This is a genomic window from Candidatus Frankia alpina (assembly GCF_902806485.1).
Lineage (GTDB): Bacteria > Actinomycetota > Actinomycetes > Frankiales > Frankiaceae > Frankia > Frankia alpina.
The window spans coordinates 1-57671 of sequence record NZ_CADCWT010000002.1 but is presented as its reverse complement, the minus strand read 5'-3'; the positions used below and the strand labels follow the sequence as shown (position 1 = coordinate 57671).

Below are 57671 nucleotides of genomic sequence, written 5' to 3'. Positions count from 1 at the left end.
TGCCCTCCTCATGATCGAATACCGTACCAGAGAACACCCTCCCCATACCTCCGATCACGCAACGCACACAATCCGTCCGGCCACGTAACCGGACCCGACCGGTGAGACCTTTCGACTACACAGACACCGTCAACGGCCAACCATGCACCACCGTGGAGCCTTGCCAGTACTTCGCGAAGCTCGATGTCACTCATCGCATAGGGAGGATCGAGAAAAATCACCTCGTAGGGATCACTAGAAGTGTTCTGCACCACACGCGAAACCGAGGCCTGCACGATCTCGGCTCCCGCGAGCCCGAGAGCAGCCACGTTCCGCCGCAGCGCCCGGACCGCCGCCGGGCCATGGTCGACCAGAAGCACGTGCGACGCTCCGCGGGACAACGCCTCCAAGCCCACTGCGCCCGAACCCGCGTACAGGTCCGCGACCCGGGCACCCGACAGATCGACGCACGTCGACAAGGTGTTGAACAAACCCTCGCGGGCCCGATCCGACGTTGGCCGGGTGGATCGACCCGTGGGGACGACGAGTTGCCGGCCACCCACGGCCCCACCGATAATGCGCGTCATCGATGCGCCGATCATCCTTTCTCGAGAAAAGCCGCACTGGCATCATCGAGCGCCGCATCAAGCAGGCGCCGCAAGGCGGGATGCCGCTCCAGTTCAGGATCGGCGTCGACCAATCGAGTTGCCTCGACACGGGCCTCCCGAATCAGCTTCTCGTCCCGCAACAGCGCCAGCAACTTCAGGGATCGGCGTCCCCCGGACTGGGCCGCCCCCAGCACGTCCCCCTCATGACGCTGCGCCAGGTCGAGTCGGGCAAGCTCCGCCCCATCGTTGGTCGCCGCGACCGCTCCCAGTCTGTCCCAGGCTGGCGTTGCCTGGTCCGACGCCGTGTGCAGCAGGCACCACCCGGGTGCGGTGCCGCGCCCGACCCGCCCCCGCAGCTGGTGCAACTGCGACACGCCGAACCGATCCGCATCAAGAACTACCATCACCGTCGCATTCGGCACGTTCACGCCGACCTCGACGACCGTGGTCGCCACCAGCACGTCGATCTGCCCCTGAGCGAAGCGGTTCATCGTGGCCTCCCGTTGCGCTGCTGGGAGGCGACCGTGCAGGCACTCCACCCGCAGGCCGGCGAGTTCACCATCCACCAGCTGCGGCAGCACGTCCGTCACCGTCGCCGCCGGACGTCCCGCCCGCCCCTGCGCCTCGTCGGCCATCGCGTCGGTATCGTCATCCGCTCCGTCCCCGCCGATACGGGGGCACACCACGTAGGCCTGGCGACCGGTCGCGACCTCGTCACGGATTCGCCCCCACATCCGATCGGCCCACGAGCGCATCGCTGCAGGAACGACGAAGGTGGCGACCGGGGAACGGCCCCTCGGCAACTCGGTGAGCTCGGATATCTCCAGATCCCCGAAGACAGTCATGGCCACGGTTCGCGGGATCGGGGTCGCCGTCATGACGAGCAGATGTGGCGGACGCCGACCCCGCGCCCGCAACGCATCACGTTGTTCGACACCGAACCGGTGCTGCTCGTCGACGACGATCAGCCCGAGGTCCGCGAAGACGACTTCATCGTGCAGCAGGGCATGGGTTCCGACGATGAGGCCAGCTGAGCCTTCCGCGATGACCGCCAACGCCTCTCGCCGAGCGCGGGCCCCCATCGAGCCTGTGACCAAGGTCACCCGAGTCGCCCGTTCATCGGCGCCGAGCTCGCCGTCACGCGCCAGGTCACCCAGCATTTCCCGCAGGCTCCGGCAATGCTGGGCGGCGAGCGTCTCCGTGGGTGCGAGGAGCACAGCCTGGCCGCCAGCATCGACCACGATGAGCATCGCCCGCAGCGCCACCACCGTCTTGCCCGACCCGACCTCGCCCTGCAGGAGGCGGTGCATCGGCACCGGACGCCCGATCTCGCCCGCGATGGTGGCGCCCACCTCACGCTGGCCCGCCGTGAGGGGGAAGGGCAGCGCAGCGTCGAACGCAGTCAGCAGGCCGTCCGGCCTGGCGTTGCGGGCAGTCGTTGCCAGCGCTTCCACCTCGCGGCGGCGGCGCGCCAGCGCCACCTGGAGGACCAGAGCCTCGTCCCAGGTGAGGCGCCTGCGCCCCGACGCAACCTGGCCACGGTCGGTGGGTTGATGCACCAGCCGGTAGGCCTCGGCGAGCGTGGCCAGGCGATGCCGCCGGCGCAGGTCCTCCGGCAGGGGGTCCTCCAGGGAACCGAGAGAATCCAGGACCAGTCGGACGCATCTGGCCAAGGTCCAGCTCGGCACCTTGGCGGCGGCAGGGTAGATCGGCACCAGCGCGTTCGCGAACAGCGGGCCGGTGACGTCGCTGTCCACCTCCGGCTCCAGCAGCTGGACCTCGGGGTTGGTCAGCTGCCGGCGCCCGCGGTACTCGTCGACCTTCCCGGCGAACAGCGCCGTCGTCCCGGGACGGAGATCGCGTTCCCGCCAGCTCTGGTTGAAAAAGGTCAGTGCCAGCGGATGGGTGCCGTCTGTGACCGTCACTCGCAGCATGGACCCACGGCTGCCTCGCATCGGTCGGCGTTCGGCCTTCTCCACCCTGGCCTGGACCGTGACCGTGTCACCGACGACCAGGTCGGCGAGATCTGTCAGTTCGCCCCGCTCGTGATACCGGCGGGGCAGGTGCGCCAGGAGGTCACCGACCACATGCAGCTCAAGGCCCTCCGCCAACAGGGTGGCGGTCCGCTGACCGAGGAGTGACTTCAGGGACGTGTCGAGGTCGACCACACCCCAGATAGTGCACCGGACCACCGACGGCGCCGAGCTCGATCGCCTCGCGCCCCACGCCCAGGACCACAACGCCTGGGGTAATCTCAAGCTGGTCTCTGCTGCGCGAGTTCTCCCGACCAGGCCATCAGGCTCACGGGATGAGTACGATCGCGGTCCTGACCGCCCGACGTCCCGGGCATGGCACCGGGACCATTACTACTTCGACGGAGTGTTTTTCGTGTCTTCGGTGTGCGACGTCTGCGGCAAGGGACCGGGCTTCGGTATGTCGGTCTCCCACTCCCACCGACGCACCCGCCGTCGCTGGAATCCGAACATCCAGACGGTCCGTGCCGTAGTGGGAGGCACCCGTCGGCGGCTGAACGTCTGCACCTCCTGCATCAAGGCGGGCACGGTCGCCCGCGCCTGACCGGCTCTACACCTGTTCGTCGAGGTAGGGCCCGGGCTCGGTGATGTACTGGTACCCGATCTGGCTCGTCCAGATGTGGTGGCCGGGCACGGGCTGGCTCAGCGTCCAGGTACCGGCGTGCTTCAACCGGTGGTGATGTCGACACAGCGGGTCCGTGTTGTCGACCCGGGTCTCCCCACCGTCCGCGTCGAGCATCGAGCCGTCGACGGGATCGGTGACGATGCGCCGAAAAGCGGCGACCATCCGGTCCGCGGGCAGCAACGCTGACAGTTCTCCCATCCCGTCCTCCTTGGGCGGGTCCGAACGTGACGGTCACGCTCCCGTCTTCGCCGTCGCCGGTCGCCGTCGCCGGGTGCGGGCGCGGACCCCGGCGGCGATCCGTTAGTGTCCCCGCATGGCAGGCATCAGGCGTCGGATTCGACTCGCACTCCTGTTCGGTGGCCGCAGCACGGAGCACGCGATCTCCTGCGTGTCTGCCGGCGGCGTGCTGCGCGCGCTCGACCCCGACGTCTACGACGTCGTCCTGGTCGGCATCGACCCGTCGGGGCGCTGGGTCGTCCTGCCTGGAGCGGATGCCCTCGCGCCGGCGGACGGGGAACTCCCCTCGGTCGCGGCGTCCCGGGGGACGGGTGTCGTGCTCGCCCCGGACCCGACCATGTCACGTCTACTCCCCCACGATGCGACGCAGGCCATCCGCAGCCCGTTCGGGGACATCGATGTGGTCTTCCCGCTCCTGCATGGCCCCTTCGGGGAGGATGGGACCGTGCAGGGCCTCCTTGAGATGGCGGGGTTGCCCTACATCGGCTCGGGCGTCTTCGCCAGCGCGGCCGCCATGGACAAACAGCACATGAAATCCCTGCTGCGCGCCGCGGGTCTGCCTATCGGCCCGTACGCCGTGCTACGAGCCGGCCAGACCCTGTCCGAAGCCGACCAGGAACGCCTCGGCCTGCCGGTTTTCGTCAAGCCGGCCCGCGGTGGATCCAGCATTGGAATCAGCCGGGTCGATGCCTGGGCCGATCTGGACACGGCGGTCAAGACGGCCCGGGCGAACGACCCCAAGGTGTTGGTCGAAGCGGCGATCACGGGGTGTGAGATCGAGTGCGGGGTGCTCGGTCGGCTGGACGGGCCTGGCGCGCAAGCCAGCATCCCGGCCCAGATCACCGTCACCTCGTCAGCCGGCTTCTACGACTTCGAGGCGAAGTACGTCTCCGACCAGACACGCTTCGACATCCCCGCGCGGCTGTCTCCGGCGGCGTTGGACCGCGTGCAGAAGGTGGCGGTGGCGGCGTTCGAGGCACTCGACTGCGCTGGGCTCGCGCGGGTTGACGTGTTCGTCACCCCGGAAGATCAGGTGGTCGTCAACGAGGTCAACACGATGCCGGGATTCACCCCGACGTCGATGTTCCCCCGAATGTGGGAGGCGAGCGGGATCACCTATCCGCAGCTCGTCGACCGGCTCGTACGGCTCGCCCTGCGTGACGGCGCCGGGCTGCGCTGACCACGGGCTCCGCGGTCCGGTCCGGTCCGGCGCTCAGGGCGCCGTCGACGCGCTGTGCTCCCGCACCGCCGGGCCGACGGAGACGAGGATGTCGAAGGGTTGCACCTCGGTTGAGGCGGAAACCGGCAGGGTGAGCACGACGTGGGGCGAGCGGGTCGGAGTCGAGTACCGCAGGGTCCCCCCGAGCTTCTCCACGAACCACCCGAGGCCGTCGACCTCCGACAGCATCGAGTCCCGCCGGTAGCTCGCCGGCACGTCCGCTATTCCGCAGGTGAGGACGATCGGTCCCCGGCCGTAGGCCGCCGCGGAGTCACGCGGTGGCTCGAGTCGGCGCCGGTCCAGGTCGTGGCCAAGTGACGAGGGCAACGCCCCGATGAGGGCTGCGCAGGTCGCATGGTCGGACGGCGCCGGCACCGGGACGTTGGTCAGTCGGACCGGTCCGAGCCCACCGCAACTCGTCAGCAGCAGGCATCCCACGGTGCCGCAGGCGGTGAGTCCGACGGTCGCCCGGCGCGACACCGAGACCCGAAGACGGGTCAATGCCCGCCAGACGGTGCCCTGCTCGTCACGACCCACTGCCGCCCGACCCGCCACTTCACGACCCACTACTGACATGTCCGATCGTGGACGCCCAGCGGGCGACCATCGTCTCTCTACCGATCACAGCTCTCAAAAATGGACGACCGGACAGGTCAGCGTGCGGGTGATGCCGTCAACCGACTGCACCCTAGACATGACCATCTTGCCCAGGTCGTCCACCGTGGGCGCCTCAGCACGCACGATGACGTCGTAGGGACCGGTCACGTCCTCTGCCTGGGTGACCCCGGGGATCTGCTCGATCTCCTTGGCAACCGACGCGGACTTGCCGACCTCGGTCTGGATAAGGATGTACGCGTGGACCACAGACGCTCCCTCGTCGGACGTCAACAGCCCGTCGAGCAGAACTACGGGCCGACAGAAGGTAACAGGCAAACGGGCCGGATGAGAGCCTCTGACGCCGAGGAATTTCTTCGACTCGACCGACGGGCGTCGGCCGACGCCCCCCGCACGCTCATCCGGTCCCCAATCCTGGGGTGCAGCAGTACGGTCTCGTACCCGGTTGTGATGGCAACCACGATTCTCGCTACGCATAGTGAAGCTCGAGGAGACACATGAAGGTTCCGAGCGTCCCGTGAGCGAACCCGCTCCCATCGCCGCGCCGGCCGCGGCGCCGCCGCGCGTACTGACCATCGCGGGCTCCGATTCGGGCGGCGGCGCGGGGATTCAGGCTGATCTCAAGACGATGTTCGCGTTCGGCGTACATGGGATGAGCGCCATCGTCGCCGTCACGGCGCAGAACTCGCTGGGCGTCCACGGGGTGTGGGATCTGCCGTCCGCGGCGGTACGCGCCCAGATCAGGGCGGTGGTAGATGACATCGGGGTCGACGCGGTCAAGACCGGCATGCTGTCCTCGGCCGCCCTGGTCGCCCTCGTCGCCGCGGAGCTGGACCGCATCGACGCACCGGTCGTGGTCGATCCGGTGGGCGTGTCGAAACACGGCGACCCGCTGCTTGCTCCCGACGCGGTCGACGTCGTCCGCTTGGAGCTCATGCCGCGCGCTACCATCGCAACCCCGAACCTCGACGAGGTCCGCCTCCTGACCGGGGTGACCGTGCGAGACGAGGCCGATCTGCCCCGGGCCGCCGCGGCGATGCTCGCGCTGGGCCCGCGCTGGGTGCTGATCAAGGGTGGTCATCTGCAGGGCGACGCGGTCGATCTGCTGACCGACGGGTCCACCGAGATCCTCTTGCGCGGCCGCCGGATGGACCGGCGACACACCCACGGCACCGGGTGCACTCTGGCCTCCGCGATCGCCTCGAGGCTGGCGCAGGGCGACTCGCCGACGCAGGCCGTCCGGGCCGCGAAGGAGTACGTCAGCGGGGCGCTGGCGGCTGGTTTCCCCCTCGGGACGGGGATCGGCCCGGTGGATCACGGATATCGTCACCGCAGGTAGTCATAGGTAGCCGCAGATGGTCAAGGTCGAGTCAGGCCGGCTACATCTGATTCGATCTGGGGATGTCTGACCGGCGTCACCGATGAGTTCGGTACTCCGGCCCCGGCTCCCGGCTCATCAGATCCTTGACCGCCTCCAGCGGCGGCAGACCCTCGTAAAGCACCCGCTCGACCTGTTGCGTGATGGGCATCGAGACGCCGAGCTGATCGGCCATGGTCAGCAACGGTCGGCAGGACCGCACCCCCTCCGCGACCTGCCGCTGCTCCGCCTCCACCTGCGCCAGGCTGAGCCCACGCCCCAGTTTTTCGCCGAAGGTACGGTTACGCGACAGCGGCGAGCCACAGGTCGCCACGAGATCACCGAGCCCCGCCAGGCCGGCGAAGGTCATCGGTTCCGCGCCCAGCGCGATGCCGAGCCGCGACGTCTCGGCGAGACCTCGGGTGATCAGGGATGCGAGGCTGTTGGTGCCGAAACCCATTCCCTCGAGCATTCCGGCGGCAAGGGCGATCACGTTCTTCACCGCCCCACCGAGCTCGCATCCGATCACATCATGATTCGTGTAGGGCCGGAAGTAGGGGGTCCAGCAGGCAGTCTGGACGATCTCCGCCGTCCGGGTCGAGGTGCTGGCGACGACGGTCGCCGCCGGATGTTCCGCGGCGATCTCATGTGCCAGGTTCGGGCCGCTGACGACGGCGATCCGGTCCGGCGTCACTCCGGCGACCTCCGCGATGACCTGGCTCATCCGCAGCCGGCTGCCCGCCTCGACCCCCTTCATCAGGCTCACGTAGATCGCGTCGGACGCGATCCGTGACACCCAGCGGACGAGCACCGAGCGCAACGCCTGCGAGGGCACGGCCAGCACCACGAGCTCAGCGCCCGCCAGCGCGCCGCCCGGATCGGCCGTCGCCCGGATCCGGTCGGGGAGCTGGACCGCGGGCAGATATCGCGGGTTGACATGCCGACGGTTGATCGAGCGGATGACCTGCGGATCCCGGGCGACGAGGTCGACCTGAGCGCCCGCGTCCGCTAGGACCTTCGCGAAGACGGTCCCCCACGACCCGGCGGTCAGTACCGCCACCCGCCTCACCTCCTACTCCCAGGAGCAGTGCGGCGACCGCCCGCGGTCGCACCGTTGCAAGCCCCGGGCGGCTGTGCCGGGACCGGGGCCGTGACCCCGCTCACGGCGTCCTCGGACCGGTCGTTGTTGGGATCGGCGGTAATGGTTCCCTCCGGTGGGTCACGGGACCGGCGTCTACGCCCGGTGCTGCGAGCACCCCGACGCTGCGCGATGGCGTACCCACCGCGTCCTCACACTCGACCGTAGACGCCGCTCTGGCGGGCATCACGCAGGATGCGCCGCTCACCAACGACGTTGCCGCCCACCAGGGACGTTGCCACGGCTCCATCGACGTGAGACCATGCTCGGCGAAGGGCCGCGCTCGCCGCCCGCACGATCAACACAGGCAGCGACTGGAGGCGAACACTGGAGATACGCCTACGGACGACGCTCACCCCACGGTCAAGGCGTGACGGCGGCCGACTCGCCGGCGTCGCGTCCACGTCATCGTCGATCATCGCCTGGTTCGCGCCCGCCGCCACGCCACCCCATGGCCTATGGTCACCTTCGTGTGGCTCCCACAAGGCGGGGCGTCCTGGACGGTCCTTCTGCCGTTGAAGAACCTGGCGCGGGCGAAGAGCCGGCTGGACCGGCCGGATCGAAGCCTGCTGGCGCTCGCAATGGCCATCGACACGGTGACGGCCGTGCTCGCCTCCGCAACCGACCTCGTCGGCGCCGTGGTGATCGTGACAAATGATCAAACGTTCCGCCGGACGCTGTCGCGGCTGCGCGACCAGGATGACCTCAGCGCTGGAGACGGCGCGGGTCCGTCACCGGCCCCCGCGCTGCCGCCCCAGATGCGCGCCCGCCTCGTCGTCGTTCCGGATGCCCCCGACCAGGGCCTCAATCCGGCGCTGGCGCACGGCGCGCAGCTTGCGGCCGGCCGCTGGCCCGGGCATCCGCTGGCGGCGCTGTCCGGGGATCTGCCGGCGTTGCGGACCACGGAGCTGCACCAGGCCCTGGCTGCAGCTGGTAACCACCGTCGCGCGGTCCTCGCCGACGCCACCGGCACGGGCACCGTGTTGCTCACCGCCACGACCGGAGCGCCGCTGGGGCCGTCGTTCGGACCGCACAGCCACGTCGCGCACCGCCGCTCAGGGGCCGTGGACCTGACCGACGCCCTCGGATCCTCGGTACCCGGGCTACGACGCGACGTCGACACCGTCGACGATCTCGCGCAGGCGCGCGACCTGGGGGTTGGCGGAGCAACGGCGGCGGCTCTTCTGGTCGGCCGGGCGGCGGTGCCCTGACTCGGCCCCGGCGGGAGTCGGGTCGGGGCACCGCCTCGGAACAGAGTCGTCAGGCGGCAGGGTCCGCCCCTCGGGCCGGCTCGGCAGCCGGTAGCCGGCCACCGCAGGCGGCCCACGGCCGCGTCGGTGCGAGGGGCAGCGGAGCCGGCCGCGCGAACAGGTAGCCCTGGCCCAGCTCGCAGCCAAGCTCCTCCAGTTCGGCGACCTGACCTTCGCGCTCGATGCCTTCCGCGACGACGACGGCGCCGAGGGCATGCACCAAGGTGATCATCGGGTGACGCATCGCCGTCACCCGACCCCCGTCCTGCGGCGGTTCAAGCAGAGTCCGATCCAGCTTGACGACGTCCACCGGTAGCAGGTGCATCGCGGCAAGCGTGCTGTTACCTGCACCGACATCGTCGAGGGCGACGGCGACGCCCAGCGCCCGTACCTCGTCGAGGACCTCGCGCGCACCATGCAGGTCGTCGATCCGGCTCGTCTCGGTGATCTCGACGACCAGCCGGCGGGGATCGAAACGGCTCGCGGCGAGCGCGCGGGCGACGCTGTCGAGCAGGGTCATGTCGGTGACCCTGCTGGCGGAGACGTTCACGTGCAGGCGAAGCGCGGAGTCCGGGTAGGCCACCGCGATCTCCGCGCAGGCCTGGGTGAGAATCATGTCGTCCAGCGCGCCGACGATGCCGCCGCTCTCCGCGGCCGCGACGAACGTGCCGGGCGGCACCGGTCCGCGGCCGGGCGCCGTCCAGCGGGCCAGCGCCTCCAGCGCGGCCGGGAGGCGGTCACGCAGACGCACGATGGGCTGGTAGTGGACGTCGAACCCGGCCGATCGGCCGCCCCGGCGCAGCGCGGTGGCCAGCGCGTCAGCCAGATGAGTGCCGGCGACGAGGTGGGCGCCGGGAGCGGAGCCCAATCCTGGCCGGTAGACGACCAGACGGTTCTTACCCGTCCGCTTCGCCGCGTGCACGGCGGTGTCGGCCCGTCGTAGCAGGACCTCCGTCGTCTCCTGGGTACGACCGGCCACGACCAGGCCACCACTGCCCCGCACGGGCCAGTGGTGGCCGTCCACCGACACGGGTTGACGCAGGGCCGCGAGCACGCGTTCGGCGAACGTCTCGGGCAGCTCCCGCCCGCCGTCAAGCAGTACGGCGAACTCGTCGGAGCCCAACCGGGCGACGGTGTCCGAGGCACGCACGCAGTGCCGCAGGCGCTGGCCGACGGCGCGCAGCAGATGGTCCCCGGCGGCGTAGCCGAGGCTGTCGTTGATGATGCGGAAGTCGTCGAGGTCGCAGTACAGGACGGCGACGTCCCCGACCGTCATGGCGGCTGGCGGCGAGGGCGTCGGTGAGACGCTCGTGGAACAGCGTGCGGTTCGCGAGCTCGGTGAGCCGATCGTGCGAGGTCCAGTGCCGCACTTCGCGCTCGGCGTGCCCAATCTGCGCGACCAGTCGCTGGCTCACCCGCAGGGTGACCATCTGCCGGACGAGGACCGCGGCGACCAGGGCCGACCCGACCACGATCTCGACCGGGTCGAGCACAACGCCGGTCCGTGATCGGCCGAGCATCAACCCGACGATGCCGGCGGCGGGAACGTAGGGCACCGCCAGCAGGAGCCAGCCGACGAGGTCGCCACGCGGCATTTCCCGGGCCGTCCCACCCCCGTCGCCCGCCCAGCCCACACGCCAAGCCGCAAGAGCGATGAGCAAGGCGCCCACCACCGCCCCCAGACCTGCCAACGAGCTACTCAGCCGGCCGGCATCGCCGCCGACCTGTGCGCACCAGACGCCGACGACTGCCAGGAAGACCAGGCCGATCCCGGCGGTGGCGACGGCCGGCAGGTCCACCGGCTGACGGAAGCCCGTGACGTGCAGGACCGCGAGCGCCAGTACGAGGACCACGATCGGGTGCGCCACCGCCACCAGGTGCCGCACCGCCCCGACGGCGCTCTCGCCCCCGGCGGTGTCCGCGGTTTCAGCCTCGCCGAGGCCGGCCAGGAGCCCCGACCAGGTGAGCAGGAACAGCGAGCCGCCGAGAATGATCTCGTCGAGGGCGGTGGCAGGTCGCCCGGCGAACCGCAGGCCGTGAGCGAGGCGACTCAGTCGCGCCCCCACCGGCCAGCCGGCCCATCCCGCCCAGCTCCCCGGCCGGGGTTGTGGTGGCGCGCAGGGGGGAACGGAGCCGAGAACGCCGCGCCCGGCTCGCCGGTACCGCCGCGAGGGCGGCCAGCGCCAGGACGGGCATGGCGAGTTGCCCGGCATCCGCGAGGTACCCGACGTCCGCGACCATCGGGCGAACGGTGGCGAGCCGGTCCCAGCGGTGCAGCGTCCAGGCCGTCTGCCCTACGGTCCAGGCGGTCAGCGCGGACGACAACCAGATCAGCCAGCGGCCGCGGGCCCGGCCGAGCCGACGTGCGGCCCACGCGCAGCTCAGCGTCGCGGCCAGGCCGGCAGCGATTGCGATGGCGTAGAGAAGCATTCCCCGTCCCGCCCTCCTCCCCCGTGCGCCGGCCGCCCGAGACAAAAGGATCACCATAGAGCGACGGAAACGGCCGGACGAATCACCAAAAGTGATCGACGGGCGCGTTAGCACCCATCGTCAACGTAGAGCGTGATCGCCCTATCACAAAGAGTATGGATATGCCTCGCGTGCCGCGCGGTCTTCTCGGGCGTCCGCCGCGTCGACGGTCACCTGCTGCCTGGCGGTCAGAGTCCCCCGCCCCGGCGTACCGGCCGGAGGTCGGCGCCACCTCGGAGTAGTCCCCGACGGGGTCGAGCAAGTCCGACTTGCTCGCCGACGACCTCTCCGCCGTGGCCCGCCGAGCGCTGTGATATCAGACACGCCGTGCGTGCTTGATCGAGGAATAGCCGCGACGACCGGCTCCGCCGAGAAGGACCTCCGGACGGCCGATGTTTCCATCACACTGCCGCTCGTCGCCTTCGACTGTTTCCGTACGGTTAACTACCGGCCCCGGGACTCGGCGCGCGGCAACCGGCCGGCTACCGAATCATTACAACGGGCACGGATCACATCTTTGGCTCGCCGCAACGCCGCCGATCCGTCATCGGATGGCCGAATCCGGACATCGTCCCGCGCTGCCGAGTTCATCGCCGGCTGGCACCATCTACAAGCATGAGCGAGCTGGTGGCGACCCGTACCGAACGGCCTCAGCGCAAGGCCCGCAGCGGCCTGCTCGAACCCCTGGAGGCGCCCCGCCCGCCGGCGCCGTCCGATCTGCCGGCCGATCGGTTCATCAACCGCGAGACGTCCTGGCTCGACTTCAATGCTCGAGTACTGGCGCTCGCGGAGGACGTCGCCACGCCGTTGCTGGAACGGGCCAAGTTCCTGGCGATCTTTGCCAGCAACCTCGACGAATTCTACATGGTCCGGGTCGCCGGCCTGATGCGGCGCGAGGCCACCGGCCTCGCGGTCCGCTCGGCGGACGGCCTGAGCGCCCGGGAACAGCTCGATCTCGTCAGCCGGGCCGCCGCCCAGCTGACGGAGCGGCACTCGCGGTGCTTCACCGCCGAGGTGGTGCCGTCCCTGGCGCACGCGGGGATCAGCATCCGATCCTGGTCCCAGCTCAGCGAGACCCAGCAGGAACAGCTACACCGCTACTTCCACCAGCAGATCTTCCCGGTGCTCACGCCGCTCGCGGTTGACCCGGCGCACCCGTTCCCCTACATCAGCGGCCTCTCACTCAACCTTGCCGTGCATGTCCGCGATCCTGGCGGGCAAGCCGACCGCTTTGCCCGCGTGAAGGTGCCGCAGAACGTCCCGCGGCTGGTCCCCGTCGAGGTGGATCCGTCCGTCGACTTTCCCGTGGCCGGGCCGACGCCACCGGAGAGCGCCTGCTTCGTGCCACTCGAAGAGGTGATCGCCGCGCACCTCGACCAGCTCTTCCCCGGCATGGAAGTGATCGACTCCCACCGGTTCCGGGTCACCCGCAACGCCGATCTCGAGGTCGAGGAGGACGAGGCGGAGGATCTGCTGCAGGCCCTCGAACGAGAACTGGCCCGCCGACGCTTCGGTCCCGCCGTCCGGCTGGAGGTCGACGAGGACATCGACTCCAACCTGCTCGCCCTGCTCGTGCGCGAGCTCGAGGTCACCGAGCGGGAGGTGCACCGGGTCGCCGGGATGCTCGACCTGTCGGCCTTGTGGGCCCTGTACGACCTCGACCGGCCGGAGCTGAAGGACGCACCGCGGGTTCCGATCACTCATCCCCGGCTCCTCACCGCGGGGGGGGAGACGCCCGACTTTTTCAGTGTGTTGCGTGAGGGTGACGTCCTCGTCCACCATCCGTACGACTCGTTCACGACGTCCGTGCAGCGGTTCATCGAACAGGCCGCCGCCGATCCGCAGGTTCTCGCCATCAAGCAGACGCTCTACCGCACGTCCGGCGACTCCCCGATCGTGGACGCTCTCGTCTCGGCGGCCGAGGCGGGCAAGCAGGTCGTCGTGCTGGTCGAGATCAAGGCGCGGTTCGACGAGAGCGCCAACATCCGCTGGGCGCGCGAGCTGGAGCGTGCCGGTTGCCACGTCGTCTACGGCCTGATCGGGTTGAAGACCCACTGCAAGACCTGCCTCGTCGTGCGCCAGGAACGCGGCGGGCTGCGCCGGTACTGCCATGTGGGCACCGGAAACTACAACCCCAAGACCGCGCGCCTCTACGAGGACCTCGGCCTGCTCACCGCCGATCCGGAGGTGGGCGCCGACCTCACCGACCTGTTCAACGTGCTCACCGGGTACAGCCGACAGACCGAGTACCGCTCGCTGCTGGTCGCCCCGCAGCACATGCGCGACGGGATCCTGCAGCGCATCTCCGCGGAGGCGCGGGCAGCCCAGGAGGGCCGTCCCTGCGGCATCCGCCTCAAGGTCAACAGCCTGGTCGACGAGCAGGTGATCGACGCACTCTACCGCGCGTCGATGGTGGGCGTTCCCGTGCACTGCCTGGTGCGGGGCATCTGCGCCCTGCGCCCCGGCGTGCCGGGCCTGTCGGAGACGGTGCACGTCCGGTCGATCCTCGGCCGTTTCCTCGAGCACAGCCGGATCCTGGAGTTCGCATCCGCGGACGAGTTCTGGATCGGCAGCGCCGACATGATGCATCGCAACCTGGACCGGCGGATCGAGGCACTCGTCCGGGTGCCGCATCCGGAGCGCCGCGACACCGTGCGCCGCATCCTGGATCACGCGTTCTCCGACGAGGTGTCCGGATGGGTGTTGCAGTCCGACGGTCGGTGGGAACGGCAGACCACCGGAGCGGACGACGTCCGGCTGTCGGACTACCAACACGATCTCATGGCCGAGGCCATGCGGCGCGGGCACCGGTGAGCCCGGCGCCCGCACCGCGGATCAGTCGCCGCTCGCCGAGACGCTCGACTTGAACTCGGAGCCGGGCCGGAACTTCGGCACCACCGAGGCTGCGACGTGCACGGGCTCGCCCGTAGCCGGGTTGCGCCCGGTGCGGGCGGCCCGCTCGACCCGCTCGAACACGCCGAAGCCGGTGATGGTCACCTTCTCGCCGCCGGCGACGGCCTCCTGAATTGCGTCGAACACGGCGTCGACGGCTTTGGTGGCATTCGACCGTCCGCCCTCGATCTGCTGGGCGATGCGGTCAACCAACTGGGACTTGTTCACAACAACCTCCGGACGCCCCCCGCAGGCGCGGGGTGGGGAGCAGATCGGGCATCACACTGCGCTGCACCGTAGGCATCTCCACTGTCGAGGGCAATTCCCACGACCGTGTCGCGTCACACAAACCCGTACGTCAACAGGTTCGCGCCAGTGGGCGACGGGATGCGTGCTGTACCGCCGACGCGAACCATCCGGTAGATTCATCACGTTGAGTAGCGAGAGATGCCCGCTTCTTTGGGCTCAATGTCACGCTTTGGTAGCCGGCCGCCTCCGCCACCACGCGCCCAGCTCTGCTACGTAATCAAGCAAACGCCACAGGCGATGATCGATCGGGAGTAGCCGCTCGGTCATCGACCGACCACTCAACCCGATCCGCCCCCACATCGACCTCGATGTGATTTTCACCATACCTCGATCGAGGGCTGGCCGGCAGGGCCGCATCGACTGTGCCGCAGCCCTCTGCCGGCCTGGACGCCGATCGCGTCCGGGGCCGGTCGCCGGTGGCGCGATCGCCCGCCGAGCGGGGCTAGGCCACCGAGGGCAGCCAGGCCGCTCGGGTCGCCTCGAATTCGGTGATCAGTTCCTCGTTTCGCAGGGTCAGACCGACATCGTCGAGGCCCTCCAACAGCCGCCAGCGAGTGAAGTCGTCGAGTTCGAACGAGGCGACCAGCCCGGCTCCCCGCACCTCGCGGGCGACCAGGTCGACGGTGATCTCGATGGTCGGATCCTGCTCCGCGGCGGCCTGCAGGGTCTCGACCGTCTCCGCCGGCAGCTCTACCGGCAGCAGCCCGTTGCCGAGCGCGTTGCCCCGGAAGATGTCGGCGAACCGGGGCGAGATCACCGCCCGGAAGCCGTAGTCCTGCAACGCCCACACGGCGTGCTCGCGCGACGAGCCGGTACCGAAGTCGGGGCCCGCGACCAGAATCGATGCACCGTCATAGGCCGGGTTGTTGAGCACGAAGCCCTCGTCGGCCCGCCATTCGGAGAACAGGCCGGCGCCGAACCCGGTGCGCTCGATGCGCTTGAGCCACTCGCTCGGGATGATCTGGTCGGTGTCGACGTCGCTGCGCCGCAGCGGCACGGCCCGACCGGTGTGAATCGTGAACGCCTCCATCGCCGGAAACGCTCCTCTCTGAACGAAGTCGTGATCAGGATGGCGGTCGCGGCCGCGCAGCTCCCGGCGAGTTGACGGGAGCGGCGACCGCCCCGGCGCGGCCTACAGCTGCGCCGGGGCGGTGAGCCGGCCGGTGACCGCGGTGGCCGCGGCGACCGCCGGAGAGACGAGGTGGGTCCGCCCGCCCGGTCCCTGGCGCCCCTCGAAGTTCCGGTTCGAGGTGGAGGCGCTGCGCTCCCCCGGACTCAGCGTGTCCGGGTTCATCCCGAGGCACATCGAGCAGCCGGCGCTACGCCACTGCGCTCCGGCGGCCCGGAAGAGCTCGTCCAGCCCCTCCGCCTCGGCCGCCGCCTTGACCTGCATCGACCCGGGAACGACCAAGGCCCGCACGCCGTCGGCCACCTGCCGGCCCCGCAGCACCTCGGCCGCGGCGCGCAGGTCGCTGAGCCGGCCGTTGGTGCAGGAGCCGATGAACACCGTGTCGACGGCGACCTCGGACAGCGGCGTGCCTGCGGTGAGACCCATGTAGGTCAGCACACGCTCGACGGAGGCCCGCGCGGCCGGGTCGGTGTAGTCGGCGGGCGCGGGGATTCGCGAGCTGAGCGGCGCCGCCTGGCCCGGGTTGGTCCCCCAGGTCACGTACGGGGAGAGGCTCGCGGCATCGATGACGACCTCCCGGTCGTAGCCGGCGTCGTCGTCCGAGGCCAGCGTCCGCCAGTAGGCCACGGCCTCGTCCCAGGCCGGCCCGGTGGCGGCGTGCGCCCGGCCGGCGAGGTAGTCGAACGTGGTGTCATCGGGAGCGATCATTCCAGCGCGGGCCCCGGCCTCGATGGACATGTTGCAGACGGTCATCCGGCCCTCCATCGACAGGCCCCGGACTGCCGCGCCGCGGTACTCGATGACGTGCCCGGCGCCGCCGCCGGTGCCTATCCTGGCGATGATCGCCAAGATGAGGTCCTTCGCGGTGACGCCGGCCGGCAGGTCACCCTCGACCGTGACCGTCATCGTCTTCGGGCGGCCCTGCGGCAGCGTCTGGGTCGCGAGTACATGCTCGACCTGGCTGGTGCCGATGCCGAACGCCAGCGCCCCGAACGCGCCATGGGTGGAGGTGTGGCTGTCGCCGCACACGATCGTCATGCCCGGCTGGGACAGCCCGAGCTGCGGGCCCACGACGTGAACGATGCCCTGCCCGGGATCGTTCATCGGATACAGCCGCACCCCGAACTCGGCGCAGTTCTTGCGCAGCGCCTCGACCTGCGCGGCGGAGATCGGATCCGCGATCGGCGCCAGGGTGTTCGTGGTCGGCACGTTGTGGTCCTCGGTGGCGACCGTCAGGTCGGGACGACGCACCGGCCGGCCGGCCAGCCGCAGTGCCTCGAACGCCTGCGGCGAGGTGACCTCGTGCACGAGGTGCAGATCGATGTACAGCAGATCCGGTTCGCCCTCGGCGCGCCGCACCACGTGGGCGTCCCAGACCTTCTCCGCGAGTGTGCGCCCCATGGCCACTTCCCTCCCTGTGGCGGGCAAGCTGCCCGCGCGGTCGTCCGACCGTTCCTGCGATCCGGGTTGTTCCGCAAGTCGGTATCACGCCAATTTCCGATCTTGCCATCTTATAATATGGGATGGCAGTATCATTCTATGGAACATCTTAGCGGAGTCGGGGTCCTGGACAAAGCGGCACTCGTCCTGGCCGCCGTGGAACAGGGTCCGGCTTCCCTCGCCGACCTGGTGGCCCGGACCAAGCTCACCCGGGCGACCGCGCACCGGCTCGCCAGCGCGCTCGAGGTTCACCGCCTCGTCGGGCGCGACGGCTCCGGCCGGTTCGTCGCCGGTCCGCGGCTGGCGGCCGGGGTGACCATCCCACTGCCCTGGGACGTTCTCGACCGGGCCGACCGGGTCCTGACCGACCTGCGTGACGTCACCGGGGAGAGCACCCAGCTCTACGTGAGGCGCGGGGCTCTGCGACTGTGCGTAGCAGCCTCCGAGCGGGCGAGGGGCCTGCGGGACACGGTCCCGGTCGGCGCGGCGCTGCCGATGACGGCGGGATCCGGGGCGCAGGTCCTGCTCGCGTTCGCGGATCACCCCGAGGACGACCTGCTCGCCGCCGCGCCGTTCGACGGCGGGACACTCGCCCTGGTGCGCAAGCGGGGCTGGGCCGAGAGCGTCGGCGAACGGGAGACCGGCCTGGCCTCGGTGTCCGCCCCCGTCCGCGGCGAATCCGGGACGGTGATCGCGGCGGTGTCGCTGTCCGGCCCGCTGGAGCGGCTGACCCGGTCTCCGGGGCGCCGGCACGGAACGGCCGTGCTCGCCGCGGCAGCGCGGCTGTCGACATCGGTCGGCGACTGAAGGATCCACTCGCTGCCAACTCGGGGCCACTGGAGATCGGCCGACTTGCCGACCAAGCCGAGTTTCCCGGGCGGCCGACGGTGACCACGCGGACACGTTTTCCCCACTTTTCCAGGCTTTCTGGACATTGGAAGTGTCCCGATCGGGCCCCACAACTAAACGGAACGCGGACTACGCCTGCTGGGCTCGATGAGACGTCCCCGCGGCGGCGGGTCTCCCCCGCCGCAGGGAGTGGCTTTCCGACGTCGTAGCCTGTTCGAGTCGTCCGTCTCGGATGATCGGAGAAGTAGACCGGCTGGCCCAATGGGGTCATTGCCATCCAGCGAGCAAGCGATATAAGTCGCCCGCGCACTGGGGGCGCCCGTCCGGAGGACTCTTCGGGTTCCGCGTGGCCGGGCGATCGTCGCCTGCGGCGGTGCCGCCGTAGGTTCGGCCGCCTCGTGCGGCGCCAAGGAGGGACAGGGCGCGGTGCGCAAACTGGGTTCGCGGTACGTGCTGCACGAGCTGCTCGGGCAGGGTACGACCGGCCAGGTCTGGAGAGGTGTCCGGGTCCAGGACGACGCCGCGGTGGCCATCAAGGTGCTGCGTCGCGAGCTCGCCGATGATCCGGAGATCGTCGACCGGTTTCTGCGGGAATGGGACCTGCTCGTCGAGCTCGACAGCCCGGGCCTGGTCGCGGTCCGCGACCTCGTCAACGAGCCCGGCGCACTGGCCATCGTGATGGATCTCGTCGAGGGCCCCGATCTGCGGGCGCATCTGCGGGAATTCGGCCCGCGGCCCGCTCAGGAGGCGGTCCGGCTCGCGATCGGCACCTTGTGGGCCCTCGACAGCGTGCACGCCGCCGGGATCGTTCACCGGGACGTCAAGCCCGAGAACATTCTCATCGACACCTCTGTGCCCGACCGCCCGATCGTCCGACTCACCGACTTCGGCATCGCCCGTGTGATCAGCACGCCGTCCCGAGTCAGCGCGACCGGGCCGATCGGCACCCCCCTCTACATGGCGCCCGAGCTCGGCACCGGTGCCCCCCCGACCCCGGCAGCCGACGTCTACTCGGCGGGGGTGGTGCTCTACGAGCTCCTCGCCGGATCGCCGCCGTTCGACTCGACGAATCCCGCGGATCTGCTGCGGGCGCATCGGGAGGACGACCCACAGCCGATCGCCGGAGTGCCCGCACCGGTGTGGGACGTGCTCGCCGGCATGCTCGCCAAATCCCCAAGGCAGCGGCCGGCAAGCGCCGCCGACGCCGCCGACGACCTCAGCGACGCGCTCGAGGCAAGCCTGCGCGGTGCCGCGCCGATCCCGGGGCATGTCCAGGCCGCCGACGAGTCCGCGCCAACCGGCGCCCGACGGGCGGCCCGGTCTGCGGCGGGCGTCGGGGCGGCCGCGGCCGCGGGCGCCAGTGGCTGGAACGATCTCGAGCACACCCAGATCGCGGGCAGTCTGACCGCAGCCGCGACGAAGGTCAACGGCCGCAACGGCAGCGATCCCGAGCACACCCGCATCGCCCCGATGACCGCCGCCCAGAACGGCGCCCGCGGCGGATGGGACAGCGACGCGCCGACCGGGATGAGCCCCGCGGTACGCGTCCCCGCCCGCTCCGGCGGACCGGCCGCCGACACGAACACGGTCATGTCGGCAATTCCGGCCGGCAAGCAGCCCGGCGCGGCCGGCGGTAGCGCCGGAGGCGGGTCGCGCGCGGCGCTCGACCGGCGTCGACGCGGCCGGATCGCGGCCGGTGCCGGACTCGTCGTCGCCCTCGTCGCCGGAGCCGGCGGCTGGGCTCTCGCCTCCGGCGGGAACGCCGGCTCGGCGCTGTCCGCCGACCGCGCCGTGGAAGCCTCAGCGGATCCGAGCGCGGACAGCTCGGCCGCCGGCGTCCCGGGGTCCGCTGCGCCCGGCGTGGCCGTCGGCGTCAACGCGAGCCCGGGTGCTCCCGGGGCACCCGCAGTCCGGCCCGGGGCAAAAAACTCCCCCTCGCCCGGCACTAGCCCGGCGCCCGGCGCCTCCGCCGCCCAGACGACGCCGCCGACCGGCCCGACCGCTGGCAGCAGCCCGTCGCCGACCGACGATGGCACGGCGACCGTCCCCAACACCGAGGGGTCGCCGTTGAACACGGCGAAGAACACGCTGCGGTCGGCCGGTTTCGCGAACACCAGCGAGTCGTACGACTGCTTCGACAGCGGCGCTGTTGACGCGGTCGTGAAACAGTCCCCGAAGAACGGCAAGATCGCGAAGACGACGACGATCAGCCTGCAGGCCCAGGGCAACGACTGCCGTGAGGTCCCCAACGTCACCGGACTGACGGAATCAGCCGCGAAGTCCAAGCTCAGCAGCGCTGGTTTCCCGTGGGTGAACGGCTCCTGCCCCACGGGCTACACCAGCAAGGTGCTGTCCTACACGCCCAACAGTGGACGGCATCCGAGCAACTCGACGACGGTCACGCTCAGCCTGAGCTGCAAGGCTCCCGCGCCCACTCCCGCGCCGGCCCCAGCCCCGACGGCGGCGACGAGCGCGGCCCCGACGAAGAAGGCCTGACCGTCTGGCCACGCTCGGCCGGCCGGCGCTGCGGAGACGCCAGGAGCCAAGCCATCAAACGCACTGGCTGGTGCCCATATGGGCAGTTCCTGCGCCTGAACTCCATTCCGCCCAGGCACCGCCCAAAGCCGCGGGCTGCGCCTCCGCGTCGAGCCGTGGGCTGCACCGGCGCCCGGGGAATCGGCCTGGCTCCAGCCTGATCTGGTCGGCTGGAGCCGATCGCGCACCTCAGGGCCGGGGTTTTCGCCGGGCGAAACTTCAGCCGGACGGCAGGCTCAGCCGAGCTTGTCCATGGGCAGCGATCGAATGTCGTTGCAGGCCAGCGGACCGCTGGCGAGCCGCGGCATACGCGGTTCCTCGTCGTCCGTTCGGATGCTGCGGGGCAGCGGCATGGGCACCGGCAGCGCCGCCTCCGGCTCGGGCGCAAGGGCCGCGTGGGCGGTAGCCGCCCACAGGTCGACCTCGACGATGATCTCGCCGTTCTCTGACGACATCCGTAGCCGTCCGCCATGCACCTCGACGAGCCGCCGGACGACGTAGAGACCCATTCCCGCGCCATCCGTCGGCCGGGTCGCGGTGCCATCTCGCTGCGTGAAGGGCTCGAACAGCTGGCGGATCGTGCCGGGATCAAGGTCGGGCCCGGGGTTGCGGACGCGGAGCACGACCTCGTCGCCGACCCGGCCCGCGATCAGCCGCACGGGCGCGCCCGGCCAGGAGTGCACCAGGGCGTTGTCGACCAGGTTCGCCACCACCTGGATGAGGGCCTGCCGCGCCATCCGCACGGGCAGTTCGGGCGGCAGGTCCACCGTGATGCTGCTGGGCGAGCTCGTGTACGACAGGTTGGCGATCACGTGCCGGACGACCTCGGGCAGGTCGGCGATGGTCGTCTCGTCCGTGCCGGTGGCCGTGGCGGCCGTCAGCATGTTCTCCAGCAGCCGGGAGAGCCGGTCGGAGTAGTTGACCGCAGCGTCGAGCAGATCGTCGAGCTGGGCGTCGGAGAGCCGGCTGCGGCGCCGCTTGATGGTGAGCAAGTTTCCTCGGATTCCGGTCAGCGGCGTGCGGAACTCGTGCGAAACGGTGGCGACGAGGTCGCTGCGGATGCGGTCGGTCTCCTCCAGCCGGGCCATCAGGCTCTGCTGACCCTCGTACAGCTGCTGGCGGTAATGCTCCACCCGCCGGCGGGACTGCTCGTTGTAGTGCCAGAAGACCATCTGCGCGCAGGCGAGCGCGAAGATGAACCCCGCGTGCAGACCGGCCAGCAGCCAGGCGTTGTCCAGCACCGCGCCGACGCTGACGATGTCTCCCATCACCAGGTTCGCGACGAACACGAACGCGAGGGCCAGCAGGTAGACCGTCCACTCCTCATACAGCGCGATCAGCGCCACGACCACGAAGAAGTGGAAGTACATCGGGGTGAGGCCGTCGGACAGGTGCACGAGCACGACCGAGCAGCACAGCAGGCCGAGGCTCGCGGCCAGGGCGCGGACCCGGCGCAGGCCGGGCACGACCGCGGCGGCGAACAGCAAGGCAGGCGGGCTCGCCGCCAGGAACCCGTGCGCGAGGCTCAGGTCCTGCCAGATCGCATAGCCGATGATGATCGGCAGGTGCATCGCGAGCACCAGACACATGAGGGTGTGCCGGGCCGTCCAATCCTCGATCGGCAGACCACGGCCCTGTGGGAGCAGCGCGGTGAGGCGACTGGCCATTCCCGGCGCCGATCCGCCGCCCTCCGTCTCCGTCTCCGTCGCCACGGCTGAACGGAGCCGTCCGGCGCGGCGCGCGGCGCGCGGCGCGTCCCGCGTGGGCGCTGCCGGGCCGGCGCCGGGCCCGCTCGGGCGTCGATGGACTGACGGTGGACATCCGGGCAAGTTTCTACCGTTCCAGCCTGGGAGCACCATGGTTGTCAAGGGTGGTGTCGCATGGCGACAGTGCCCAGGTTTGACTAGGCCATCCGCACCACTCGGCACCGGGCTCAACGGAGCATGGCGCGAACCTTGGTTGCGCCACCAGGCTGTGGTCCGCGAGGTGGCCCCAGGACGGCCGCCCATGGAGGAGGACACCGTGCCCCCAGTGGCCCTGACAGCCTCGACCGCGTCCGCGATCGTTCCGTCGACCGCGGGACGGTGCGGGCCGTCGACGGCCGGCGCCACTGCCGAGCCCACCGTCCTGACCCACCCGACCCGTCCGCAGCTGCGGACGGGTCGGGTGGGTCAGGACGCCGTGGACGGCCCCGAGGCCGAGGTACACGGCTGGGGCGGTCCCGCCTCCTGCGGCTGCCGGGAGTGCACGATGGCCCGGCACCCGGCCGCCATGTCGCCATGTCGCCATGTCGCCATGTCGCGCCTCACCGTGGTGCGATAGGCCACGCCTGGTCCCTGACATGACGATGGCCCCCGGATCGAAATCCGGGGGCCATCGTGAGCCTTGGATCATGGGCATATCTTTGACCCTCTACGAAGAATGAAGATAAACCCGCTGTAGCCCCGACCGGATTCGAACCGGCGCTACCGCCTTGAGAGGGCGGCGTCCTGGGCCACTAGACGACGGGGCCAAGACTTTACCTATTTCGCGCCGAGGTGCACGTCGTAGTCTACACGATACTGGACCAGTGCGACGATGACGTACACCTCCAGCTTTTGGTGCAGCTGGGGTACCAGGACTCGAACCTAGACTAACGGAGCCAGAATCCGTTGGGCTGCCAATTACCCCATACCCCATGGGGCCCTGCTCGGGCGTTGCCCACTGTACCTCATCGCGTCAGGGTGTCTGTGCTGCGGGGGGCCGACGCACACGCGTCATCTCGCGATGCCGCACCGATCCCGCGCTCTAGCCCCCCAAACCCGACCGCACCACCCAATCCATCGTGCGACCAGCCCGTCGACACGACCAGCCCGTCCGTGCCGCCCCCGCGCGCGGCGCCGGTTGGGGGCGCCGCGCGCGAAGAGCATGAAGCAGCAGCGAAGGACCTCCGTGCGCCCCCAACTACCGCGGGGACGGGTAGGTTGTCCGGCCGGCCGGTTGTCAATGGACCAACGGCGCACCGTCCACCTGGGCTCAGCGGGCCGTCACGGGGTTGGTCAGCGTGCCGATGCCCTCCACGGTCACCGCCACGGTCTGCCCCGGTCGCATCGGCCCCACGCCCGCCGGTGTGCCCGTCAGCAGCACGTCACCGGGCAGCAGAGTCATGGCGGCGGACATGTGGGCGATGAGGGCCGGTACGTCACGCAGCAGCAGCTTCGTGCGGGAATTCTGGCGGAGCTCACCGTCCAGGGTGGTGCGGATCGGGAGATCCGTGGGATCGAGCTCGGTCTCGATCCAGGGACCGATCGGGCAGAACGAGTCGTGCCCCTTGGCCCGCGTCCACTGACCGTCGGTCTGCTGCTGGTCCCGAGCCGTCACATCGTTGGCGCAGGTGTAGCCGAGCACCACGTCGAAGGCCCGCTCCACGGGTACGTCACGGCACAGCCGACCGATGACAACCGCCAGCTCCCCCTCGAAGTCGACCCGGTCGCTGTCCGGCGGGAGCATGATCGGATCGCCCGGACCGGCGATGCTCGTCGACGGCTTGAGGAACAGGATCGGGCGTTCCGGCGGAGCGTCGCCGCCCATCTCCCGGACATGGTCGGCATAGTTCTTGCCGACGCAGAGCACCTTGCTGGGCAGGACCGGAGCGAGCAGCCGGACGTCGCCGAGCGGACGTCGGGCGCCGGTGAAGGAGAAGGGGCCGAAGGGATGCGGGGCGATGACCGAGATCACGGCGGTGCCGTCCTCGATCGCCCCTTCGACGACCCCGAATCCGGGCTCAGAACCATCGGTGAACCTCGCGATACGCACACCCTGACCGTAAATCCGCCGGCTGTCCCGCGGGCGCACCGCGACGCAGCGGTCGCATGTGATCGGGTTCGCCAGAACGCCGGGGTGTGCCAGAGAATCAGCCCAGATTCCGTGACAGGTCCAGACTCCGGGCGGCATCCGTCGCGGCCTGTGCTTCGCCCCTTCGGCGCCCTGCGTCGGCGGCGGTGCGGCCGGCTTCGCCGTGTCCCATCCGGGTTGAAAGGGGAATAGTGAGCGAGATCGATACCACCCCCGTCTACGACGTCGGGGCGCCCGAGCCGAAACCGATCGACGAGGAGCTGAGCGTCAAGCTGGGTCACCTCGCCGAGGACGCGATCCTGCGCGGCAAGCCCAACGGCGACGAGCGGTGCGACAACTGCCTCTACTACCTCGACACCGACAAGGACGTCACCTACTGCTGGCACCCGAAGCTACGGATCCTCGTCGGCGGGGACTGGTGGTGCCAGTGGTGGGAGGAGATTCCGCAGGACTGACCGGGCCGTCCGACGACGCCGCCGGCAAGCCGACCGAACACGGGCCGGCGACGCAGCCGCATCGCGGGCGGGGCCCCCCGGATGCACGGACACCCCCTGAACTGGCCGCTGCGGACCTGTCAGGGGGTGTCCGGGGTATCATCCCAGGGATGTCAGGGCCCCGTCCACACAGGGGGCGTCGACGGTCGCTCAGGTGGCGTTCGGATCAGCGCGCTCGCCCTGCCGCCGCAGCCCGAAGTTCACCGCGTCCTCGAGGGCGGACCAGGAGGCGGCGATGATGTTCTCGTCGACGCCGATGGTGTCCCAGCGTGAACGCCCGTCGCTCGTGCCGACCAGGACCCGGGTGACCGCGCCGGTGCCCTGTTTGCCGTCGAGGATGCGGACCTTGTAGTCGACGAGCTCCAGGTCGGCCAGGCCGGGGTAGGCCTTCTCCAGGACGTCGCGCAGGGCGGTGTCGAGGGCGTTCACGGGACCGTTGCCCTCAGCGGTGGCGACATGCCGGACCCCGTGCGAGGTGAGTTTGACAGTCGCCTCGCTGACCACCTGGCCGTCAGAGCGCTGTTCGACGATCACCCGCCAGGATTCCAGGGAGTAGAAGCGTTGGCGGCCCGTCACCTCGTCGCGCAGCAGCAGTTCGAACGACGCCTCGGCCGCCTCGTAGGCGAACCCGGTGGCCTCGCGCTCCTTGACCAGGTCCACGACCCGGCCGAGGGCCTCACGCTCGTTGGACAGATCGAGCCCGAGCTCACGGCCCTTGAGCTCGATGGTCGCGCGGCCGGCCAGTTCGGAGACCAGCATGCGCATGTCGCTGCCGACCGCTGCCGGGTCGATGTGCTGATACATATCAGGGTCGATCTTGACAGCGCTGGCGTGCAGCCCGGCCTTGTGCGCGAACGCACTCGCGCCGACGTAGGGCCGGTGCGGGTCCGGAACCGAGTTGGTGACTTCGTCGATGGCGTGGGAGACCCGGACGAGTTCCCGCAGGCGCCCCGGTGGCAGTGCGGCGCGGCCGAGCTTGGTCTCCAGACCGGCGATGACGCTGAGCAGGTTCGCGTTGCCGCACCGTTCGCCGTAGCCGTTCGCCGTGCCCTGCACGTGGGTGACCCCTGCCTCGACGGCGACCAGCGTGTTCGCCACTGCGCAGTCGGCGTCGTCGTGGCAGTGGATGCCCAGCCGCACACCGGTCCCGGCAAGTACCTCGGCGACCACGGCGCCGACGCGGGTGGGGAGCATGCCGCCGTTGGTGTCGCACAACACGACGACCTCGGCGCCGGCCTCGGCCGCGACGTTGACCACGTCGAGGGCGTACTCAGGATGCGCCCGGTAACCGTCGAAGAAGTGCTCGGCGTCGAGGAAGACCCGCTTGCCCTCGGCGCGCAGGTGGGCGACGGTGTCCCGGATCATCGCCAGGTTCTCGTCGGGGCTCGTGCGCAGCGCGCGCTCGACGTGCCGCAGATCCGATTTCGCGACCAGGCAGACCACCGCTGTGCCGGCTTCCCGCAGGGCCGCCACCTGGGGATCGTCCGCCGCCACGCGGCCGGCGCGCCGAGTCGCCCCGAAAGCGGTCAGCACCGCGGTCGTCAGCGTCAGCTCGGTGCGGGCCCGGGCGAAGAACTCCGCGTCTTTCGGGTTGGATCCCGGCCAGCCACCCTCGATGAAGCCGACACCGAGATCATCGAGGTGGCGGGCCACCGAGAGCTTGTCACCGACCGAGAGCGACAGCCCTTCCTGCTGCGTACCGTCGCGCAGGGTGGTGTCGTAGATGTGCAGGGAATCGGGATCGTATGGCCGCACGGGGGCGCCTCTCCGGTGGATCGGGGGCCGTGGCACCGCGTCCGACACGGCCGTCCCACCTCCCACCGAGCCGCGCTCGGACCGTGCTCCGGCACCGATGTCCGGCAGGGTTCGGGGACCATGGGACCGCCACCCGCCCGGTCCCATGGGTCAGCGACCGGAGCGCGCGGCGGAGACGGGTTCGCCGCCGGGTAACAAGCCTACGATGTAACAGACCCGACATGTAAAAAGTGTGGCGCGCGACACATTTCGCTCAATTCCCGGGAGACCACCCGCGGCCTCGACCACCAGCCGGGGCAGGCCCCCTAGTCGCCGGCGAAGCGGCGCAGGCGGTCGACCTGGAGAATCGTGATCGTCTGCCCCTCCGAAAGAATCCAGGTACGCCGCTCGAACTCGCGCAGCGCCTGGTTGACGGACTGCCGGGAACCGCCAAGCAGCGAGGCGATCTCGGTCTGGGCGAGGCCGAGCTCGATGACCGGCCGGCCGGCTTCCCGCATCCGCAGCAGCAGCTTCGCCACCCGGCGCGGCAGGTCGAGGAAGACGAGGTCGGCATTTGCTCCGGTGAGCCTGCGGACGTGGGCGACGAGTGCCCGGATGAGCTGCTCGGCGACGGCCGGGCGCTCCCGGACGAGTTCCCACACGGCGGTCCGGTCGAGGAGCAACGCCGTGGTGGGTTCCAGGGCCTCGACGCTGGCGGACCTCGTCCCCGCTTCGACGATGTTGAGCTCGCCCACCGTCTCCCGCGGGCCGGCGATGTTCAGCACGTGATCGCGACCGTCGTCGGCCTTGGTGAGCACCTTGAGCCGCCCCGTGGCCACCACGAGGAGAGTGTCTCCCGGTTCACCCTCGGTGAAGACAACCTGCCCACGACGAAATCGCCGCGTGACCGCCCGGGAGGCGAGCCGCAGCAGATCCTCCTCGTCCAGCTCCTTCAGCAGCGTGGTCGCTCGAAGCAGGGCGACCGCCTCATTGTCGTGCATGCGGTGACCGTAGCGCCGTTGCGCCGGCTGATGTTCCGCAGCCACCGGAGAATTCTGGCCTGGAGCGGACGGCGCATTGGGAACATCCTTGGCGTACGTCACGCTGGCATTGTACCGTTACATGTTGGTTACTCCGGCACCGCACAACGTCGCGCATGGAGAGAATTCCAGCCACTCCACCACCCGATGTGACGATGAGATGACGAAAACCTCCGCGCAACATCGCGGCGGCAGCATCGTCGAGTGACCAGCCTGGATCCGCGAAGACGACATCGCGGGTGAGGTGGTCGCCCGCGATCTCGATATCCGGATCCTGTTCTGCGGCGATCGAACAGAGAATGTCCCGTTCGGCCAGAATTCCATAGCCCTGACTGTCCGCGTCGTGGACGACCGCTGCGCCCACCTTGCGAGCGGCCATCAGCCGCGCCGCCTGCCGAAGCGTGTGTCCCGGGCGATCATGAGAACAAGGGAGCTCATCCTCTCTGCAACGCGCATGGCGCCCTCCGAACCCCGCGATACCGACCGAAACCCCGGCAGTACTCTCCGACACGGCGGCGATGCCGGTCGGCGAGCTCCACGGCGCCCTCGCGGCGCTTGTGCATTCGTGAAGCCCGCTACTCGCGACGGTAGGCCCTGCGAGGCGCGTTGACCAGAGCGAAACGGAATGCGGCGTGGCCATGTTGTGACCTTGACCACACGGCAAGACCGCCTAGTCCCGGACGAGCTCGTTCCAGGAGCGGTAGCGGTCCAGCTCGCCCCGCGTGGCCCGGTGGAAGATCTCCAACAGCTCGCGGGTCACCGGACCCGGCTTGCCGGTCCCGACCTGTCGGTCGTCGACCGCGACGATGGGCACGATCTCGGCCGCCGTCCCGGTGAAGAATGCCTCGTCGGCCAGGTAGAGGTCGGTGCGCACAACGTGCTGCTCGATCACCTCGTAGCCCTGGTCCGAGGCGATCTGCATGATCGAGGCACGGGTGATGCCGCCCAGCGGCCCGTCACTCAGCAGCGGAGTGATGACCCGGCGGCCGGAGACGATGAAGACGTTCTCGCCGGTTCCGTCCGCGATGTGACCGTTCGGGCTGGTCAGGATGGCCTCGTCGTAACCCGCCTTGACTGCCGCGACCTTCGCCAGCGACGAGTTCAGATACTGCCCGGACGCCTTCGCCGCCGGCGGGGTGATGTTGGGGTCGTTTCGCTTCCAGGAGGAGATCACCGCCCGCACGCCGTTCGCCTCGGCCTCCTCGCCGAGGTAAGCGCCCCACGGCCAGACCGCGATCATCACCTCGACCAGCGAGGGCAGCGGGTTGAGCCCCATCTCCCCGTACCCGAGGTAGACCAGGGGCCGGATGTAGCAGGAGGAGATGTCGTTGACCGCGATGGTCTCCTTGGTGGCCGCGACCACCTGCTCCGGGGTGAAGGAGGGCTCCATCACGTAGATCTTCGCGCTGCGGTACAGGCGAGCGATGTGATCCGTCAGCCGGAAGACGGCAGGGCCGTCAGCCGTCTCGTAACAGCGGATGCCCTCGAACACGCCCCAGCCGTAGTGCAGGGTCGGGTTGAGCACGTGGATGCGGGCGTCGTCCCAATCGACGAGGTTGCCACTCATCCAGATCTTCGAGGTGGGGGTGATGGGCACAGCGCACTCCAGGCCAGGATCGACGACGCGAACAGGGAGGACGAATCGGCCGATCATCGCCATGGTGGGCCCCGTCGGCTGCCGTCCGCCGGATCTACGGCTCCCGTTCGAGGATAACCGCCCCGTCGCACGGCGGGCGACGCCGCGAGAACGGCAGACGACCGACGTCGGCGGCCAGGCGTGCGAACCGCCACGTGTGACGCAACGGCGCAGGGCGCGCCGGCCGAGCGGAGAAACTAGCCGGCCGCGCGAGTGGCGAGGTCCTCGCCGCGCTCTCGGGTCGACAGCGCTGCAGCGCCCGCACGCGCCCGGTCCGCGAGTGACGCGGCAACCGCGGCCTCAACCCTGGCCGCCTCCTCGGCGTGCCCGAGATGGTCGAGCAGCATCGCGACGGAGGCGACCGTCGCCGTCGGGTCGGCGAGCTGCTTGCCGGCGATGTCAGGCGCACTGCCGTGGACCGGCTCGAACATGCTCGGGTGGGCGCCGGACGGGTCGAGGTTGCCGCTGGCGGCCAGCCCGATGCCCCCGGTGATCGCCGCACCGATGTCGGTGATGATGTCGCCGAACATGTTGTCGGTGACCACGACGTCGAACCGTCCCGGATCGGTCACGAAGAACATCGAGGCCGCGTCCACGTGCTGGTAGTCGACCCGCACGTCGGGAAACTCGGACGCCACCTCGGCGACCGTGCGCGACCACAGGTCGCCGGCCTTGGTCAGCACGTTGTTCTTGTGCACGAGGGTGAGATGGCGGCGCTCTCGGCGAGCGGCCCGGCGGAAGGCGTCCCGCACGACCCGCTCGACGCCATAGCGGGTGTTGAGGCTCTCCTCGGTGGCCACCTCGTGCGGCGTCCCCCGCCGCAGCACGCCGCCGGCGCCCGCGTACGGCCCCTCGGTGCCCTCACGCACCACGATCATGTCGATCGCCGGCTCTCCGGCCAGCGGCGAGGCGACCCCGGGGTAAAGGCGCACCGGCCGCAGGTTGACGTGGTGATCGAGCTCGAAGCGCAGCCGCAGCAGCAGGCCGCGTTCGAGCACACCGCTCGGCACCCCCGGGTCGCCGACCGCGCCGAGCAGGATCGCATCGTGCCCGCGCAGCTCCTCGAGCACCGAGTCGGGCAGCGTCTCTCCGGTCTGGTGCCAACGCCGGGCGCCCAGGTCGTACTCGGTGGTGTCGACCTTGGGGTGCACGGCCCGCAGTACCCGCAGCCCCTCCGCCACCACCTCGGGGCCGATCCCGTCGCCGCCGATCACCGCAAGCCTCATGTGCCCGACTGTAGCCGCAACCGGCGGGTGGAAGCGTTTTGACTCGTCCCGACGCCGCTGCGAGAAGCCGCGGAGGCGGAGGCGGAGGCAGCGGAGGCGGAGGCGGAGGCGGCGCGGAGCCGCCGCAGGCCGCGGGTACGTCCGCGCCTGGGGTCTCAGGCCACCGGTGCGGCGGCCGGCTGACCGGCGTCCCTCGGCGCCGCAACGGCCGGCGCGGGCGCCGCCGCCAGGTCACGAGAGGCACGGTTGACGGCGCTCACCACGGCACGCAGCGACGCCGTGACGATGTTGGGATCGATTCCGACGCCCCAGTAGATCTGGTCGTCGACGGAGACCTCGAGGTAGGCCGCCGCCTGGGCGTCGGCGCCCGAGCCCAGGGCATGCTCGTTGTAGTCGAGGATGCGCACGGTCAGGGCACGGGTCGCCAGGGCGGCCACGAAGGCGTCGATGGGGCCGTTGCCGACCCCGGTGATCACCGAGTCCGCACCGTCGAACCGCACCGAGACCGAGACCTCGTCGCGCTCCCCCGAGGCGGCGTTCGTCCGCGATCCCAGCAGCTCCAGCGGGCCCGCCGTGTCGGCGCCGTCGAGGAAGTACTCGCTGCGGAAGATCCGCCACAGTTCCGCGGCGGTGACCTCGCCACCCTCGATGTCGGTGTGGCGCTGCACGACCCCGGAGAACTCGATCTGCAGCCGTCGCGGCAGTTCCAGCGAGTGCTCCGACTTCAGCAGGTAGGCGACGCCGCCCTTACCGGACTGGCTGTTCACCCGGATGACGGCCTCGTAGGTGCGGCCCACGTCCTTGGGGTCGATCGGCAGGTAGGGCACCTCCCACCGGGTCTGGCCGGTCCGCTCCATCGCCTCCAGGCCCTTCTTGATCGCGTCCTGGTGCGAGCCGGAGAAGGCGGTGTAGACGAGGTCGCCGCCGTAGGGGTGGCGGGGGTGCACGGGCAGCTGGTTGCAGTACTCGACCGCACGACGGGCCCCGTCGACGTCCGAGAAATCGATCATCGGGTCGACGCCCTGCGAGAACAGGTTCAGCCCGAGGGTGACCAGGCAGACGTTGCCGGTGCGCTCGCCATTGCCGAACAGGCAGCCCTCGACCCGGTCCGCGCCGGCCAGCACACCGAGCTCCGCCGCGGCGACCGCGCAGCCCCGGTCGTTGTGCGGATGCAGCGACAGGATCACGGCGTCGCGCCGGCTCAGGTTCCGCCCGACCCACTCGATCTGGTCCGCGTAGACGTTCGGCGTCGACATCTCGACCGTCGCCGGCAGGTTCAGCACGACCGGCCGCTGCGGCGTCGGCGACCACACGTCCATGACCGCCTCGCACACCTCGACGGCGTAGTCCAGCTCGGTGCCGGTGAACGACTCCGGGCTGTACTGCCAGCGCACGTCGGTGCCCTCGAGCAGCTTCTCGGCGTACTGGACGCACCAGCGCGCGCCCTGCACGGCGATCTCGGTGACGCCGGCCCGGTCCAGGCCGAACACGACCCGCCGCTGCAGCGTCGACGTCGAGTTGTACAGGTGGATCAGCGCCCGGTCGGCACCCACCAGCGACGCTGCCGTCCGCTCGATCAGCTCCTCGCGCGCCTGGGTCAGCACCTGGATGGTGACGTCATCCGGGATGCGGTCGGTCTCGATGAGCTGGCGGATGAAGTCGAAGTCGGTCTGGCTCGCGGCGGGAAACCCGACCTCGATCTCCTTGTAGCCCATCGCGACCAGCAGCTCGAACATCTGCATCTTGCGCGCGGGGGTCATCGGGTCGATCAGTGCCTGGTTGCCGTCGCGCAGGTCGACGCTGCACCACTGCGGGGCGCGGGTGATCGACTTCTCGGGCCAGGTCCGGTCCGGCAGCGGGACGGGGGTGAACGCCTGGTACTTCTCAATCGGCATGCCGGACGGCTGCTGCGTGGTCATCGTGCTCCTGCTTCCTCGAAAGAGCCCCACGGCGACCGGATCTCACGCTCGCGCAGGGACTTGGGGGCCGGCAGATCCCTCCGCGGCATCGGACGGACGGCCGCCCGAGCTGGGCGTGACCGCCGGGCCACCGTGACTGCGGGGATCCCGACGCTGGCGCACGAGAACACCGCGACGGGGAAGCCAGCTGGATCAGGCCCCGCCGCGGCGGCTAAGGAGGAGTAGCGCACGCATCGCGGATCAACGATACCTGATGCCGGAACGAGTAGTGGCCCGCCGTGCCGCGGTGAGCCGCCGCGTCTCAGGTACCGATCGAGCCGACGACCCGGAACCGACCGGTGCGGACGTGCAGGTCGTCGGTGCGCACGGTACAGGCGACCAACCAGGCGCCCTCCTGCCAGCTCGGCTCGGAGGGATAGATCGTGCCGACGATGAGGTGCGGGGTGGCGTCGATGGCCCCGGCGAAGTCGCGCAGCGCCCCGGCGCAGCGTGCGTCCGCCACCTGGGCCACCGCCGACGCGCCGGGCCAGCGACCGAACATCGAAGCAAGATTGACCAGCCGGGTGACCTCGTCGATGTGTGGCCGGTCACAGCCGACCCGGACCGGGACCACCGGCACGATCGGCACGGGTGCGCTGGGCTGGTAGGGCTTCCAGTTCAGACAGTCGCCGCGATGAAGGGCGGCCAGCAGCGCCGGGCTGACCGCAAAACCGCCGGGTGGGCCGGTCGGAGAACCGGTGACCGCGCGCACCGCACCGGCGCCGCTTGCCGAGCCGCCCTGCGACGCGGTCGTTGCGCTGAGACCGGTGGCGGTGCCCGGCCCGCCCCGGGTCGCCGTCTGCCGCAACGCCACCACCGTGATGGTGATCATCCCGACGATGATGGCGATGAAGGTGACCATCTGAGCGATCTGCCGGGAGCGTCCCGGCGGCTTCGGCGGCGACACGAGCCGGTGGAAGAACCCGGGAAGCCCTCGGGGAGCGGGAACGACCTGGCAGCGACTGGATGTGGTCCGATCGTGCTGCCGGCCGCGTTCGGCCGCGGACGGTTCGAGGAAGCGGGCTCCGCGGACGAATCGCTCATCCAGGCGAAGCCCCTCGAACGGGTCCTGATGCCGCGACGCCATACTAGCCACGGTAAACTCGACGCCCAGTTAAAGCCGCACGTTCGGCGTAAAGATCACTCCGGGCACCTCCGTGCCGAAACGGGAGCCGACACGCCGGCGCCGGCCCGGCGGGCGACCCCGTCCGGCCGGCGACGACGACCCACCTGCAACGGCCCGCCCGCCCGGCGGTACCGCACCGCCGCGCCGCCCACTGCGGCCGCGACGATCCGACCGGAGTCGGATGCGGGGACCGTGCGTGGCCGGCTACCGGTGGGTGCTACTCGGCGTGGATGCTGACCGCCCGCGCATAGGAAGCACCGATGATCTTCGCGATATCGGCCAGGATGTCGGCGGCGACCGCGTCGTCGAGCGACAGCGACATCAGCGCCTCCCCGCCTGCCTGGACCCGGCTCACCTGGGCGCTGGCGATGTTGATGTGCGCCTCGCCGAGCAGCGCGCCGACCGCGCCGACGATCCCGGGCCGGTCCTCGTAGCGGAAGAAGGCCAGGTGCGCCTCGGGCCGGATGTCGACCTCGAAGCCGTCGATCGCGGTGATCTTCTCGACCTGCCGGGAGCCGATGAGGGTCCCACTGACCGACACCGGGGTGCCGTCGGCGAGCACGCCGCGCACGGTCACCAGGTTGCGGTAGTCCGAGGAGCCCTCCTCGGAGGTCTCCAGGGCGACCTCGACACCGCGCTCCTTCGCCAGCAACGGAGCGTTGACGTAGGTGACCTGCTCCTCGATGACGTCGGTGAAGACGCCCTTGAGCACGGCGAGCTGGAGCACCGAGACGTCGTGGACCGCGATCTCCCCCCGGACCTCGACGGTGATGGCGGCGGCGAGCCCGCCGGCGAGCCCGGAGAACAGCTGCCCCAGCTTCTCGGCGAGCGGCAGGCCCGGCCGAACGTCCTCGGCCACCACCCCACCGGCCTGCACGTTGACCGCGTCCGGCACGAACTCGCCCTGCAGCGCAAGGCGCACCGAGCGAGCGACTGCGAGCCCGGCCTTGTCCTGAGCTTCCTGGGTGGAGGCGCCGAGGTGCGGGGTGACCACCACGTTGTCGAGGCCGAACAGCGGCGACGCGGTGGTCGGCTCGGTGACGAAGACGTCGATGCCGGCGCCGCCGACCTGGCCGGAGCTGATCGCCTCGGCGAGCGCCGCCTCGTCGACGAGGCCGCCACGGGCGGCGTTGACGATGATGACACCGGGCTTGGTCCGGGCCAGTTCCTCGGCGCCGATCAGACCGAGCGTCTCCGGCGTCTTGGGCAGGTGGATCGTGATCACGTCGCTGCGGCGCAGCAGCTCGTCGAGGTCGACGAGGGTGACGCCGAGCTGGGAAGCGCGCGCCACCGACACGTACGGGTCGTAGGCGATGACCTTCATGCCGAATCCGGCCAGCCGCTGCGCCACGAGGACCCCGATGCGGCCGAGGCCGACGACACCGAGCGTCTTCTCGACCAGTTCGACGCCGGTGAACCGCGACCGCTTCCATTCCCCGCCGCGCAGCGACTGGTTCGCCGCCGGCACCCGGCGGGCGACGGCGAGCAGCAACGCGATCGCGTGCTCGGCGGCGCTGACGATGTTCGACGTCGGCGCGTTGACAACCATGACGCCACGCTGGGTGGCGGCGGCCACGTCGACGTTGTCCAAGCCGATGCCGGCGCGGGCGACGACCTTGAGCCGGCTCGCCGCCGCGAGCGCCTCCGCGTCGATCTTGGTGGCGGAACGGACGATCACGGCGTCGACGTCGGCGATCGCGGGCAGGAGGGCCGACCGGTCGGCGCCGTCGACGTGACGAAGCTCGAAGTCCCCGGACAACACCTCCAGCCCGGCCGGCGACAGCTCCTCGGCAACGAGTACGACGGGCACTGGGCCTCTCCTAGCAACCTCTGGTCAGGCTGGAGGCGACGCGCGGAACGAGGTGTGATCACGTGGCCGTCGGCCTGGCGGTGGTGAGCGTACTGACTGCGCGCCGGGTGGCGCAGCGGGCCCAGCCTACCGACGCGGGCTGCGCAGGCCGAACGCTTTCCGCACCGGTCCCGACGGAAATGCGCAATCCCCCGAGTGTGGTCCGGCTGTCCTCGCCGTTCGGCGGCCGGGCTCCGTCACCATCCGGCGGCGGAGCCCGGCACCGAACCGGCGTCGGCCGGCTGCCGGGCGATCCTTCTTGCTGCCGGGCGATCCTTCTTGCTACTTGGCGATCCAGGACATCAGCGGCCGCAGCTTGGCTCCGACCTGCTCGATCGGGTGCTGCTTGCCCTCCTCCACGAGCTTGGTGAAGTTCGGCCGGCCGTTGTCGTCCTCGGCGACCCATTCGCGGGCGAACGTGCCATCCCGGATCTCGTCGAGGATCTTGCGCATCTCGGCCTTGACGGCCGGGGTGACCACCCGCGGGCCGCGGGTGACGTCGCCGTACTCGGCCGTGTCGGAGATCGAGTAGCGCATCTGCGAGATGCCGCCCTCGTACATCAGGTCGACGATGAGCTTGAGCTCGTGCAGGCACTCGAAGTAGGCGACCTCGGGGGTGTAACCCGCCTCGACCAGCGTCTCGAACCCGGCCTGGACCAGCGCGCTCGCGCCGCCGCAGAGCACCGCCTGCTCGCCGAACAGGTCGGTCTCGGTCTCCTCGGTGAAGGTGGTGCGCAGCGCGCCGGCGCGGGTGCCGCCGATGCCCTTGGCGTAGGCCAGCGCGACGGCGAGCGCGTTGCCGGACGCGTCGTTCTCGACGGCGACGAGGACGGGCACGCCCTTGCCCTCCTCGAACACCCGGCGCACGAGGTGACCGGGGCCCTTCGGCGCCACCATGAACACGTCGACGCCCGCCGGCGGCTCGATGAGCCCGTAGCGGATGTTGAACCCGTGGCCGAACGCCAGGGCCTTGCCCTCGCTCAGGTGCGGGGCGATGGACTCGGCGTAGATCTTACGGTGGGTGGTGTCCGGGGTGAGCAACATGATGATGTCGGCCTCGGCGGACGCCTCCGCCGGGGTGAGCACGCGCAGGCCCTCCTCGGCGGCCTTCGCCCGGCTGCGGCTTTCCGCGGGCAGGCCGACCCGCACGTCGACGCCACTGTCGCGAAGGTTCAGCGCGTGCGCGTGACCCTGGCTGCCGTAGCCGATGACGGCGACCTTGCGGCCGGCCAGAACGTCGAGCGACGCGTCGTCGTCGTAGTAGATCTCGACCATCGTGGGGGTGTCTCCTCGTTGAGTGAAGGGAAATGCGGGCACGGCCTGGCCGGGATCACCGCGATCGCCGCGGTACGCGCGGGGCCGCTGCGGCCGACCAGATGGAGCGAGCCGACCGTCAGGCCGACCGGTCGACGGCGCGCAGGCTGCGGTCGGTGATCGACCGCGCGCCGCGGCCGAGCGCCACCATGCCGGACTGGACGAGCTCCCGGATCCCGAACGGCTCCAGCATCCGGATGAGGGCGTCCAGCTTGTCACGGGTGCCCGTCGCCTCGATCGTGACGGCGTCCGGGGCGACGTCGACCACCTTCGCACGGAACAAGGTGACGGTTTCCAGCACCTGGGACCGGGCGGACGCCTCGGCGCGCACCTTGATCAACATCAGCTCACGCTGCACCGAGACGGAGGTGTCCATCTCGACGATCTTCAGGACGTTGACCAACTTGTTGAGCTGCTTGGTCACCTGCTCCAACGGCAGGTCCTCGACGGCGACGACGATCGTCATCCGGGAGACGTCCGGGTGCTCGGTCGGGCCGACGGCGAGCGACTCGATGTTGAACCCGCGCCGGGAGAACAGGCCGGAGACCCGGGCGAGCACCCCCGGCTTGTTCTCCACCAGCACGGACAGGGTGTGCCGGGTCATGATGTCGCGCTCCTGGTTCGGTGGGCGGGCGTCACAGGTTCACCTCGACGTCGCCGGAGTAGTCGAAATCGGGCGCGAGGTCGCGGGCGACCCGGATGTCGTCGTTGCTGGCACCGGCGGCGACCATCGGCCACACCATGGCGTCCGGGTGGACGACGAAGTCCACGACCACGGAGGCGTCGTCGATCGCCATCGCCTTCTCGATCGTCGCGTCGACCTCGGCGGCCGAGTCGCACCGCAGTCCGACGCAGCCCAGCGCCTCGGCGAGGCGGACGAAGTCGGGCACCCGCTTGACTCCGGTCCGCGGCGACGCCGGATGCGTGCCGAGCTCGGTGTTCGAGTATCGCTTGTCGTAGAACAGGGTCTGCCACTGCCGGACCATCCCAAGCGACCCGTTGTTGATGATCGCAACCTTGATCGGGATGCCCTCCAGCGCGCAGGTGGCGAGCTCCTGGTTGGTCATCTGGAAGCAGCCGTCGCCGTCGATCGCCCACACCGTGGCGTCCGGGCGGCCGACCTTGGCGCCCATCGCGGCCGGCACGGCGAAGCCCATCGTCCCGGCGCCGCCGGAGTTCAGCCAGGTGTAGGGGTTCTCGTAGGAGATGAACTGCGCGGCCCACATCTGATGCTGGCCGACCCCCGCCGCGAAGATCGTCTCCGGCCCGGAGATGCGGCCGAGCCGCTCGATGACGTGCTGCGGCGCCAGCGACCCGTCGTCCGGGAGGTCGTAGCCCAGTGGGTAGGTGCGCCGCCAGCCGTCCAGGGTGCGCCACCAGCCCTCGAGGTCCGGGCGGGGCTCGGCGGCCAGCGCGGCGATCAGCTCATTGATCACCTCTCGGCAGTCACCGACGATCGGCACGTCGGCGGTCCGGTTCTTGCCGATCTCGGCGGGATCGATGTCGGCGTGGATGACCGCGGCGTGCGGTGCGAACGAGGACAGCCTGCCGGTGACCCGGTCGTCGAAGCGGGCTCCGAGAGTGATCAGCAGATCCGCCTTCTGCAGCGCGGTCACCGCGGCGACCGAGCCGTGCATTCCGGGCATACCCAGATGCTGGGGGTGCGAGTCGGGGAAGGCGCCGCGGGCCATCAGCGTGGTGACGACCGGGATGCCGGTCAGCTCCGCCAGCGTGCGCAGCTCCGCGGCGGCGCGGGCCCGCAGCACGCCGCCGCCGATGTACAGCACCGGCCGCCGGGACGCGCTGATCAGCTTCGCCGCTTCGCGCACCTGCTTGCTGTGCGGCCGAATGATCGGGCGGTAGCCGGGCAGATCGAGCGTCGGCGGCCAGATCTCGTGCGGCAGCACCGAGGTGACCGACTGCAGGATGTCCTTGGGCAGATCGACCAGGACGGGGCCGGGGCGACCCGTGCCCGCCAGGTGGAATGCCTCGGCGATCGTCCGCGGGATGTCGTCGACGGACTGGACGAGAAAGTTGTGCTTGGTGATCGGCAACGTGATGCCGCAGATGTCCGCTTCCTGGAAGGCGTCCGTCCCGATCGCGGCGCTGGGCACCTGCCCGGTGATCGCGACCATCGGCACCGAGTCCATGTAGGCGTCCGCGATCGAGGTGACCAGGTTCGTCGCCCCCGGACCCGACGTCGCCATGCACACCCCCACCCGCCCGGTTGCCTGGGCGTATCCCTCAGCGGCGTGGCCGGCACCCTGCTCGTGACGGACAAGGATGTGGCGCACCCGCGTGGAGTCGTACAACGGGTCGTAGGCGGGCAGGATCGCGCCGCCGGGGATGCCGAAGACCACGTCGGCTCCGACCGCTTCAAGGGAGTGGATGAGTGACTGGGCTCCGGTGATCTCTCGTGTCATCTGGGCGTCTTCCTTGACAGGCCGGGAATCTGCGACAGCGGGTGGTCTCGGCGGACGGAACGCGGGGCGCGCGATGGGACGCGGTCACGTGATGGGGCTGGATCACGAACGAGGGTGGAGCTGGGCACGAAAAAGCCCCTCGTGCCTAAGGCACTGAGGGGCGGCGCACGAGTCGAGGTCGTCGACTACGCGCGCTCTGAGCGTACAAGAATCTGACTGTGCACAGACATACCGTGCCGGAGATCGGGCCGTACGTCAAGCAGCGGATCGCAGGTGGGCGGGATCAGCGACCGCCGGAACCGGGCGCGGCCACCGCGCCGCCGTCGAGGGCGGTCAGGAAGCGGGCAGCGACCGGGGCCGCCGTCTCAGCGCCGAAGCCGCCGTCCTCGACGACGGCGAAGGCCACGTCACCCCGGTAGCCGACGAACCAGGCGTGGGTGGGCGGCGGGTCGCCGTCGGCGTACTCGGCCGTGCCGATCTTGCCGTAGACCTCGCCGGGCATCGGCACGCTCGCGGCGGTGCCTTCGGTGACGACGGCCCGCATGAAGTCCCGCAGCGGCGGGAGCACCGCGGGCGGGACGGCGTTGCTGCGCGCCGGCTGGCCGGCGACGAACGGCTGACGCCACGTGCCGCTGGCGACGGCCGCCGCCACGCTCGCCATCTGCAGGGGCGAGACCTCGATGCGGGCCTGCCCGATCGACGCCGAGGCGGACTCGACCGAGTCGCGCGGGGTCGGGAAGCTCCCGCCGACGCTGGCGATGTCCAGCGGCGCCCGGCCGTCGAAACCGTAGAGCTGGGCGGCTTTCTCCAGGGCGTCGGCCGGCAGCGACTCCTCCAGCCGGATGAAGGCGGTGTTGCAGCTCTTGGCGAAGGCGGTGCGCAGCGGGATGGGGCCGAACTGCTCGGCCTCGGAGTTCTGGAAGGTCCGCCCGCCCACGCTGACCGTCTGGGTGCAGTCCAGCGGGGTGTTCGCCGTCTTGCCGTTCATCAGCGCGGCGGTAGCCGTCACGATCTTGAAGGTGGAGCCCGGCGGGTACTTGCCGCGCACAGCCCGGCTCGCCCCGCTCGGCGGATGGTTCGCCAGCGCCAGCACGCCACCCGTGCGGGGTCGATGGCGACCATCGCCGCGGTGGGTCGGGCCGCGGTCGCAAGCGCCGTCTCGGCGGCCTGCTGGACCCGCAGGTCGAGGGTCGTCCGAACGGACTCGCCGTCGGTCATCGGGTAGGTGTGCAGCGTCTGGACGGTGGCGCCCCGCGCGTCGCGCACGACGACCGCGCCGCCCTGGGCGCGCAGCCGGTCGTCGTAGACGCGCTGCAGCCCGGACAGCGGATCGACCCGGCCGACAAGGTTGCCGGCGAGGTCCCCGGAACCGCTCAGCAGCTGGCCGTCGGCGGCGAGCAGGCCGCCGCGATGGGGCCGGTCGAGGCGGTCCGGTCCAGGTACAGCCCGGGGCGCAGGGCGGGGTGCACGGAGGCCGCCTGCGCCCGGACCTTCCAGCCTCGGCCGGTGTCGACGAGGTTCAGCACCCCCGCGTATTCCAGCGGTGCCGGCAGGCCGGACAGGTCGAGCCGCGCCGCATAGGGCGCGGACGCCGTCCGGCCGTTGCGGTCGATCGATCCCGGGGTGAAGGTGGCCCCGGTGACCAGCAGCCGGTCACGCACATCGGCCATCGTGGCCAGCAGGGCCGCGACGTCGATGCCGCCGGGCACGGACACCGCGCTCACCGCGGTCCGACCGGCCCCGTCACGGCCGCCGGCCGCCGCCGACCCGGTGGGCACCGCTCCGGCCGCGGCCGGTGTCGCCGCCGCGCCGGTGGTGGTCAGGGTTCGCCAGGCGGCGAGGTAGGCCGCGGCCTGGACCCGACGGTCGGTCGCCCGCTCGTCGGACCGGTTCTTCAGGACGTAACCGATCCCGCTGGCGGCGGCCAGGACGACGACCACCACGGCGGCGATGATCGCCCGCCGGCGGGCGCGGCCGCGACGCCGCGACGTCGATGCGGTGAATCCGGACGGAGTGAGGGGCATGACGAGACGCCTCCCCTCGCAGACGACTGCCCGATCGGAGACCCACCCTACGAAGGCCCCCGGCACTGCGCACCCGACGCGCCGGCCGGCGTCGGCAACTCGACACGCGGGTCCGACACGATGGGAGAACGTGGTCTTCCCGGGCTCAGGCTACGCCAGGGCAACCTTCGGCACCCACGACATGCACCCCGGAACGGGATGTTCGCCCCGAACCCGCCACACCCCGCGCAACCAGGTGTAGCAGCCGATAAGCCACCAGAGGGGCCAGCGCGGCACGATGTGGATCGTAGCGGTCAGCCGGGGAACGGTGGAATCCGGCGTGGCGGCGGGCAGCCCGGCCGGTCAGGATGCGCCGAGGCGCTCCAGCAGCAGGCCCCGCACGCTGGCCGCGTCTGCCTGCCCCTTCATCGCCTTCATCACCGCGCCGACCAGCGGGCCGACGGCGTTGACCTTGCCGCCGCGAACCTTTTCCGCGATATCCGGCGCTGTGGCGATCGCGGCGTCGACCGCCGCGGTGAGCGCCCCGTCGTCCGCGACGACGGCGAGGCCGCGCCCGGCGATGACCTCGTCCGGGGTGCCCTCCCCCGCCAGCACGCCGTCGATGACCTTGCGGGCGAGCGCGTCGGTGAGCTCGCCGCCGGCGACGAGCACGGTGATCCGCGCGACGTCAGCTGGACTGATCGCCAGGTCGCTCGGCTGGCTGCCGGCGTCGGCGGCGCGACGCGCCAGCTCGTTGAGCCACCACTTGCGCGCCGCCGCCGGGGTCGCCCCGGCGGCCACGGTCTGCTCCACCAGGTCCAACACGCCGGCGTTGCGCAGGTCGGTCAGATCCCGCACGGTGTAGCCGTGCTCGGCGATGAGCCGGGCCCGCCGCGCGGCGGGCAGCTCCGGCAGGCCGACGCGCAGCTCGTCGACGTACTGCACGGGCAGCGCCAGCGGGGTCAGGTCCGGCTCCGGGAAGTACCGGTAGTCGGTCGCCTCCTCCTTGGACCGGCCGGGCGACGTCCGCCCGGCCGCCTCGTCGAAGTGGCGGGTCTCCTGGCGGATCCGCTCGCCGTCGTCAAGCCGGCCGGCCTGGCGGGAGATCTCGTAGCGCACGGCCCGCTCCACCGACCGCAGCGAGTTGAGGTTCTTCGTCTCGGAGCGGGTGCCGAACGGTGCGTCGGGCTCGCCGGGGGCCGGGCGCCGGCGCAGCGACACGTTCGCGTCGCAGCGCAGCGAGCCCTGCTCCATCCGCACGTCGGACACGCCGAGGGCGCGGATGAGCTCGCGCAGCTCGTCGACGTAGGCGCGGGCCACCTCCGGCGAGCGGACGTCGGGCTCGGTGACGATCTCGACGAGCGGGATCCCGGCCCGGTTGTAGTCGACCAGCGAGTGGGTCGCGCCGTGGATGCGCCCGGTGGCGCCGCCGACGTGCAGCGACTTGCCGGTGTCCTCCTCCATGTGCACGCGGGTAATCCCGACTCGGTGCACCTCGCCGTCGATCTCGACGTCGAGCCAGCCATCCGTGCACAGCGGCTCGTCGTACTGGCTGATCTGGAAGTTCTTCGGCATGTCCGGATAGAAGTAGTTCTTGCGCGCGAACCGGCACCAGGACGCGATGTCGCAGTGCAGCGCGAGGCCGATCATGACGGCGAAACACACCGCCGCGGAGTTGACCACCGGCAGCGCACCGGGCAGGCCGAGGCAGACCGGGCAGACCTGGGTGTTGGGCTCGGCGCCGAACGCCGTGGGGCAGCCGCAGAACATCTTGGAGACGGTGCCGAGCTCGACGTGCGTCTCCAACCCGATCACCGGCTCGTAACGGGCGAGCGCGTCGGCGTAGGAGGGCAGCGCGCTGGCGGGAGCCGCAGTGCTCACCGGGGGTACTCCTCGTGGGTCGCTGGGTGCGCGGGTCGGCCGGTCATGACGGCGAGTCGTCGGCGGAGGTGGGCTCGGCGGAGGTGGGCTCGGCTACCCCACCGGGTCCGGCAGGCGGGCCCGAGCGGGTGTCGCGCAGGTGCACGTAGCTGAGGAACACCGCGGCCGGCAGGCCCAGCACGCCCCAGACGAGCAGGATCGGGCTCGCCGTGGCGATGCCGAGGCCCAGCACCACGACGGTGAGCAGCCAGACCACGATGACCAGGAGGCGGTCCTGCCGGCCGCTGCGCAGATTCACCATCGCCGGTCCCCTCCACCAGGCCCGGTCGCCGATCCGGGCCGTCTCTGCCGGGCGGTCACAGCGCCGGAGCCTCGTCGAGCAGCGCGTGCCCGCGCTGGGCGTCGAGGGCCTCCTCCAGCGCCCCGCCGACCAGGTAGAGCCGGTCGTCGGCAAACGGCGGCGCCATGATCTGGATACCCACCGGCAGCCCGTCCACCAGGCCCGCCGGCAGGCTCATCGCCGGGCCGCCGGCCAGGTTCGAGGGGATGGTGCACAGATCCGACAGGTACATGGCGACGGGGTCGTCCACCTTCGCACCGAGCGGGAACGCCGGGGTCGGGGTGGTGGGTGAGACCAGCACATCGACCCGTTCGAACGCCGCAGCGAAGTCCCGGCTGATCAACGTGCGGACCTTCTGCGCCTGCCCGTAGTAGGCGTCGTAGTAACCCGAGGACAGCGCGTAGGTACCGAGGATGATCCGCCGCTTGACCTCCGGGCCGAAGCCGGCCTCACGGGTGCGGCTCATGACCTCCTCGGCGCCAGCCTGGCCGTCGTCGCCGATCCGCAGCCCGAACCGCATCGCGTCGAAGCGGGCCAGGTTGGACGAGCACTCGCTCGGCGCAATCAGGTAGTAGGCGGGCAGCGCATAGGTGAAGTGCGGGCAGCTCACCTCGACAACCTCGGCGCCGAGCGCGGTCAGCGTCTCGACCGCGGCGGTGAAGGCGGCCTGCACCCCGGGGTCGTAGCCGTCACCGGCGAGCTCCCGCACGACGCCGACCCGCAGGCCGCGGATGTCGCGCCGGCCCGCCGCCTCGACCACGGCCGGCACCGGCACGTCGACGCTGGTGGAGTCGAGCGGGTCGTGGCCGGCGATCGCCGCGTGCAGCAGCGCCGCGTCGGCGACGGTGCGGGCCAGCGGGCCCGCCTGGTCCAGCGAGCTGGAGAAGGCGACCAGGCCGTAGCGGCTCACGCCGCCGTAGGTGGGCTTCACCCCGACCAGCCCGCAGACCGCGGCCGGCTGGCGGATGGAGCCGCCCGTGTCGGTGCCGATCGCCAGCGGGGCCTCGAAGGCCGCGACCGCCGCGGCACTGCCACCGCTGCTGCCGCCCGGGATGCGGGTGGTGTCCCACGGGTTGCGGGTCGGCCCGTAGGCGGAGTTCTCCGTGGAAGAGCCCATGGCGAACTCGTCCATGTTGACCTTACCGAGCAGGACGACGTCCGCCGCCCGCAGCCGGCTGACGACGGTCGCGTCGTACGGCGCGTGCCAGCCCTCGAGGATCCGGCTGCCGCAGGTGGTCGGCATGCCGCGCGCGGTCAGGACGTCCTTGAGCGCCAGTGGCACCCCGGCGAGCGGGCCGAGCCGCTCCCCGGCCGCCCGGCGCTCGTCGACGGAGCGGGCCGCAGCGAGCGCTCCCTCGGCGTCGACGTGCAGGAAGGCATGGATGGTGTGGTCGACCTTGGCGATGCGATCGAGCGCCGCCTGGGTCGCCTCGACGGCGCTCAGCTCGCCCGCGGCGATCGCCGCGGCCGTGGCGGCGGCGGTCAGCTGCACGACGTCGGTCGTGGCGGCTGCGCTGGTCGTGGCGGAAGGTGTCGGGTGGTCCGTCATGCGGGCGGCGACCTCACTCGTCCGGATCAAGGATGCGGGGCACCCGGAAGCGGCCGTCCTCGGTGGCGGGGGCGCCGGCCAGGGCCTCGGCGGCGGTCAGCGACGGGCGGGCGACGTCCGGACGCATGACGTTCGTCAGCGGCACGGCATGGCTGGTCGGCGGGATGTCCGCCGCGGCGACCTCGGCCACCCGGGCGACCGCCGACAGGATCGCCTCGAGCTGCGGTGCCAGCGCGTCCAGCTCGTCGTCGGTCACCGACATCCGCGAGAGTCGGGCGAGATGGGCTACCTCGTCCCGCGTGATCCCCATTGCGTGTAGCCCCTTCGTGGGCGGTGGGCGCGAGGCCCGTGACTGGTCGTGCGTGCCGCGGGCGGCAGCCGGGAGACTCCGGACCGCCCGGAGGCTGGCCACGGGGGAGAGAGCCGGACCGGACGCTTCGCCGCGTCGACGTCATGTCATGGTACGGGCCGGGGCGCGGCCGGCACGGACCTCACCCCGCCGACCTGCCGGCCGAGGGTGTCCCGCGGCGGCGCCGCTCCGCCTCGCCAGCCCCCGCCGGGCGCCTGACCAGGCAAGCGGCGGCGCGCCGCGTCATCTCGGCGTGACCGGTCGGCCATGCCGACGACACGGTTTTTGTGCATGCTCAACTACATGTCGCACCTGCTGCGCGTCGTGTTACCGGACCGCCCGGGCACCCTTGGCGCCGTCGCCACCGCCCTGGGCGCCGCCGGCATCGACATCACCAGCGTCACGGTCGTGGAGCGCACCCCCGCCGGCGCGGTCGACGACCTGCTCGTCATGCTGCCCCCGGGAGGACTCGCGGATCGGGCGATCAGCGCGGTCCAGTCGGTGCCGGGCGTGGTCGTCGAGTCGCTGCGCCCGTTCCTCGCGGACGGCGGCGGCGTCACCAGCGACCTCGACCTCGACCTCGTCGACGCGCTGACCGAGCGGCCCCTCGACGCCGCTGCAACGCTGACGGAGCTGGCCCCGGCCGTGTTCAACCCGGACTGGGCGGTGCTGCTCGAACACGTGGGCGCGCACGACGTGCGCGTGCGGGAGACCTCGGTCGGCGCGCCCACGCTCGGCGGGGACGACCTCGGCGTGCCCGAACGGGTCCGGTTGCCGCTGCCCTGGCTGCCGCTGGACCGGGCGCGACGGATCGGACCGGACGAAGGCACCTTCCCGCCCCGCTGGAAGGCGGTCAGCATGGAGCTCGCCGCGGCACCCGTCGGCGGCGACCGACTGGTCGTCCTCATCGGCCGTCCCGGGGGGCCGGCCTTCCGCGCCTCCGAGCTCGAGCGGCTGGCCCACCTCGCCGGCATCGCGGCAAGCCTGAGCAGGACGGATCACCCCTGACCGGGATGGCCCCCCGCCAGCCCTTGCCCCGGGTCACCGCGGCTGGGCGTCGTCCTGCGCCGCCTGGCGGGCGGAGTCGGTGTCCGGGGTGTCGGCGGGCACGGCCCGCTCGCACGCGGCGTCCGCGCCGCGTGCGAGCAGCACGGCGAACCCGGCCTCGTCCAGCACCGGTACGCCGAGGCTGCGCGCCTTGTCGTACTTGGCCGCCCCCGGATCGGCGCCGACGACGACGAACGCCGTCTTCTTGCTCACCGAACCGGTGACCTTGCCCCCGCGGCCCTGCACCGCCTCGGTCGCCGAGTCCCGGCTCCAGGCGTCGAGCGTCCCCGTGATGACCACCGCGACACCGTCGAGCGGGCGGGGGCCCTCCTCGGCCCCGGCGTCGGCGAGCGAGGCGCCGCCGGCGGCGATGCGGGCGACGATGTCGCGGTGGCGGGCGTCGGCGAACCAGTCCACCACCGCACTTGCGATCTTCGGACCGACGCCCTCAACCGCGGCGAGCTGCTCGGCGGGGGCGGCGGCGATCGCGTCGAGCGAGCGCAGCTCCCGGGCGAGCCCGCGGGCCGCGGTCGGCCCCACATGGCGGATGGACAGGCCGACCAGCAGCCGCCACAGCGGCCGGTGCCGGGCCGCCTCGACGCCGCGCAGGATCTGGTCGATCTTCTTCTGGCCGAAGCCGCGCAGCCCCTCGAACGACTCCGCCGTCAGGTGGAAGATGTCCCCGATGTCGTGGACGCGATCCGCCTCCAGCAGGGCGATCGCCGTCTCGTAGCCGAGTCCGTCGATGTCCAGCGCGCCCCGCGAGGCGATGTGGAAGATCGACTCACGTAGCTGCGCCGGGCAGGAGTAGGTGTTCGGGCAGCGGATGTCCACCTCGCCCTCGGGGCGCACCAGCTCGGTGCCGCACTCGGGGCAGTGGGTGGGCATGACGAAGGCGCGCTCCGTGCCGTCGCGCAGGTCGACGACCGGGCCGACGATCTCCGGGATCACGTCACCGGCCTTGCGAATCACGACCGTGTCGCCGATGAGGACGCCCTTGCGGCCGACCTCGTCGACGTTGTGCAGGGTCGCGAGCCCCACCGTCGACCCCGCGACCAGCACCGGCTCCAGCGCGCCGAACGGCGTGACCCGGCCCGTGCGGCCGACGTTCACCCTGATGTCGCGCAGCTTCGTCGTGACCTCCTCGGGCGGGTACTTGAAGGCCACCGCCCACCGCGGCGCCTTCGACGTCGACCCCAGCCGGCGCTGCAGGGCGAACGCGTCGACCTTGACGACCACCCCGTCGATCTCGTGGGCGACGTCGTGGCGGGCCTGCCCCCAACGGTGGATGTACGCTAGCACGTCGCCCACCGACGCCAGCACCTCGAAGTGGGTCGAGACAGGCAGCCCGAACTCGGCGAGCCGGGTGTAGGCCGCCGACTGGGAGGCGGCGTCGAACCCGCGCTGCGCCCCCAGCCCGTGGATGATCAGATCGAGGGGGCGGGTGGCGGTGACCCGGGGATCCTTCTGGCGCAGCGACCCGGCCGCGGCGTTGCGCGGGTTGGCAAACGGCTTACCGCCCCCGGCCACCAGCGACGCATTGAGCTCGGCGAACTTCTCGGTCGGGAAGAAGACCTCGCCGCGGACCTCCAGCAGCTCCGGCACGCCCGCCCCGCGCAGCCGGGTCGGCACGCTCGCCAGCGTGCGAATGTTGGGGGTGATGTCCTCCCCCGTGCGGCCGTCGCCGCGAGTCGCCGCGCGCACGAGCCGGCCGTCGGAGTAGACGAGGTCCACGGCGAGCCCGTCGATCTTCAGCTCGCACAGCCAGGCGTCGATTTCGGTCTCCCGGGCTGCCCGCGCGGCCCACTGGTGGAACTCGTCGTCGTCGAAGACGTTGTCCAGCGACAGCAGCCGCTCGAGATGCTCGACCGGGGTGAACAGGGTCGAGTACGACCCGGCCACCTTCTGCGTCGGCGAATCCGGCGTGCGCAGATCCGGATGACGCTCCTCGAGCGCGGTCAGCTCGCGCATCAGTCGGTCGTACTCGGCGTCGGCGACGGTCGGCGCGTCCAGCACGTAGTACCGGTAGGCGTGCTCGTCCAGCTCGCGGGCGAGCTCGGCGGCGCTGGCCCGGTCCGCGACGGGGGCTGCGACGCCCGGTTCGACCCCGGCGCCGGCCTCAGCCGCCGCCACGTCGCCGGAGTCCACCGGCGCGCTCATGCCGGTGCGTCGACCAGGGCGCGGCCCGCCCGGCGGCAGTGCCGCAGGACCGCCCTGGCCTCGTCGAAGCCGAATCCCGCAAGGCCGCACGCGGGTGCCACGGCGACCACCTCCCCGAGTTGTTCGGGCCGGAATCCAAGCCGGCTCCACAATGCGGTGACGGGTTCGACGGTACGGCGGACGTCCGACAAGTTCGGGACCCCGCCGCCGGTGGCCACCAGGCCCGCGATGATCCGCACCCCGGCCTCCACCAGCTCGCCGACCGCGTCATCCTGGGCCCAGGTCAGCAGAGCGGCGTCGAGCCCGACGAAGTCCATTCCGGCGCCGCGCAGCGCCGCCAGCGGCACGTCCGGGGCGCAGCAGTGCACGCCGATCCCGGCAACGCCGGTCAGCGCCCGGGTGGCGTCGGCGAGGGCCGCAAGCCGCTGCTCCACCAGGCCCGCCTCGACGGCCGGCAGCACCGAAAAGCCGCTGGGCGTGCGCACCCGGCCGGCCAGCACCGCCGGCAGCGACGGCTCGTCAAGCTGGACGACGAGCCGCGCGCCCGGGACCCGGCGGGAGAGGTCGCCGAGATGCTCGGCCAGGCCCCCGGCGAGCGCCTCGGCGAGGTCGCGGGTCGCCCCGGGGTCGGACAGCGCCTTGTGCCCGCGGGGCAGCTCCAGCTCGGCGGCCAGCGTCCACGGCCCGGCCACGGCGACCTTGAGCGGCCCGGAGTACCCGTCGGCGACGTCGGTCAACGCGTCGAGGTCCCGTCGCAGCAGGTCCCGGGATCTGCGCAGGTCATGGCCCGGCCGGGGCACCAACCGCCAGCCGGCCGGCTGCAGGTCGACGGGCAGGTCGAGCAGGATCGCCCCAGCTCGGCCGACCATCGTGGCGCCGGGCCCGCGGGCCGGCAGCTCCGGCAGCTGCGGCAGGTCCGGCAGCTCGTCGAACACCATCTTCGTGGCCTCGACCGGATCGGTGCCCGGCAGAGATCCCACGCCGGTGGCCGCGCCGGCCGGCCACAGCGACGCGCGGCCGGCCTCAGTGCTCATCGAGACTCATGCCGCCATTGTGGCCGACACCTCCCGGCACCCCGCCCAGCCCGGCCGCTCACCCGGCGGTGGCGAGGATGTGCCCTCCCCCGAGCACCCGGTCGCCATCGTAGAGCACGACGGCCTGACCGGCCGCCGTCCCGCGCACCGGGGCGGCGAGGGTGACGACGAGTTCGTCGCCGCGCGCCTCGGCCTGCGCGGCCACGACCCCGCCGTGCGCCCGGACCTGGGCCTGGCAGGACACCGTGCCCTCGTGCGGCCAGACCGCCCGATCGGCGACCAGCCGGCGGATGTCGAGCTCGTCGGCCGGGCCGACGGTGACCGTCGAGGTCACCGGAGAGATGTCGAGGACGTAGCGGGGGCGGCCGTCCGCCGCCGGCTGGCCCAGGCCCAGCCCGCGGCGCTGACCGACGGTGAAGGCGAAGGTCCCGTCATGCTCGCCGAGCGTCTGCCCGGTCCGGGAGTCGACGATGGGGCCGGGCCGGGAGCCGATCCGCTGCCGCAGCCAACCGCCCGTGTCGCCGCTGGAGATGAAGCAGATGTCGTGGCTGTCCGGCTTGTCGGCGACGGCCAGGCCGCGCTCGGCCGCCTCCCGGCGCACCTGCGCCTTGGTGGAGTCCCCCAGCGGGAAGCTCGCCGCGGCGAGCTGCTCGGGCCGCAGCGTGCCCAGCACGTAGGACTGGTCCTTGGCCGGGTCGACGGAACGGCGCAGCGTGCCGTCCGGGTCGAGACGGGCGTGGTGGCCGGTGACCACGGCGTCGAAGCCGAAGGCGAGCGCCCGGTCCAGCACTGCAGCGAACTTGATCCGTTCGTTGCAGCGCACGCACGGATTGGGGGTACGTCCCGCCGCGTAGGACTCCACGAACTGCTCGATGACCTCGGTCTCGAACCGCTCGGCGAGGTCCCACACGTAGAACGGGATGCCCAGCACATCCGCGGCGCGCCGCGCGTCGCGGGCGTCCTCCAGCGTGCAGCAGCCGCGGGCGCCGGTCCGGCCCGAGTCGGGCGATCGGGACAGGGCCAGATGGACGCCGGTGACGTCGTGCCCGGCGTCGACCGCCCGCGCGGCGGCGACGGCGGAGTCGACCCCACCGGACATGGCGGCGAGCACCCTCATCAGACCTGCACCTCCCAAAACCCCTCCGGCGGCCCCACGCCTCTGGCGCGGATCAGGCACCGGTCATCCCTGCGAGCGCACCCGCGCGGCTCGCCCGCTCCACCACCGGCCCGATCGCCTCGACAAGCGCATCCACGTCGGCCGCGCACGACGTGTGGCCCAGCGAGAAGCGCAGCGACCCTCGAGCATGCTCCTCGCTGGCCCCCATCGCCAGCAACACGTGCGAGGGCCGGGCTACTCCCGCCGAGCAGGCCGAACCGGTCGAACATTCGATGCCGCGCGCGTCGAGCAGCATCAGCAGCGAGTCGCCCTCGCAGCCGGGGAACGTCAGATGGGTGTTGCCGGGCAGCCGCTGCGAGCCGCTCAGCCCGGCACCGTTGAGCACCGCGCCGGGCACCTTCTCCTGGACCCGGCGGACGAGTCTGTCGCGCAGCGCGGCCAACCGGACGCTCTCACGCGGCGCCTGGGCGCAGGCGATCGACGCGGCGGCCGCGAACGCCGCGACCCCGGCGGTATTCAGCGTCCCGGAGCGGATGTCGCGTTCCTGGCCGCCGCCATGGGTCAACGGCTCCAGCGCGAGGCCGCGGCGCACGACCAGCGCGCCGACCCCGACCGGCCCGCCGATCTTGTGGGCACTGACGATGATGGCGTCGGGCCCGTCCTCGCCGACCGTGACGGGGATCTGGCCGAACGCCTGCACCGCGTCGGTGTGGAACGGCACCCCGTGCCGGTGCGCGACGGCGGCCAGCTCGGCGACCGGCTCGACCGTGCCGACCTCGCTGTTCGCCCACATCACCGAGACCAGGGCCACCGCGGCGGGATCGCGCTCGATGGCGGCGGCGAGGGCGTCCGGGTGGACCGTGCCGGCGGCGTCGACGTCGAGCAGCTCCACCTCGGCGCCCTGCTCGGCACCCAGCCACTGCACGGTATCCAGCACCGCCCGGTGCTCCACCGCGCTGACCAGCACGCGGCGCCGCGCGGGCTCGACCCGCCGCCGCGCCCAGTACAGGCCCTTGAGCGCGAGGTTGTCACCCTCCGTGCCGCCGCCGGTGAACACCACGTCGGACGGCCGGACACCCAGCACACTGGCCAGCGTCTCGCGCGACTCCTCGACGATGCGCCGCGCCCGGCGGCCGCTGGCATGCAACGACGAGGCATTGCCGGTGTCGGCGAGTACCGCGGCATACGCAGCGAGCGCTTCCGGTCGCATCGGCGTCGTCGCCGCGTGGTCGAGGTAAGTCACACGCTAGAGGGTAGCCGCGCGAAGCCGGGGGGCGTCGCCGCGCCGATCACACCGCCTGGCCGGCGGCGTCGCAGGCTGGCCGGCAACGTCGGGACCAGCGGCTCGAAGTTGCTCTGCAGCAGGCAGCCGGACCAGACGCCGGTGCAGTAGGCGGCGTCGTCAGCGACGAGCAGGAGCAGGTATGGCGCCAGACCGACCGCCGGGCGCGCCACCCACCAGTCGTGCACCAGCGGCAGCGCCGCCGCGGCCAGGACCAGGTGGCCGGGCGCAGGGGCAGCCAGGTGCGCCGTGATGTCTCGGCGGCAGCGAGCAGGGCGTGACGACGCCCACGCACCGTCAGGGCCAGCGCGGCGCGGCCGGGACGGTCGGTGCGGCCCAGCCGGCGGGCGAGGCGCGCGGTGCTCAGCGCCACCGAGCCCGCGGCCAGGGCGCCGACCACGACCGCGCCGGCGCGGTCCCGGCGGGTGGCCAGCAGGCCCACCGCCGCCACCACACTCGCCACCCCGCGGGCCGGTCGCAGCAGTCCGGGATGGCGCCGGGCGAGCTGCGCCGACGACGAACCGTAGCCGTGGCGCTGGTACGCCCAAGCCCGCCAGGACGGCCGGGGATCGTGGTGCACCACCGCCGCCGGCTCGTAGCGGACGCTGTGGCCGGCGCCGACGAGCCGCCACACCAGGTCGACGTCCTCACCGAAGCGCAGCGCCGGGTCGAACTCGGCGTACGCCCGTCGGATGACCAGCGCCGCCGACGGAACGTACGACACCCGGCTCCCGGGACGCACCGCCGCCGGCCATGGCCCGAGATCGAGCGGGGAGCGGCCCGCCTCGTAACGCTCCCGCAGACCGCCGCGCGACCCCGGCCGCAGCGGGGAGGCGACCCGCGGCGCCACGGCGACGACCGCCGGGTCCCCCAGGTGAGCCACGAGGCGGTCGAGCCAGCCGGCGGTGGGCCGCACGTCGCAGTCACAGAAGACGATCACCTCGGTGCGAGCGGCCCGCGCGCCGCTGATCCGAGCCGCGGCGGGGCCCCGGGACCGGTCATGCCGAATCACTCGGGCCCCGGACGCGGTGGCCTCGGCCGAGGTGGCATCCCGGGAGCCGTCGTCGACGACCTCGGCGCACTGCCCGCGCAGCGCGTCGACCAGCGCGCCGACACGCCCGGCGCCGTCCCGGACCGGGATGACCGCGGTGACCGCATTCACCGGCGTCGCCTGGCAGGGCGGCAGCGGATGGACGAGCCCGGCGTCGACGAACCGACGCGCCAGCAGCCCCGCTCCGGGTCCGGCCGCGCCGACCGTGGCGCCCCCGCGCAGCGCCGCGAACACCCGCGCGCCCGGAGCGGACAGCGCCATCAGCCGCAGCGGCGACCCGCCGAGCAACACGATCCCACCGGCGCCCGCCGCGGCGGGCGCCAGGATCATGAGGCCGGGGTCGCAGTGCACCCGGAACGCGGCCGGCAGCGGGGCCGCCACCGGCTCAGAAGTCACCGGCCGCCCGACGCAGGTCGGTGAGCACGTCGATGAGCGTCCGCACGCCCCCGTCCCCCAGACCGGGGTCGGCGAAGACGGTGTCGTTGAGCTTCTCCGTCGCGGCGAGCGCCGTCGCCCGCCCCTCCTCGGTGATCTCGGCGAGGATCGCCCGGCGATCGGTGGGGTGCGGGGTGCGGCGTACCTGGCCACGCGCCTCCAGCCGGTCGACCGCGCTGGTGATGCTGGTCGGATGGACCTGAAGCCGGCTGCCGATCTTGTTCAGCGGGAGGGCGCCCCGGCGGGAGAACAGCAGCAGCATGAGCAGCTCGTACCGGGCGAAGGTCAGATCGAGCGGGCGCAGGACCTCGTCGACCCGGGCGAGCATGATCTGCTGGGCACGCATCAGCGATGTGACCGCCGCCATCCCGTCCGCCACCGCACCCCAACCGTGCGCGGACCAGTGCCGATGGGCCTCCGCAATGGGATCGGTGGGCAGTGGTTTGGGGGTGGCCACGGCTTGGATGCTCCTGCGCTTCAGGGGAAGGTCCGCACCCGACCTGCAGGCCGGGGACCGCCCCGATGACGGCCAGCGTCCATTGCACCCCAGGACGCCACGCGCTGGCAAAGATTCATGCGTACGCGATGATTACGGGTCGCCACGTTGAGCCCACCCTGCGGCGCCACCCGGTCGCGGGAATTTTAGACATTGCGCCGATACTGACCGCCGACATCGAAGAACGCCTGGGTGATCTGACCGAGCGAGCAGACCCGGACCGCCTTCATCAACACCGCAAAAATGTTTCCGGTACCGGCCGCGACTGCGCGCAGCTCGGCCAGCGCGGCCTCGGCCTCGGCGGCGTGCCGGCGCTGGAAGTCGGTCAGTCGGGTGAGCTGGGAACGCTTCTCGTCCTCGGTGGCTCGGGCCAGCTCCAGAGGGCCGGCGGCGGCGTCCGCGGTGCCGGCGGCGCGCTGCGGGGCGAGGAAGGTGTTGACCCCCACGATCGGCAGGGTGCCGTCATGCTTACGGCGCTCGTAGAGCATCGACTCGTCCTGGATCCGGCCTCGCTGATAACCGGTCTCCATCGCGCCCAGCACGCCGCCGCGGTCGCTGATCCGCGCGAACTCGGCGAGCACGGCTTCCTCGACCAGATCGGTCAGTTCATCAACGATGAAAGACCCCTGCAAGGGATTCTCGTTGGCGGCGAGTCCCCATTCCTGATCAATGATCATCTGTATGGCGAGAGCGCGGCGCACCGAGCCCTCGGTGGGCGTGGTGACGGCCTCGTCGTAGGCATTGGTGTGCAGGCTGTTGCAGTTGTCGTAGATCGCGCACAGCGCCTGGAGGGTGGTACGGACGTCGTTGAACGCCATTTCCTGGGCGTGCAGTGACCGACCAGAGGTCTGCACGTGGTATTTGAGTAGCTGCGAGCGGGGGGCGGCGCCGTAGCGCTCGCGCATCGCCACCGCCCAGATCCGCCGCGCCACCCGACCGATGACCGTGTACTCCGCGTCCATCCCGTTGGAGAAGAAGAACGACAGGTTCGGTGCAAAGTCGTCGATCCGCATTCCCCGGGCGAGATATGCCTCGACGTAGGTGAAACCATTGGCCAGCGTGAAGGCGAGCTGCGTGATGGGGTTCGCGCCGGCCTCGGCGATGTGATACCCGGAGATCGAGACGGAGTAGAAGTTGCGCACGTTCTGCTCGATGAACCATTCCTGCACGTCGGCCATCGCCCGCAGGGCGAACTCGGTGGAGAAGATGCAGGTGTTCTGCCCCTGGTCCTCCTTGAGGATGTCGGCCTGCACCGTGCCCCGCACGGTGGCGAGCGCGTCGGCGGTGACCTGAGCGGCTTCGTCGTCGCTCGGCTCGCGGCCGTGTTCGGCGGGGAACGCCGCCAGCCGCTGGTCGATCGCGGTGGTCAGGAACATCGCGAGAATGGCGGGCGCCGGACCGTTGATCGTCATGGAGACACTGGTCGCCGGGTCACCGAGGTCGAACCCGTCGAAGAGGACCGACATGTCGTCGAGGGTGGCGATCGACACCCCCGAGGTGCCGACCTTGCCATAGACGTCCGGCCGGGGAGCCGGGTCGCGACCGTACAGGGTGACCGAGTCGAAGGCCGTGGACAGCCGGGTCGCAGGCGACCCGGCGGACAGCAGGTGGAAGCGCCGGTTCGTCCGGAACGCGTCGCCCTCCCCGGCGAACATCCGCGCCGGTGCCTCCCCGGCGCGCTTGAAGGGAAACACCCCCGCGGTGAACGGGAAATATCCTGGCAGGTTCTCCCGACGCAGGAACCGCAGCAGTCGGGCGTCGTCGTCGATGGCCGGCACCGCGACGCGGGAAACCTGGCTGCCGGCGAGGGTCGTACGTCGCAGCGGCGTGCTGATCTCGGTGCCGCGCACCGTGTACGACAGCTGCTCCCCCTGCCGCTCGGCCACGATCGCCGGCCACCGCGCCAACAGCTCCTTCGCCCACGGCGCCAGGGCCGCGTCGGCCTCGTCGCGCAGGGCGGTCAGGGCCGTCGATTCCGCGGTCGGTTCCGCGGCTGCGGCGACCAACGCGTCGAACGCGGTGGTCAGATGCTCGCGGCGGCGCACCAGCTGCGCCTGCCGTTCCGTCTCGGCGTGGTAATCGCGGACAGTCTCGGCGATCTCGGCCAGGTAGCGCGACCGGGACGGGGGGACGATCGTGGTCAGCCCGGTGGAGACGCGTACCTCGACGGCTGGCAGGGCACCGGGCCGAACCGGCAGGCCACCCTCCCGCAGCAGCCCGAGCAGGTACTGGTAAAGGGCGGTGACGCCGTCGTCCTGGAAACGCGCGGCGGAGGTGCCGAAGACCGGCATGTCCGCCCAGGAGCGATCGAAGGCCTCCCGGTTGCGCACGAGCTGGCGGGCGACGTCACGCCGGGCGTCCTCGGCACCGCGGCGTTCGGACTTGTTCACCGCGACCACGTCGGCGAAGTCAAGCATGTCGATCTTCTCGAGCTGCGAGGCCGCGCCGTACTCCGGCGTCATCACGTACAGGGAGACGTCACAGAAGGGCACGATCGCCGCGTCGCCCTGCCCGATCCCGGGTGTCTCCACGATGATCAGGTCGTACCCGGCCGCCTGGCAGGCCGCTATCGCCCCCGGCACCGAGGGCGGAACCTCGCTGCCCGCCGACCGGGTGGCCAGGGACCGGAAGAAAATCCGCCCGAAGCTGGCGTCCCCCAGGGCGTTCATCCGGATCCGGTCACCGAGCAGCGCCCCGCCACCGCGCCGCCGGCTCGGGTCGACGGCGAGCACGGCGATGCGCAGCGCGTCGCCCTGGTCGAGCCGGAAGCGGCACAGCAGCTCGTCGGTCAGCGAGGACTTCCCGGAGCCCCCGGTGCCGGTGATGCCGAGCACCGGCACCGGCGGCCGCCGACCGGCCTCCTCCCGCAGTGCTGCGGCAAGCTCGTCGTCCCGACCGGCCTCGAGCACGGTGATCGCCCGAGCGAGCGCGCCCTGCTCGCCGGCGATCACCTCCTCCAGCTTCGGACCGTCCACGGCGAGATCGACGTCGCAGGCCGACACGATCATATTGATCATGCGAGCCAGGCCCATCGCCTGGCCGTCCTGCGGGGAGAAGATCCGGGCGACGCCGCGGGACCGCAGCAGTTCGATCTCCGCGGGCACGATCACTCCGCCGCCCCCGCCGTAGACCCGGATGTCACCCGCGCCCAGTTCCCGCAGCCGCTCGACCAGATAGCTGAAGTACTCGACATGCCCGCCCTGGTAGGAGGACAGGGCGATGCCCTGAGCGTCCTCCTGGATCGCCGCCGTCGCCACCTCCTCGACGCTGCGGGCGTGGCCGAGATGGATGACCTCAGCCCCTTGGGCCTGAAGCAGCCGCCGCATGATGTTGATCGCGGCGTCGTGCCCATCGAACAGCGCGGCCGCCGTGACAATGCGCACCGGGTAGACAGGGACGTGGAGACCTGCCGTCTCCTGCTGGGCGTCGGATGGCATCGGAGCGGCTCCCGGGAGGACGGACGGGCCTGCATGCCCGCAGAGTTAGGTCCTTCTGGCTTCCGATAGTAGGACGTCCATGCGAATGGTGCCACCCGTGCCACTGCTGCCCGGGGGGGCTGGAGGTGGGACGACCGTCGAGCTGCAGAAATACCCCAACGCACAAAACAAG

Annotated in this window: 44 protein-coding genes, 2 tRNA genes and 3 pseudogenes (1 of these 49 running past the window's edge); 9 read left to right on the top strand and 40 right to left on the bottom strand. The window is 71.2% G+C overall.

Going from position 1 to position 57671, the window contains the following annotated elements:
• The 3 genes in view from coaD to recG are tightly spaced (at most 11 nt apart) and all read right to left on the bottom strand, a layout consistent with a single transcriptional unit that may run on beyond the window.
• Window positions 1-12, bottom strand: the beginning of a protein-coding gene (gene coaD, locus G6R25_RS00670) for a pantetheine-phosphate adenylyltransferase (protein WP_136446315.1). The gene continues 489 nt to the left of window position 1, outside the view; only the first 12 of its 501 coding nucleotides appear in the window; its start codon is at window positions 10-12; the stop codon falls past the left edge of the window.
• Window positions 9-566, bottom strand: coding sequence for a 16S rRNA (guanine(966)-N(2))-methyltransferase RsmD (rsmD, locus tag G6R25_RS00665; protein WP_136446314.1), 558 nt, complete (start codon window positions 564-566; stop codon window positions 9-11). Before rsmD ends, coaD begins: the two co-directional genes overlap by 4 nt.
• Window positions 567-577: 11 nt before the next feature.
• Window positions 578-2755 carry an ATP-dependent DNA helicase RecG gene (recG, locus tag G6R25_RS00660; protein WP_136446331.1) on the bottom strand — a complete coding sequence of 726 codons (2178 nt, stop codon included), beginning with the start codon at window positions 2753-2755 and terminating at the stop codon, window positions 578-580.
• Between the two features lie 220 nt (window positions 2756-2975).
• Here recG and rpmB point away from each other — a divergent pair, with 220 nt between their 5' ends.
• Window positions 2976-3164 carry a 50S ribosomal protein L28 gene (rpmB, locus tag G6R25_RS00655; protein ID WP_163551242.1) on the top strand — a complete coding sequence of 63 codons (189 nt, stop codon included), beginning with the start codon at window positions 2976-2978 and terminating at the stop codon, window positions 3162-3164.
• Between the two features lie 6 nt (window positions 3165-3170).
• Here rpmB and G6R25_RS00650 read toward each other — a convergent pair whose 3' ends face one another.
• Window positions 3171-3443, bottom strand: a complete 273-nt coding sequence (locus tag G6R25_RS00650; RefSeq protein WP_163551241.1) for a hypothetical protein — start codon at window positions 3441-3443, stop codon at window positions 3171-3173.
• A 115-nt stretch (window positions 3444-3558) separates the two neighbouring features.
• Between G6R25_RS00650 and G6R25_RS00645 the strand changes: the two genes are divergently transcribed.
• A complete protein-coding gene (locus tag G6R25_RS00645) occupies window positions 3559-4662 on the top strand; it encodes a D-alanine--D-alanine ligase family protein (protein ID WP_163551240.1) in 1104 nt (367 codons plus the stop codon).
• 33 nt (window positions 4663-4695) lie between these two features.
• On the opposite strand, the gene G6R25_RS00640 is transcribed toward G6R25_RS00645, so the two are convergent.
• Together G6R25_RS00640 and G6R25_RS00635 are read right to left on the bottom strand one after the other, a co-directional pair.
• Window positions 4696-5268: a DUF3515 family protein gene (locus G6R25_RS00640; RefSeq protein WP_235825512.1), complete on the bottom strand. Its 573-nt coding sequence runs from the start codon at window positions 5266-5268 to the stop codon at window positions 4696-4698.
• A gap of 63 nt (window positions 5269-5331) precedes the next feature.
• Window positions 5332-5565: an Lrp/AsnC family transcriptional regulator gene (locus G6R25_RS00635; protein ID WP_009742309.1), complete on the bottom strand. Its 234-nt coding sequence runs from the start codon at window positions 5563-5565 to the stop codon at window positions 5332-5334.
• A 268-nt stretch (window positions 5566-5833) separates the two neighbouring features.
• On the opposite strand from G6R25_RS00635, the gene thiD reads away from it, so the two are divergent.
• Window positions 5834-6655 carry a bifunctional hydroxymethylpyrimidine kinase/phosphomethylpyrimidine kinase gene (gene thiD / locus G6R25_RS00630; protein WP_136446309.1) on the top strand — a complete coding sequence of 274 codons (822 nt, stop codon included), beginning with the start codon at window positions 5834-5836 and terminating at the stop codon, window positions 6653-6655.
• Between the two features lie 76 nt (window positions 6656-6731).
• On the opposite strand, the gene G6R25_RS00625 is transcribed toward thiD, so the two are convergent.
• Entirely contained in the window at window positions 6732-7742 is a 1011-nt protein-coding gene (locus tag G6R25_RS00625; RefSeq protein ID WP_163551239.1) for an NAD(P)H-dependent glycerol-3-phosphate dehydrogenase, read from the bottom strand.
• A 527-nt stretch (window positions 7743-8269) separates the two neighbouring features.
• Here G6R25_RS00625 and cofC point away from each other — a divergent pair.
• On the top strand, window positions 8270-9022 hold the full coding sequence (gene cofC / locus G6R25_RS00620) for a 2-phospho-L-lactate guanylyltransferase (RefSeq protein WP_163551238.1): 753 nt from the start codon (window positions 8270-8272) through the stop codon (window positions 9020-9022).
• A 49-nt stretch (window positions 9023-9071) separates the two neighbouring features.
• On the opposite strand, the gene G6R25_RS25885 is transcribed toward cofC, so the two are convergent.
• Together G6R25_RS25885 and G6R25_RS25880 are read right to left on the bottom strand one after the other, a co-directional pair.
• Window positions 9072-10337, bottom strand: coding sequence for a putative bifunctional diguanylate cyclase/phosphodiesterase (locus G6R25_RS25885; protein ID WP_235947032.1), 1266 nt, complete (start codon window positions 10335-10337; stop codon window positions 9072-9074).
• Window positions 10338-10987: 650 nt separating this feature from the next.
• Window positions 10988-11491 (bottom strand): hypothetical protein, encoded by a 504-nt coding sequence (locus G6R25_RS25880; RefSeq protein ID WP_235947029.1) that lies wholly within the window; start codon window positions 11489-11491, stop codon window positions 10988-10990.
• 654 nt (window positions 11492-12145) lie between these two features.
• Between G6R25_RS25880 and G6R25_RS00610 the strand changes: the two genes are divergently transcribed.
• The gene (locus tag G6R25_RS00610) at window positions 12146-14344 is read left to right on the top strand and encodes an RNA degradosome polyphosphate kinase (RefSeq protein ID WP_163551237.1); all 2199 of its coding nucleotides are present in this window, start codon (window positions 12146-12148) and stop codon (window positions 14342-14344) included.
• A 21-nt stretch (window positions 14345-14365) separates the two neighbouring features.
• On the opposite strand, the gene G6R25_RS00605 is transcribed toward G6R25_RS00610, so the two are convergent.
• From G6R25_RS00605 to leuC, 3 genes are all read right to left on the bottom strand, one after another.
• Window positions 14366-14650, bottom strand: coding sequence for an HU family DNA-binding protein (locus G6R25_RS00605; RefSeq protein ID WP_136447789.1), 285 nt, complete (start codon window positions 14648-14650; stop codon window positions 14366-14368).
• 523 nt (window positions 14651-15173) lie between these two features.
• Complete coding sequence (gene leuD / locus G6R25_RS00600) at window positions 15174-15761, bottom strand: 3-isopropylmalate dehydratase small subunit (protein ID WP_163551236.1); 588 nt, start codon at window positions 15759-15761, stop codon at window positions 15174-15176.
• Window positions 15762-15863: 102 nt separating this feature from the next.
• Window positions 15864-17261 (bottom strand): 3-isopropylmalate dehydratase large subunit, encoded by a 1398-nt coding sequence (leuC, locus tag G6R25_RS00595; protein WP_163551235.1) that lies wholly within the window; start codon window positions 17259-17261, stop codon window positions 15864-15866.
• A 138-nt stretch (window positions 17262-17399) separates the two neighbouring features.
• Between leuC and G6R25_RS00590 the strand changes: the two genes are divergently transcribed.
• Window positions 17400-18107 carry an IclR family transcriptional regulator gene (locus G6R25_RS00590; protein ID WP_136447786.1) on the top strand — a complete coding sequence of 236 codons (708 nt, stop codon included), beginning with the start codon at window positions 17400-17402 and terminating at the stop codon, window positions 18105-18107.
• A gap of 468 nt (window positions 18108-18575) precedes the next feature.
• A complete protein-coding gene (locus tag G6R25_RS00585) occupies window positions 18576-20645 on the top strand; it encodes a serine/threonine-protein kinase (protein ID WP_163551234.1) in 2070 nt (689 codons plus the stop codon).
• Between the two features lie 275 nt (window positions 20646-20920).
• Here G6R25_RS00585 and G6R25_RS00580 read toward each other — a convergent pair whose 3' ends face one another.
• From G6R25_RS00580 to G6R25_RS00565, 4 genes are all read right to left on the bottom strand, one after another.
• The gene (locus G6R25_RS00580; RefSeq protein ID WP_235947027.1) at window positions 20921-22396 is read right to left on the bottom strand and encodes a sensor histidine kinase; all 1476 of its coding nucleotides are present in this window, start codon (window positions 22394-22396) and stop codon (window positions 20921-20923) included.
• A 727-nt stretch (window positions 22397-23123) separates the two neighbouring features.
• Window positions 23124-23196: transfer RNA gene (locus G6R25_RS00575), tRNA-Glu, on the bottom strand.
• A 94-nt stretch (window positions 23197-23290) separates the two neighbouring features.
• Window positions 23291-23362: transfer RNA gene (locus tag G6R25_RS00570), tRNA-Gln, on the bottom strand.
• 337 nt (window positions 23363-23699) lie between these two features.
• Window positions 23700-24479 (bottom strand): fumarylacetoacetate hydrolase family protein, encoded by a 780-nt coding sequence (locus G6R25_RS00565; protein ID WP_163551233.1) that lies wholly within the window; start codon window positions 24477-24479, stop codon window positions 23700-23702.
• Window positions 24480-24709: 230 nt separating this feature from the next.
• Between G6R25_RS00565 and G6R25_RS00560 the strand changes: the two genes are divergently transcribed.
• Window positions 24710-24973: a hypothetical protein gene (locus G6R25_RS00560; protein ID WP_136447802.1), complete on the top strand. Its 264-nt coding sequence runs from the start codon at window positions 24710-24712 to the stop codon at window positions 24971-24973.
• Between the two features lie 189 nt (window positions 24974-25162).
• On the opposite strand, the gene cimA is transcribed toward G6R25_RS00560, so the two are convergent.
• From cimA to gatC, 17 genes and pseudogenes are all read right to left on the bottom strand, one after another.
• On the bottom strand, window positions 25163-26767 hold the full coding sequence (cimA, locus tag G6R25_RS00555) for a citramalate synthase (RefSeq protein WP_163551232.1): 1605 nt from the start codon (window positions 26765-26767) through the stop codon (window positions 25163-25165).
• Window positions 26768-27072: 305 nt separating this feature from the next.
• A complete protein-coding gene (locus G6R25_RS00550; protein WP_163551231.1) occupies window positions 27073-27747 on the bottom strand; it encodes a Crp/Fnr family transcriptional regulator in 675 nt (224 codons plus the stop codon).
• A gap of 112 nt (window positions 27748-27859) precedes the next feature.
• A pseudogene (locus G6R25_RS00545) lies at window positions 27860-28242 on the bottom strand (CBS domain-containing protein); the annotation flags it as partial.
• Window positions 28243-28456: 214 nt separating this feature from the next.
• A complete protein-coding gene (locus G6R25_RS00540) occupies window positions 28457-29383 on the bottom strand; it encodes a branched-chain amino acid transaminase (protein ID WP_136446685.1) in 927 nt (308 codons plus the stop codon).
• A 236-nt stretch (window positions 29384-29619) separates the two neighbouring features.
• A complete protein-coding gene (locus G6R25_RS00535) occupies window positions 29620-30648 on the bottom strand; it encodes a 3-isopropylmalate dehydrogenase (RefSeq protein ID WP_163551230.1) in 1029 nt (342 codons plus the stop codon).
• 155 nt (window positions 30649-30803) lie between these two features.
• Window positions 30804-32567 carry a 2-isopropylmalate synthase gene (gene leuA / locus G6R25_RS00530; RefSeq protein ID WP_163551229.1) on the bottom strand — a complete coding sequence of 588 codons (1764 nt, stop codon included), beginning with the start codon at window positions 32565-32567 and terminating at the stop codon, window positions 30804-30806.
• 301 nt (window positions 32568-32868) lie between these two features.
• The gene (locus tag G6R25_RS00525) at window positions 32869-33468 is read right to left on the bottom strand and encodes a septum formation family protein (protein ID WP_235947025.1); all 600 of its coding nucleotides are present in this window, start codon (window positions 33466-33468) and stop codon (window positions 32869-32871) included.
• A 129-nt stretch (window positions 33469-33597) separates the two neighbouring features.
• Window positions 33598-33693: pseudogene (locus tag G6R25_RS31145) on the bottom strand (SCO2583/SCO2584 N-terminal domain-containing protein); the annotation flags it as partial.
• Window positions 33694-33949: 256 nt separating this feature from the next.
• Entirely contained in the window at window positions 33950-35542 is a 1593-nt protein-coding gene (gene serA / locus G6R25_RS00520) for a phosphoglycerate dehydrogenase (RefSeq protein WP_136446689.1), read from the bottom strand.
• Window positions 35543-35863: 321 nt separating this feature from the next.
• A complete protein-coding gene (gene ilvC / locus G6R25_RS00515; RefSeq protein WP_136446690.1) occupies window positions 35864-36856 on the bottom strand; it encodes a ketol-acid reductoisomerase in 993 nt (330 codons plus the stop codon).
• A gap of 118 nt (window positions 36857-36974) precedes the next feature.
• Window positions 36975-37499 (bottom strand): acetolactate synthase small subunit, encoded by a 525-nt coding sequence (gene ilvN / locus G6R25_RS00510; protein WP_136446691.1) that lies wholly within the window; start codon window positions 37497-37499, stop codon window positions 36975-36977.
• A gap of 31 nt (window positions 37500-37530) precedes the next feature.
• Window positions 37531-39393, bottom strand: coding sequence for an acetolactate synthase large subunit (locus G6R25_RS00505; RefSeq protein ID WP_163551254.1), 1863 nt, complete (start codon window positions 39391-39393; stop codon window positions 37531-37533).
• 208 nt (window positions 39394-39601) lie between these two features.
• Window positions 39602-41342 (bottom strand): annotated as a pseudogene (locus tag G6R25_RS00500) (penicillin-binding transpeptidase domain-containing protein).
• Between the two features lie 342 nt (window positions 41343-41684).
• A complete protein-coding gene (gatB, locus tag G6R25_RS00495; RefSeq protein ID WP_163551227.1) occupies window positions 41685-43202 on the bottom strand; it encodes an Asp-tRNA(Asn)/Glu-tRNA(Gln) amidotransferase subunit GatB in 1518 nt (505 codons plus the stop codon).
• A 43-nt stretch (window positions 43203-43245) separates the two neighbouring features.
• On the bottom strand, window positions 43246-43503 hold the full coding sequence (locus G6R25_RS00490) for a hypothetical protein (protein WP_163551226.1): 258 nt from the start codon (window positions 43501-43503) through the stop codon (window positions 43246-43248).
• Between the two features lie 55 nt (window positions 43504-43558).
• The gene (gene gatA, locus G6R25_RS00485) at window positions 43559-45091 is read right to left on the bottom strand and encodes an Asp-tRNA(Asn)/Glu-tRNA(Gln) amidotransferase subunit GatA (protein WP_136448966.1); all 1533 of its coding nucleotides are present in this window, start codon (window positions 45089-45091) and stop codon (window positions 43559-43561) included.
• A 13-nt stretch (window positions 45092-45104) separates the two neighbouring features.
• On the bottom strand, window positions 45105-45401 hold the full coding sequence (gatC, locus tag G6R25_RS00480; protein WP_136448965.1) for an Asp-tRNA(Asn)/Glu-tRNA(Gln) amidotransferase subunit GatC: 297 nt from the start codon (window positions 45399-45401) through the stop codon (window positions 45105-45107).
• A gap of 330 nt (window positions 45402-45731) precedes the next feature.
• On the opposite strand from gatC, the gene G6R25_RS00475 reads away from it, so the two are divergent.
• On the top strand, window positions 45732-46448 hold the full coding sequence (locus G6R25_RS00475; RefSeq protein WP_163551225.1) for an ACT domain-containing protein: 717 nt from the start codon (window positions 45732-45734) through the stop codon (window positions 46446-46448).
• 33 nt (window positions 46449-46481) lie between these two features.
• On the opposite strand, the gene ligA is transcribed toward G6R25_RS00475, so the two are convergent.
• From ligA to icmF, 7 genes are all read right to left on the bottom strand, one after another.
• A complete protein-coding gene (gene ligA, locus G6R25_RS00470) occupies window positions 46482-48647 on the bottom strand; it encodes an NAD-dependent DNA ligase LigA (RefSeq protein ID WP_163551224.1) in 2166 nt (721 codons plus the stop codon).
• Entirely contained in the window at window positions 48644-49681 is a 1038-nt protein-coding gene (locus G6R25_RS00465) for a methionine synthase (RefSeq protein WP_163551223.1), read from the bottom strand. Before G6R25_RS00465 ends, ligA begins: the two co-directional genes overlap by 4 nt.
• Before the next feature lie 58 nt (window positions 49682-49739).
• Entirely contained in the window at window positions 49740-50798 is a 1059-nt protein-coding gene (mnmA, locus tag G6R25_RS00460) for a tRNA 2-thiouridine(34) synthase MnmA (RefSeq protein WP_163551222.1), read from the bottom strand.
• A 52-nt stretch (window positions 50799-50850) separates the two neighbouring features.
• Complete coding sequence (locus G6R25_RS00455; protein WP_163551221.1) at window positions 50851-52041, bottom strand: cysteine desulfurase family protein; 1191 nt, start codon at window positions 52039-52041, stop codon at window positions 50851-50853.
• Between the two features lie 46 nt (window positions 52042-52087).
• The gene (gene mftF, locus G6R25_RS00450) at window positions 52088-53527 is read right to left on the bottom strand and encodes a mycofactocin biosynthesis glycosyltransferase MftF (RefSeq protein ID WP_235947023.1); all 1440 of its coding nucleotides are present in this window, start codon (window positions 53525-53527) and stop codon (window positions 52088-52090) included.
• Window positions 53517-54023 carry a MarR family winged helix-turn-helix transcriptional regulator gene (locus tag G6R25_RS00445; RefSeq protein ID WP_136447628.1) on the bottom strand — a complete coding sequence of 169 codons (507 nt, stop codon included), beginning with the start codon at window positions 54021-54023 and terminating at the stop codon, window positions 53517-53519. Before G6R25_RS00445 ends, mftF begins: the two co-directional genes overlap by 11 nt.
• A gap of 185 nt (window positions 54024-54208) precedes the next feature.
• Window positions 54209-57499: a fused isobutyryl-CoA mutase/GTPase IcmF gene (gene icmF / locus G6R25_RS00440; protein ID WP_163551220.1), complete on the bottom strand. Its 3291-nt coding sequence runs from the start codon at window positions 57497-57499 to the stop codon at window positions 54209-54211.
• Between the last annotated feature and the right edge of the window lie 172 nt (window positions 57500-57671).

Coding starts and splice junctions, on each gene's coding strand:
- rsmD (WP_136446314.1), bottom strand. CDS start 566: ATGACGCGCATTATCGGTGGGGCCGTGGGTGGCCGGCAACTCGTCGTC.
- G6R25_RS00650 (WP_163551241.1), bottom strand. CDS start 3,443: ATGGGAGAACTGTCAGCGTTGCTGCCCGCGGACCGGATGGTCGCCGCT.
- G6R25_RS00645 (WP_163551240.1), top strand. CDS start 3,559: ATGGCAGGCATCAGGCGTCGGATTCGACTCGCACTCCTGTTCGGTGGC.
- cofC (WP_163551238.1), top strand. CDS start 8,270: ATGGTCACCTTCGTGTGGCTCCCACAAGGCGGGGCGTCCTGGACGGTC.
- G6R25_RS25885 (WP_235947032.1), bottom strand. CDS start 10,337: ATGACGGTCGGGGACGTCGCCGTCCTGTACTGCGACCTCGACGACTTC.
- G6R25_RS25880 (WP_235947029.1), bottom strand. CDS start 11,491: ATGCTTCTCTACGCCATCGCAATCGCTGCCGGCCTGGCCGCGACGCTG.
- G6R25_RS00610 (WP_163551237.1), top strand. CDS start 12,146: ATGAGCGAGCTGGTGGCGACCCGTACCGAACGGCCTCAGCGCAAGGCC.
- leuD (WP_163551236.1), bottom strand. CDS start 15,761: ATGGAGGCGTTCACGATTCACACCGGTCGGGCCGTGCCGCTGCGGCGC.
- leuC (WP_163551235.1), bottom strand. CDS start 17,261: ATGGGGCGCACACTCGCGGAGAAGGTCTGGGACGCCCACGTGGTGCGG.
- G6R25_RS00590 (WP_136447786.1), top strand. CDS start 17,400: ATGGAACATCTTAGCGGAGTCGGGGTCCTGGACAAAGCGGCACTCGTC.
- G6R25_RS00550 (WP_163551231.1), bottom strand. CDS start 27,747: ATGCACGACAATGAGGCGGTCGCCCTGCTTCGAGCGACCACGCTGCTG.
- G6R25_RS00535 (WP_163551230.1), bottom strand. CDS start 30,648: ATGAGGCTTGCGGTGATCGGCGGCGACGGGATCGGCCCCGAGGTGGTG.
- leuA (WP_163551229.1), bottom strand. CDS start 32,567: ATGACCACGCAGCAGCCGTCCGGCATGCCGATTGAGAAGTACCAGGCG.
- G6R25_RS00525 (WP_235947025.1), bottom strand. CDS start 33,468: ATGGTCACCTTCATCGCCATCATCGTCGGGATGATCACCATCACGGTG.
- ilvC (WP_136446690.1), bottom strand. CDS start 36,856: ATGGTCGAGATCTACTACGACGACGACGCGTCGCTCGACGTTCTGGCC.
- ilvN (WP_136446691.1), bottom strand. CDS start 37,499: ATGACCCGGCACACCCTGTCCGTGCTGGTGGAGAACAAGCCGGGGGTG.
- G6R25_RS00490 (WP_163551226.1), bottom strand. CDS start 43,503: ATGGTGAATCTGCGCAGCGGCCGGCAGGACCGCCTCCTGGTCATCGTG.
- gatA (WP_136448966.1), bottom strand. CDS start 45,091: ATGACGGACCACCCGACACCTTCCGCCACGACCAGCGCAGCCGCCACG.
- gatC (WP_136448965.1), bottom strand. CDS start 45,401: ATGGGGATCACGCGGGACGAGGTAGCCCATCTCGCCCGACTCTCGCGG.
- G6R25_RS00475 (WP_163551225.1), top strand. CDS start 45,732: ATGCTCAACTACATGTCGCACCTGCTGCGCGTCGTGTTACCGGACCGC.
- ligA (WP_163551224.1), bottom strand. CDS start 48,647: ATGAGCGCGCCGGTGGACTCCGGCGACGTGGCGGCGGCTGAGGCCGGC.
- G6R25_RS00465 (WP_163551223.1), bottom strand. CDS start 49,681: ATGAGCACTGAGGCCGGCCGCGCGTCGCTGTGGCCGGCCGGCGCGGCC.
- mnmA (WP_163551222.1), bottom strand. CDS start 50,798: ATGAGGGTGCTCGCCGCCATGTCCGGTGGGGTCGACTCCGCCGTCGCC.
- icmF (WP_163551220.1), bottom strand. CDS start 57,499: ATGCCATCCGACGCCCAGCAGGAGACGGCAGGTCTCCACGTCCCTGTC.